Here is a 56171-nt window from a genome sequence, read left to right on the forward strand (position 1 = left end):
AACCAAAGGAATCCGTCCAATGGACGGGGTTGTGCATCATGCACTGGCTTTTAACACACTGTTGAGTTCTCAAGAAACGGACGCATTCACCGTCACCTGCCCGGTGGCACTCGCTTCGTTATGTCCTTATTCTTTCAGCCCTTCCGATTCGTGTCAAATTCAGTGATTTGACTTTCATCGGTTTGACCTGCGGAAATCCAGACCGCCCCGCTTCCGGGGCAACCCCTCTAACTTACGCCGACATCTGATTCCTGTCGAATCAGACTCACCCGCGAACATGACGATCGAAGGTGCGGAGTTGGTCAAGGAGGTTTCCCTGGACGGCCGGCGATCATCGCCGACCGGTTGGGACTGGTGAACTCTATGTACGACCCCGCCAACCGTCAAATCGACGCTCGGCCGTACAGAAAGAGAAGGTTCAGCTACCTGTCGTAGTGGATCGGGCACTTTGGGCGGTGTTCGCATGGGATGCCGGGGTATGTAGGCGAAATGAACGATCACTCGGCCCCGCGGGCGCTGATCGTCCTGCTCACGGCGGCCGGGGCGGTCGTCACGCTGTTCGGTCTGCGCGAGGTCGCCTCGATCGTGGGCCCCCTGGTCCTGGCGCTCGTGCTCGTGATCGCCGTCTCCCCCGTACGAAGGTGGCTCGGCTCGCGCGGCGCTCCCATCTGGGCACAGGTGGCGGTGCCGTTCCTGATCGTGGTGCTCGTCCTGCTCGGGATGGTCGGGGTGCTGACGATCTCGATGGCCCAGCTTGCCGGGATCCTCCCCACGTACGCCCCGGAGTTCCAGCAACTACTCGCGGACGCGCAACGTTTCGCCACCGAGCACGGCATCAGCAACGCGCAGCTCAACCAGGCGATTCAGTCCTTCGACCCGGGCAAGGTACTGAGTCTCGCCCAGTCGTTGCTGGCGAGTCTGCTGGCCGTCCTGTCGGGCTTGTTCCTGATGGTGGTGCTCCTGCTGGCGATGTCCCTCGACGCGCCGGTGATGGCGAAGATCCTTGATTCGGGCAGGGAGCACAGACCCGCCCTGGTCTCCTCCCTAGCCACCTTCGCCGGAAAGACGCGGCGGTATCTGCTGGTCTCCACGGTTTTCGGGATCATCTGCGCCGCGTTCGACGTGGCGGCGTTGGCGCTGCTCGGCGTCCCCTTGCCACTGCTCTGGGGAGTGCTGGCGCTCATCACGACCTATATCCCGAACATCGGCTTCGTGCTCGGTCTGCTCCCACCCGCGATGCTCGCCCTGCTCGATGGTGGTGTGCGGCAGATGCTCCTGGTCATCGCCGCCTACTGCGCCATCAACGTGGTGTTCCAGTCGTTCATCCTGCCGAAGTTCCTCGGCGACGCGGTGGGGCTTTCGACCACGATGACCCTGTTGTCGCTCATCGTGTGGACGTTCGTGCTGGGGCCGCTCGGGGCGGTGCTCGCGATCCCGCTCAGCCTGCTGGCGCGCGCCCTGCTCATCGACAGCGACCCAAGCGCCCGCTGGGCCGCCGCCCTCGTCTCGGGCGACCCGTCCCCTCGTCCGACCGGCTCTCCGTAGTCTTTCCGTTCCCGCATCTTCCGGTACGGCGAAGCCACCCACAGCCCACCGCGGTCACGTGGCGGGCGCCCGTCCATCACGCGTACTCCAGCGGGACTCCGGCTGGCCACCGTCACGTGGAACCTCCCCCGGCTGCGGCACATCAGCAGCGCAGGGACGCTTCGGCGAAGTGTCGGTGGCGGGTCGTAGCGTGGACAGCATGTACGCGGAATGGAGCCCTGGTGCGTCGCTCGCCGATCGGGTGGCCTGCCTGTGGAAGCAGGACTGCGCGGAGGAAGGCACCCAGATCGTGGTGCCCGACGCCTGCGTCGACCTGATCTGGGGGCCGGAAGGGCCCCACGTGGCGGGGCCGGACACAGGGCCCGTGCCGGTGCGCATGCGCGCGGGCGACGTGTACAGAGGCATCCGGTTCAGGCCGGGCGCACTGGGCGGGCTGCTCGGCGTGCCGGCCGGCGAGCTGCGCGACGAACGCGTTTCGTTCGCCGACCTCGGGCTTCCCGCTGATCTGACGCTCGAGGCCCTGGCCGAACGGTTGCGGAAGAGCGCCACGCCGGACCCCGCGGCCCCCGCCATCGCCGCCGCGCTGCGGAGTGGGTCATCGGTGCGAGAGGTGGCGAGGGATCTCGGACTGAGTGAGCGGCACCTGCACAGGAGGGCTGTGGCGGCGTTCGGCTACTCGCCGAAGACCTTGCAGCGGATCGTGCGGTTCCAGCGGGCGCTCAGCCTGGCCCGATCGGGGGTGCCGCTGGCCACGGTGGCCGCGGAGAGCGGATACACCGACCAGGCTCATCTCTCCCACGAGGTGAAACGTTTGAGCGGCGTCCCGATGAGCGGCCTCCTCGTCGCGGCCTGACATGCCCTCGCGTCCCGCTGCGACGGCGGATCGAGTCAGCTGGGAGGAGGCCATCCAACCCGCGTGGTCTTCCCGGGGCCGATGGCGGTCTTCGAGGGACTCGGGGAGGCGGTGGATCGTCCTCGTTGGGAAGACGCCGCAGTGAGATCAGGTGGTCGGGCGGCCGTACGCGCGGAGGGTCTTGAGGGTGGCCACGGTCAGGTAGCCGCCCCATTCGTGGCGGACCAGCGGCGTCCACATCGGGAAGTTGGGCTCCCACCCGCCCTCGGGCGTCTGCAGCCGGACCAGCGCGTCGAGGTGCTCGGCGAGAGTCTCGTCCGAGAACAGGGAGAGGTGGCGCAGCGGCGCGGGCGCGAAGTCCAGGGGGAAGTGCGCCTCGCCCTCCGCGAAGGGATCCATCGTGACCGTCGCGAGAATCGCCTCCTTGAGCCTGGCGAACTCCGCGTCCGCCCGCTCCCTGTCGTCGACCAGGTCGAGGAAGGTGACGATGGCGCGGGCGTAGTACGGCGTGGTCTCCTCGATCCCGGCGATGGCGCTCCAGCAGAACGAGGTGGCGGACTCGAGCCACGGGTGCCGCACACCGTGCTTGTGGAGGAGTCCGGCGATGGAGGCGGTGGGGATGAGACTGCCGGGCGGGTCGTCCTCGGGCTCCCACCACGGCGCGTGCGGCGCCTCGCTGACGCTGGGCAGGACGAAGGGCACGCCGCCGTCCTTCGTGGTGATGGAGACCAGATAGTCGCAGGCGGCGGCGACCATCGGGTCGTCGAAGGCGTCGAGCTCGTCCAGGATCCAGAACGCCACTTCGACCGGTTCCGGCTGGCTGGACGGCCCTCGAAGGTCGGGTTCCATGGCGTGGCCGAAGCCGCCGTCGGGGTTCTGGTACCCGCGCAGGACCTGAAGCACGCGCTCCTTCGAACCGCCCCTGTACAGCGCCTCGAACCTGAGCCTTTCGATGAGCCTGGCATTCACCTGGAGGTATCGCTCTGCTTCACGTTCCATGCCCTTCAACGTACGGCGGGGACGTGGTCGCCGCCTTGTAGAAATCAGCCATCCTCTGGCCTGGCAGCTTCTGGAGGCACGGCGGCTGCGATAACGGGAGTCCGTCATCTGGTCACAAGGGCGGCTCTGGTTGTCACAATCGGGGGCATGGAACAGCGGCGTTGGGACACAGACGAACGGTTCTCTGGGATCAGCGACGGCAGCTCGATCCTTCCCGCCCTTCACGCTCTCACCGAGGCCGCCTCCAGGCCCGGGTGGGTGGCCGAGGATCCGCACGCCCACCTGCTGCCCCACCTGCGCCGCGCCCCCGGCTGGCAGGTGCTGGGCGAGCGGCTGCAGGAGGACGGCGTGTACGAGGTGACCGTACGTCCCGACGAGCCGCTCGAGGGGATCAAGGTGTACAGGGCCGTCATCAGGCTGCTGGCCGCGATCGCCGAGCCCTCGTTCTTCGTACGGCAGAGCGCCCCGGATACCTTCGACTGCGTGACCGGCGTGATGCCGGGCGACCCTCCCGGTTACGCCACGCACGGTCACCTCGTACGGCTGGTCGTCACGGAATAGCCAGCGCCCCGGTCGTCGACACGCGAGCCGCCTGAAGGTTCGCGCTCGCCGACGGCTACCGCGAGTCGACCGAGTTCTGGCAGGTCACCAGCCCGCCCGTCTCGCCCCGCTACACGTTCACTTCATCGCGAAGACCGGCCCGCGCGGTCTGAAAGGCAGCCTGGCGCTCTGCGGGATGAGGAAGGCGTGCTCTCTCCTGATTCTCAGCACGTCGCAGTCCCCGTCGGTGATCACCAGGATTGGCCCGTCCTGGGGGAAGTCCTCGGCCCGCTCCAGCAGGTTGACCCCCGGCTGCAGCACGGTGCCCCCGCGTCCGCGCACCCGCACTCGGGTCGCGATGTCCTCCACCGGCAGGTATCCGGCGTCGTAGGCCGCGGCGTCGCAGAAGATCACGCGGGCGCGCGGCACGTCGCGGGCGGTGGCGTAGGAGGCGATCGCGCCCAGCGCCTTGCCGAGCAGTTTGGTGTCCATCGAGCCCGAGGTATCGAGGACGACGCCGAAGGTGGCCTGCCGTACGACCTCTTCGGGGCGGATCCAGCCGGGGCGCGGGATGCCGGGGCTGGCGGCCTGGCGGCGGGAGGCGCGGGCGTAGGAGCGGCGCTTCTCGACGGCGGGCACGTGCTCGTCGAACCAGCGGGCGAGCCTGGCGTCCCATGGCAGCGGCGGCTGGTCGAGCGCGCGGATCTCCTGCTCCAGCCCGTACGGCACCAGCCCCCGCCCGCTGCTCTGGTGGTAGACCAGCCCCTGGCTGAGCGCGTTGCGGTAGTAGTCGTCGAGGTCGAGATAGCCCTTGCCGCCGCCGATGGGCCTGTCGAGCACGTCGCCGAGGCCGCGCCCTCGCAGGGTGGCGAGCCTGCGCAGGCGGCGCAGGTCGGTGACGATCCTGTCGTAGACGGCCTCGGCCGACAGGCCCGCCAGCGAGGGGTCGTGCAGCAGCCCTTCGGGCAGCTCGCCGACGCCCATCTCGACCAGCCAGCCGTTGATCACGTAGTCGCAGGCGACGTTCCACACGAAGGGGTCGCGCCCGCCGAGGCGCTCGCCGTGCCTGAGCGCGGCGTGCAGCATCTCGTGGGCCAGCACGAAGCGCCACTCCTCGGTCTGGAGCCCGGCCAGCGGGTTGATGTAGATCTCGGCCGCCTCGGCGCTGACGGCGGCGATCGAGATGTCCCAGCCTCTGGCGAGTTCGGCATCGGCGACGACCGTCATGCCCGCAGCCAGCGCGCCGAGCAGGGGGTAGGAGGAGACGAACCAGCTCAGCGCCCTGTCCCACGGGCCTTCCTGCCGGGTTTTTGAGGTGCCCGCCAGCTCGAGGGCCGAGGTGGCGGTCCTGGCGACGCCGATGGCGAAGGAGCGCGGGTAGTCGTGGACGGTGGCCTGCTCGCGTGAGCCGATGCGGAAGTCGGCGGGGCCGAGCGGGGCGTGTTCGGCCGGCACGCCGGTTCCGCGCCAGCGTTCCGACAGCGTGACCTCGTCCTCGGTGGGGAGTGTGGCGGGCAGCGGTGCGGGGTTGCGGCCGAGCTTGAGCGTGGTGAGGAAACGGTCGACGGCCACGCAGCAGGCCGCCAGGTAGGCGGAGTCGGGCAGGTGGCAGGTGTCCGACTCCTTGGGCCCGAGGTCGGCGGGGGCGCAGGTGCCGGGGTCGGCGTGGCCGAAGCCGAGGTGCAGCATGAGGTGTGCGAACGTCCACGCCCACTCGGCGGCGTCGGCGCGGGTGGCGGTGTCGTAGTGGACGTCGCCGTGGGCGGTGACGTAGGTCTGCCGGTCCTCCACCAGCCGGCGGTGGTAGTGGCCGAACAGGGGGTGCCCGCTCGCGAGCTGCCAGCCCTTGAGCGCCTCCAGGCGCCACGGGTCGGCCTTCCTGTCGCGGCCTGCGGCTCTCCTGCTCATGAGCGGGCGGCGATCAGGCGAGGCAGGTCGCGGCCGACCTCCACCAGGAACCAGGTGGGCAGGGCGGGCGCGCCGTTCTCGTCGTTGGCGATGACCAGCTGCGCGCACTCCAGCGAGATCTCCGCCAGCTCCACCAGCAGCGTCTTGGCGCGGAAGCCCAGGTCCCTGCCTCGGGCCGACGCGCCGCGCTTGTCGGCGGGCAGCTCCTTGACCAGCCTGGCGCGGAAGGTCTCCGACAGGAAGTAGAGCAGGTCGCGGTCCTCGGGACGGCGCGGCCACGACACCTCGCCCTTGATGACGGCGTCGAGGTCGTAGGCGTGCCGCACGGTCTTGACGTAGGCGCGGAAGGCCGAGGCGTGCGAGGTGGTGAGCGTGCCGAAGGCCAACACGGCGAGGGTGTCGTCGTCGAGCGACTCCGAGGGGCCGAAGGAGTACATGACGTCGGAGAGCATGTGCCAGGCGCGCGGCGAGGAGAAGGGCTCCTCCGTCTTGGGCGGCGCGCTCCAGAGGTGGTCGGGCCGCTGGATGAGGTAGTCGACGATCCACGGGTGGACGCCGTTGGCCGCCGCCCACTTCAGCCAGTCGTCGGCGGAGACGCGCAGGTGGACGTGGACCAGGCGGTTGACCAGCGCCGAGGCCATCGGGCGGGCGAGGGCGTTGTCGCCGGCCCTGTTGCCCGCGCCGATCACGACCGAGCCCTCGGGCAGCTCGTAGGAGCCGATCCTGCGGTCGAGGATCAGCGAGTAGAACGCCTTCTGCACCTCGGGCGCGCTGGCGTTCAGCTCGTCGAGGAACAGGCAGTACGGCTCGTCCCTGGCGATCGACTCGGGCGGCGCGAACCTGCTGCGCCCGCCGACGAGCTCGGGCACGCCGATGAGGTCCTCGGGCGCGAGCTGCGTGCCGAGGAGCGTGACGCACTCGAGCCCGAGGGAGTCGGCGAACTGCCTGACCAAGGAGCTCTTGCCGATGCCTGGCGCGCCCCAGAGGAAGACGGGACGCACCACGGCGACGTGGAGCAACACCTCGGGCAGGCGGGAGGGAGTGACGGTGACCGTTGCCTGCATGCCACCAGGGTGACGATCTCCGCAGGAAAACGCATCGCATTTACCGGCGGCCTTCCGTAGGCTCGCCGCCATGACCTGTAACTCATGCGTCTACTACATCCGCATGCGCGGCAGCCGGGCTCTGGCTCGCTAGCTCCGCATGTTCGCGAGCCCAGGGCCCGTCGAGATCCCATTCGTCTCGAGGACCCGAAAGGGCTTTTGCTGTGGCGCAGAACTTCGCGCACGGAAATTATTCGCACACCCAGAAGAAGGCCAGGAACAGCGGTGGCGGTCGCACGCCCAGAGATCGGGCGCGGCGGGAGCTCTCGCAGAACTTCCTGGTCGATCGGCATGCCGTCGAGCTGATGGTGAAGGCGGCCAGGCCCAGCGGCCTGGTCCTCGAACCTGGCGCCGGTGAGGGCGCCCTGACCGTCGCGCTCGCGGCGACGGGCGCCGAGGTCGTCGGCTACGAGATCGACCCGCTGCTGGCGGTCAAGCTCAAGGCCAGGACGGGGCTGAGGATCGTCAAGGGCGACTTCACCTCCGTACGGCCGCCGGCCGAGCCGTTCGCGGTCGTGGGGAACATCCCCTACTCGATCACCTCGAAGATCGTCGACTGGTGCCTGCGCGCGCCGGCGCTCACGTCGGCGACGCTGCTCACCCAGCTGGAGTACGCGCGCAAGCGCAGCGGTGACTTCGGCAGGTGGAGCCTGCTCACCGTGGAGAGCTGGCCGTGGTTCACGTGGGAGCTGGTCGGCAGGGTGGGCAGGGAGAGCTTCAGGCCCGTGCCCTCTGTCGACTCGGGCATCCTGCGCATCGAACGGCGTCCCGAGCCGCTGCTCGACGACGCCGACGGCTTCGCCGAGCTGGTCAGGCTGGGCTTCGGGGGTGTCGGCGGCTCGCTGTACGCCTCGTTGCGCCCGCACTACGGCGGGGTGGACGCGGCGTTCGCCCGTGCGGGCATCGCCCGTGACACGGTCGTCGCGTTCGTCCACCCCGACCAGTGGATCACGCTGTTCGGGAACCTGTCGCGCTAGCGGCGAGGGGTCGCGGTGCTACCGCGGCCCCTCCAGCGGGACGGTGGGGGCGGCGAAGACCCGCCTCCCCCACGGCATCGCCAGGGCGAGCACCGGCAGCAGCACGATCGAGGCCATCGCCCAGCCGGGGTGCCAGTCCTGCCAGATCTTCCAGTGCTGTGTCATCCACAGATAGCCGATCGAGGCCCACAGCGCCGTGCCGAGCAGGGCGGGCCAGGCGAAGCGGGTGGGCCTGGCGATCAGGAACGGCACGAACCACAGCAGGTACTGCGCGCCCAGGCGCGGCGTGACGACCATGAAGACCAGCAGGATCGCGGTGGTCAGGTCGACGGGGTCGGCCCTGCGCCACACCCAGCAGACGGCCAGCACGCTGGCGTAGATCAGGTAGGTTCCGATCTTGGCGGCTGTGGGATCGAGGTCCCAGTTGCCTCTGGCGTGGATCGCGGTCCAACCCCACTCGCCGATGATCGGGCGGATGTCGCTCATGACGTCCATCACCTTGGGGATGTCCGACAGCGAGGTGCCCGCGAAGATCGGCAGCGTCACCAGGAAGAAGATCGGCGGGATGCCGGTGGCGATCAGCCCGATCAGCCTGGGCCTGAAGCCGCGCAGCAGCAGGAGCATGCCGGGGATGAGCCAGATCGGCCAGCTCTTCGCGCACAGCGCCAAGCCCATCAGCAGCCCGGCCCACAGGGCCCTGCGGTAGGCGGGCCGTTCGTGGGCGTGGAAGGTGAAGGCGGGCCTGGCCAGGCTCGCGAGGTGGGTGACCGACTGCCTGACGGCCGGGCCGAGACCGCGCCATCCGCCGCCGAGACCGAGCATCTCGCGCACGGTCATCGTGACACCCGGCCGGTGCGGATCGCCGGGGCCGCGGGCGACGACGAAGGCCGCGACGCCGAAGACCAGCGCGACGGGCTCGACCTGGCCGTGCACGGAGGCGACCAGCAGGGCGAGCGGGCTGAGCGCGTACTGGAAGGCGCGCAGCGAGGCGCGGGGGCCGCCCGCCAGCTTGCCGACCAGCGGGATCAGCACGATGTCGGCGACCACGGTGACCAGGCGGCCGGCGTACTCCCACGGGATGCCCAGCCAGAGCAGGATCCCGTAGACGTAGGGGATGGTCGGCAGGAAGTGCCAGCCGCCGTTGCTTCCCAGGACGGGGTCCTGCCGGTTGAGCACCGCCTCGCCCGCCGGTTTGAAGCTGTTGACGAAGTCGACGGGCTGCCAGGTGTCGATGGCGGAGGTGTACATGATGAGCACGCGCACCCCCACGCCCACCGCTATGGCGAGCCAGAGGGGAGGGCGCCAATCGCGCCATTGCGCGACGAGGGCGAGCACGACACCTGAGACGAGGACGATCCCCGTGAGCACTGCGTAATCCATGGCGGTCCTAGACTGCCGCACGTTTGGAGGTACTGCCACCTGTTGCGCGGGTCGCTCCGGCCCGGATCGTCACTCTGTGTGTTCAATTAGGAGCATGGGGGGATCACGGGGCAACGCGCGGCTGGTCGGCTTCTATCGAGAGGCGCTCAGCAGGCTTCATGATCCGGTCGCGGCCTGGGCCGAACTCACAGCCAACCCGCAGGCGAGAAGGGCCTACCAGAGGGCCCGCGGCCAGGAGGTCTCGCCCGTCGGCGACGCCGAGATGACCGAGATCGCCGCGGCCGCCCACGTGCACACGATCGCCGTCCACGGCCCCGACAGGGTGGCGGCACACTCCACCTCCACGCTCTCCCGCTTCGTCGGGCTGATCGGCGGCGCGGTGCTGGTGGACCAGCCGCTCGCCGCCGACCAGGTCTTCGGCCCCTGCGCCGAGGTGCCCGAGCCGGCCGACTGGGCGCACGCCGCCCTCGCGATCGTGTGGGGCGAGAACGACCGCGCGGTCCGCTCCCCCGACACGCACTGGCTGGTCGCGGGCCGCTACAAGGGCCAGAAGGTGGTGGCGATCGGGCGGCATCCGACGCGGCTGTCCGACGAGACGGTCGTGGTGCGCGCGGGCACCGACGCGGCGCTGGCCATGGCGATGGGGCACGTGCTGCTGAAGGAGTTCCACGTGGAGGCGCCCGCCTTCGCCGAGCACGCCAAGCACCGCACCGACCTGCCCTTCCTGGTGCGCCTGCGCGAGCGCGCCGGCGGGTACGTGCCGCACCGCTTCCTGACCGCCGCCGACCTGGGCGACCACTCGCCCACCGCGCATCTGAAGACCGTCCTGCTCGGCAGGGGCGGCAGGCCCGTGGTGCCGAACGGCTCGCTGGGGTTCCGCCGCGACCACGCCCACTGGAACCTGACGCTGGAGACCGACCCCGCGCTCACCATGTACGGCAAGGGCGGCGGCGCGGCCGAGGTGCTGCTCGCCCGCTTCGACGAGGGGTCGGCGCTGCTGCGTCGCGGCGTGCCGGTGGTGCGGGTGGGCGAGCACGTGGTGACGACCGTCTACGACCTGCTGCTCGCGCAGTACGGCGTGGCGCGCGACGGGCTGCCGGGCACGTGGCCGACCGGGTACGACGACGCGCTCGAGCCGTACACGCCTGGCTGGCAGGAGCCGATCACCGGGGTCCAGGCGGCGCGGGCGGTCAGGCTCGCCCGCGAGCTGGGCGAGACCGCGCTGCGCACCGGCGGCAGGTGCATGATCATGCCGGGACGGCTGGGCACCGAGCACGCCGACACCGCGCACAGGGCGATTCTGCCGCTGCTGGTGCTCACCGGGTGCGCCGGGGTGCAGGGCGGCGGCTGGGTCAGGCCGAGGGCCGAGGGCGAGCGGGTGGTGGAGGCCGGCGCCTACTTCTACCTGCACGGCGACAGATGGCGCTACGACGGCACCGACGTGGGGATGCTGTCGTGGGTGCTGGGCGAGGGGCTGTTCAACGACAGGGTGCCCGCCTCCGTGCTGGTCGAGGCCGTGCGCGAGGGCTGGTTGCCGATGGCGCCCGAGTACGACCGCAATTCGCTCGACACGGTGGCCGAGCCGTCCAGGCATGCCTGCGACGATCCCGACCACCCGGCGAACTGGCCCAGGGTGCTCACGCTGGCGCACAGCGACCAGGTCGACGACTGCTTCCTGCACCACCTGATCGGGGCGGCGCCAGGGCTGCCGTGCGCCGACCAGAGCGCTCCCGCGGGCAAGCTGGACCTGCTGCTCGGCGCCTCGGAGTACGCCGACTTCCCGCTGCCCGATGTCCGGCAGCTGGCCGAGACCTTCGCCAAGCTCGCGGTGGACCATCTCGGCACGCGCAGGGACTTCGTGCGCGGCGTGCTCGTCGAGCGGAACTATCCGGAGACCGCGGCGCTGCTGGCCGCGGTGCCGGGGCCCGCCGTACGGCCGGAGGGGATGCCGTGGCGGACCCTCTCGGGCCGCATGCACACCTTCGTCGACCACGACTGGATGCACGAGTACGGCGAGGCGCTGCCCACCTACCGGCCGCCGGGAACCGGCCAGCCGGTGAAGCCGACGCTGATGGTCAGGCACAGGGGACAGCAGGGCTGAAGGGGGAGGGAGCGCCTGGCACCTGGCGGTCCCTCCCCCGGCGAGCGGGATCAGAACCCTGCGGTGATCCTGGTGAACTCCCACTCGGTCTGCGCGATGCCGCTGCAGTGGGAGACCACGCCGCCGCCCGGGCACGGACGGTCACGGTTGACCGCCCAGTACGCCAGCCTGGTCAGCCCCTTGGACTTGGCCCAGTCGGTGATCTGGGCCCAGGTCGCCGGGGTGGTGAGCTCCTGCTGGTCGGACAGGCCGTTCATGCCGGAGATGCCCATCTTGGCGTAGGCCTGGGCGTCGCTCCAGCCGAAGGCGTTCTTCAGCGCGTTCTTCAGCCCCTCCGAGGCGTTGACGGTGTCGTTGTAGATGTTGGAGCCGCCGAAGTCGAACGGCATGATCGTGTAGTTGTCGATCGGCACCGCGAGCTCCTTGGAGCGGTTGATCAGGCGGATGCCGTGGGCGTTCGGTCCCGTCGTGGTGGTGCCGAAGGTGACGACCACCTTGACGTTCGGGTTGTTGGCCTTGACGATCTTCAGGCCGTTCAGGATGCGGTCCTGCACGGTGTAGTTCTCGAACTCGTCGCTGTTCTCGATGTCGAAGTCGACGACGGCGGGGCCGACGGCGTTGATGACCTGCTGGACGGCGCCGGCGAAGGCCTCGGGAGAGGAGCAGTTCGGGCCGAGCTTGTTGCCCGACCAGCCGCCGAAGGAGATCTGGACGCTGCCGCCCTTCGACTTGATCGTGGAGATGGCCTGGGCGTCGGCGCCGCCGGTCAGCGGCCGGTTGCCGTCCCACGCGGGGTTGCAGCCGCCGCTGGACAGGATGAAGGCCATGGTGAAGGACTTCACGCCGGTGGCGTCCATGACGGTGCCGGGGTTGGGCGGGTTGCCCCAGCCCATGTAGAGGTACGGCGCGCCCGGCATGCGCGCGCCGGTCGGGCAGCCGGTCGTCGAGCCGGTGACGGAGGCGCTGGAGGCCGACTCGCCCGCGGAGTTGTAGGCCCTGACGGTGTAGGTGTGCGAGGTGCAGACGCCGAGCCCGGAGACCGTGGCCGAGACGCCCGTGACCTGGGCACGCTGGGTCGAGCCCTCGTAGACGCGGTAGCCGGTGACGGTGCCGCTCGACGCGCCCCACGACAGCGAGATCGAGCTGTTGGTGGCGCCCGTGACGCTCGGCGCGCCCGGCTGCCCAGGCACGCCCGTGCCGCCCGAGGTGGAGGCGGTGACGGCGTTGCTCGCGGCCGACAGGTTCCCGGCCGCGTCGCGGGCGCGGACGGTGTAGGTGTGGCTCGTGCCCGAGGCCAGACCGGTGTCGGTGTGGGTGGTGCCGGTGACGGTGGTCACCAGCGTCGAGCCCCTGTAGACGTTGTAGCCGGTGACGGCGACGTTGTCGGTGGAGGCGTTCCACGCCAGCGCGATGCTGCTGGACGTGCTGCCCGTGGAGCGCAGGTTGCCGGGCACCGAGGGCGCGGTGGTGTCGCCGCCGCCCGAGACCGCCTTCCACAGGGCGGGCACGTTGGAAGGCTCCCAGCCCGGCTGCGAGGTGTGCGCCTGGATGCACTCGTAGTCGACGCCGTTGTGGGTGACGCGGGTGCCGATCGTGTAGGACGTCCAGGCCTGCCAGGCGGGGTAGGCGGCCACTGTGACGCTGTGCGCGGCGGCCGGGGTAGTCGTGGCCAGGCCCGTGCCCGCGAGGGCGAAGGCGGCCAGTAAGGCGAGCATGATGCGTCTCATGGCATTCCCTGGAGGTGCGGCTTGACGGTCTTGGAGAAGTTCCAGTTGTGGCTGGCGTCCCAGTTGATGGACCAGGTCATCGCGCCCCTGATGTCGGGGTAGGCGCGGGGCGGGACGAAGCTCCCGCAGCTCGTGCGCTTGGCCAGGCAGTCGAGCGCCTGGTTGACCAGGGCGGGCGAGACGATGCCGCCGCCTGCCGCGCCGGGGCCCGCGGGCAGGCCGAGGGCGACCTGGTCGGGGCGCAGGCCGTTCTCGAGCTGGATGCAGGCCAGCGCCACCATGAAGTTGACGGTGCCCTGGGAGTAGGCGGCGTTCTGGTCGCAGCCGAGCATCGAGCCCGAGTTGTAGAACTGCGTGTGGACGACGGTGAGGATGTCCTTGATGGACAGGGCGAGCTTGAAGTACTCCGCGCCGGTCGACTGCATGTCGATGGTCTGCGGCGCCATCGTGATGATCAGCCCCGAGCCCGCCTTGGCGCGCAGCGACCGCAGCGCCTGGGCCATGTAGGTGGCGTTGAGCCCGTTCTCCAGGTCGATGTCGACGCCGTCGAAGCCGTAGCCCTGCATCAGGGCGTGGACGGAGTCGGCGAACGTCGTGGCCGCCGCCGAACTGGCGACCTGGACGCGTCCCGCCTCTCCGCCGACCGACAGGATGACCTTCTTGCCGCGCTGGTGCAGGGCGGCGACGTCGGCCTTGAACTGGGCGTCGGTGTAGCCGCCCACCGCGGTGGCCAGGCCCTGGTCGACGCCGAAGACGACCTCGCCAGGGGTCGAGGTGGCCTCGCCGAAGGCGATCGCGACCAGGTCGTACTCGGCGGGCACGGCCGAGAGCTTGAGCTCCACGGCGGGGTTGACGAAGTTGTGCCAGTAGCCGGTGAGGAAGTGCCTGGGCAGCGGGCCCGTGGTGCAGCCCGCGGTGGTGGCGGTGGCGTCGCGGCCTGCCGATTCGCCGACGGAGTTGTAGGCCTTGACGGTGTAGGTGTGGGTCTCGCACGCGCCGAGGCCGGAGATGGTGGCGCTCGTGGCGGTCACGGTGGTCTTGAGCGTCGAGCCCTCGTAGACGCGGTAGCCGGTGACGGTGCCGCCGGCCGTACCCCATGACAGGGAGATGGCGCCGGTGGTGGAGGTGGCGCTCACGGCGCCCGGCTGTCCCGGCACGCCGGGCTGGGGCTCGCCGCCTCCGCAGGAGGCGCCGTTGACGGTGCAGCCGGTGATGCCGGGGAAGTTGCCGGGGCTGCCGTTGAAGCCGAAGCTGGCGCTGGCGCCCGCCGCGAGCTGTCCTGCCCAGCTCGGAGGGGTGAAGGTGTAGTGCTGGCCGCTGCGGACCATGACCGCGTCCCACGCGGAGGGGACGGTGTGCCCGGCGGGCAGGTCGAACTGGACGTTCCAGCTGACGGGGGCGGCGGTGCCGTTGGTGACGGTGACCCTTCCCTCGAAGCCCGAGCCCCAGTCGGCGGCCTTGGTGAAGGTCGCGGTGAGGCCTGCGGCCTGTGCGGGCAGGGCGACCAGGGTGAGGGCGAGGGTGATCAGGGCGACCACTGATGCGCGTAATCTCACGCTGTTCCTTCTTTTCGGGGGGTGCGCTCCCTTTGCAGGGGCTGTCAGAGTGAGTCAGGCGGGGGTGCGCCGCCTCCACGCGCCCATGGCGGTGAGACTCGCGGCGCAGGGTGCTCCCTCGATCGGACCGGCCGAGGGACGACGTGTCTTCGCAGGTCGGACGTTGGCCATGATTTCTTTTAGGAAAGTTTCCTAAGAGTTGTCGCGATCGTAGCCTTGCCACCGACCCCTTACAAGACCCAAAAAACCCGCCCCTCCGGTCCGCGAAGAGACCTGGAGAGGCGGGTGTCCGCCCCTTCCTTCCTGCCTGCGAGGAGACCTGGAGGGGCGGTCGTGGGTGGAGCGCAGGGGCCGGGGTTGCCGGCTCCCTGCGCCCTCTGTCAGGGTTGGTGGGTGATCTTGACGTCGTCGACGGCGGCCTCGACCAGGGAGGCGGTGGAGGCGTCCGCCGCATCGATGACGATCCTGACCGTCTGCCCCGCGTGCGAGCTCAGGTTCGCCGTCGCCACCGTCCACGAGCCGTTCCTGTTGGAGGCGGCCCCCTGCTGGTTGACGACGGTGCTCGTGGTGGTGCCGACGACCCGCACCCTGAAGTAGTCGGCGCTGGAGGAGTTCGAGCCGTGCGCCAGGTACCACGACAGCGACAGGTTGAGCGTGCCCGAGGCCGGCAGGGTGATCGGCGGGGACTGGATGGTGGTGACGCCGCCGTCGATGTCGTACGCGCCGGCGGAGGAGCCCGCGAGGCGTCCGGTCACCAGGTCGTTGACGCCGCTGACCGTGGTGCCGAGCTGCTTGGCCCCCGAGGAGGTGGTGGCGGCGGGGTCGCCTCGCTCCCACTGGCCGAGCGTGGCGGTGTCGGTGCCGCCCGGGTTGACGGTCCAGCCGGTGGCGGTCTCGAAGGTGTCGGAGTAGACGGTGGTCCCTCCGCCGCTCCCGCAGTACTGCGCCTCCTTGCCGATGATGCGGTAGACGCAGTCGGAGTACTCGAGGAAGCGGAGCACGGCCTCCTTGTTGCGGGTGGTCTGCGGGACGATCTGCTCGTCCGGCGGGTAGAAGCCGGGGCTGGAGCCCGTCGGGTACATCTCGAACGTGAAGCTGAAGATCTTGTGGACGCCCCACAGCCAGTCGTCGATGGTGCCGTCGGTGATGTAGAGGTCGCTGGCCTGCTCAGGGGTGTACCCGTTGGTGGAGGCCATGTTCTGGCCGAGGGTGGCGTGCGCGTCCCTGTCGTCCTGGGTCAGGCCGGGCGCGGTGTCGTTGAAGGTGTAGCCGTACGGCCAGAGGATCAGCTCGCTGTAGGTGTGCCAGTCGATGTGCGACTTGATCTGCTGCACGCCGCCGACGACGCGGCCGCGCACCCAGTCGGCCACGGCCTTGACCTCGGGGGCCGACTCGGCCGAGGGACCGCGGTAGGTGTCACTGGAGGGGGTGCCCGAGGAGCCGCCGCAGCAGCCCCAGTTGTAGCCCCAGTTGCGGTTCATGTCGGTGCCGACGGCGGAGGAGCCCGCGTTGGGCTGGCGGTTCTTGCGCCACGAGCGGTAGGAGCCCGTGGCGATGTCGTACTCGCCGCCGTCGGGGTTGAGGTCCGGCATGATCCAGATCTCGCGCGTGTTGACGAGGTTGGTGATGCGGGCGTCGCTGCCGTAGCCCTCGGCGAGCAGGTGCATGATGTACAGCGCCATCTCGACCGTGAGGTGCTCGCGGGCGTGCTGGTGGGCGGTGAAGAGCACCTCGGGCTCGGCCTCGTCGGAGCCGACGTTGTCACTGATCTTGACGCCGATCAGCTGCCTGCCCTCGTAGGAGTTGCCGTAGACGAACTTGCTGGCGATCGCGGGGTAGGCGGCCACCAGCGCGTTCACGTTCGCGGTCATCTCCGCGTAGTTGTGGTAGCCGGAGTCCGATGGCGGGAAGTCAGAAGTCCTCGCATCGGACGGGGGTAACGGGGACGGCAGCTCCACGACGCGGTAGCCGAGCCGTTTGATCGCGGCGATCTCGTCCGTGGTGGCGGTGACCACCACGGAGTCGGACGCCACCGCGTCGATCGCCGCGCCGGTGGCGGCGACGGCGCTGCGCTGCCTGGCGTCTGCGGGTCCCTGCACCTTGTACTGCTTGTTGCGCGGCGGTTCGGCGGACGCGCCCGCCCCTGTCATGCCGGTCAGGCAGATCAGGGCCAGGACGGAGAGCAGGACGACTAATCGGCTTTTCACCTTCAGCCTCCTCGGGCTTGACGAGCGTCTGCACTGAGAGTGGAGAAGGATGAACAACCGTAATAGGCCCAAATTTCAGAAATGCACCAGAGCCTCGCTCAGGGGCTTCCTCGTCAGGTCCGGGACCTCCGCGCCGGGGGCCGCGTAGCCGACGGGAAAGAGGATGTAGGGCCGCTCGTTGCCAGGCCGGGAGCAGATCTCGCTGAGGAAGGCCATGGGGTTGGGGGTGTGCGTGAGCGTCGACAGGCCCATCGTGTGCAGCGCGGTGATGAACAGCCCGCACGCGATGCCCACGCTCTCGTTGACGTAGTAGTGCTTGACCCTGCCGCCGTCGGGGCGCAGGCCGTATTTCTCCGCGAAGCACACCACGATCCACGGGACCACCTCGAGGTAGCCCTTGTCGGAGGTGGTCTCCAGCCGAGCCAGCGCCTGCCGCCACTCGGGGGTCAGCCGCCCTCCCTCGTAGTTCTGGCGCTCCTCCTCCTCGGCGGCCAGCCTGATCCGCCGCCTGGTCTCGGCGTCGCCGATCACCACGAACTTCCACGGCTGCTGGTGCGCGCCGGAGGGCGCGGTGTTGGCCGCCATGACGGCCAGCTCCACGCACTCGCGCGGCACGGGCTCGTCGCTGAAGAAGCGGACGCTGCGCCGCCTGTCGACGTGCTCGAAGAAGTCCCTGCCTCTGCGGATCATGTCCGCCTCGTCGTAACGGTCGGGCGCATAGGGAACGAACGGATACGTGTGCTCCATGGAACCCGCAGTCTCGGCACACCTGGCGATCGTGACAACACCGGCGTGGCTATCCTGACGAACTGACAGCCGAAGCCACTCTCAGGAGACGAATTGCCGGCACGCCGCAAGGGATTGGACGCGCTCGACCTCGAGATCCTGCGCCTGGTGCGCGAGCGCCCCCGCACCGGCCTGCTGGAGATCGCCCGCCTGCTCGGCGTCGCGCGCGGCACCGTGCAGGCCAGGCTCGACCGGATGAGCGCCGACGGCGTGATCACCGGCTTCGGTCCCGTGCTCTCCCCCGCCGCGCTGGGCTACCCGGTGCAGGCGTTCGCCACCCTGGAGGTGGAGCAGGCCTCCCGCGAGCACATCTCCGCCGCCCTGCACGCCATCCCCGAGCTGCTCGAGGCCCACATCGTCACCGGTCAGGGCGACGTGTGGTGCCGCCTGGCCGGTCGCGACAACGAGCACATCCAGCGGGTGATCGACGGCATGCTGACCATCCCCGGCGTACGGCGCAGCACGACCGTCATCACGCTGTCCGAGGTCGTCGCCCACCGGGTGCACCCGCTGGCGCGGCTGCGCGGATAGGCACGACGGGCGGACGGACCGCCCCCGCGAGCCGGCAGGCCCCCGGAGACGGGTTTCACGGGAGACGGGTTTCACGGGAGGCGAGTTCACGGGACGCGAGTTCACGGCACGCGAGCGAGCCCGCGCGGTCGTTCGGGCCGCGCGGGCTGCCTCACACGTTTCCTGTCAGTCGGCTCCTGTCAGTCGGCGCGGACGCGGTCGCGGATCCAGACGCCGGCAGGCTTGAGCCGCGAGGTGCCGGCGAAGGGGCCGTTCGGGCAGGTGCCGGTGGTGAAGACGGCGCCTGAGCGGAAGTCGTCGGAGTAGTTCCAGTTCACCCAGCTGATCTTCTTCTGCGCCATCAGGTCGATGTACTGCTGCGACCTGGTGAAGTTGTTCGGCCCGTCACCCGTGGCCTCCTGGGTGCCGAACTCGGTGACGAAGACCGGGATCCTGTCGGCGGCCCTCGACAGCGTGTTCAGGTAGTCGCTGCCGTGGGAGGCGGCGTAGAAGTGGAAGGTGTACATGATGTTGGTCGCGTTGACCGGGTTGGCGACGACCTCGTTCTCGTCGGACCCCTCGGAGACGCCCAGCGACGACCAGGCGCGGGTGCCGACGAGGATCGGGGTGTCGGGGTCGTTCTGCCTGATCACCGGGATGAGCTGGTGGGCGTAGTTCCTGATCGTGGACCAGGAGACGCCGCTCGGCTCGTTGGCGATCTCGTACAGCAGGTTGTTCTTGCCGTTGTGCCGCTGGGCGATCTCGGTGAAGAACGTCTTGGCCCTGCTGAGGTTGTACATCGGGTCGCCGGGGTCGAGCATGTGCCAGTCGACGATGGCGTACATGCCGCGCGCGGTGGCCATCTCGATCAGGTTGTGGACCCTGTCGGTGAACTGCCGGGGGTTGCTCTCGTAGCCGCCGTCCTGGATGTACATCGAGATCCGCAGGATGTCGGACTTCCAGTCGGTGGCCAGCGCGTCGAGTGAGGCGGTGTTGAGGCACTGGGAGTACCACTGCAGGCCGTGCGTGCTCATGCCGCGCAGCTGGATCTGCTCGCCGCGCTCGTTGCACAGCCGTACGCCGCAGACCTTGAGCTGGCCGTTGGCCTGCACCGGGGTGCCGGTGCCGCCCGCCTGGGTGGTGGCGGTGACGGAGGCGCTCCTGTCGGACTCGTTGTCCGAGGGGTCGCGCGCGGTCACGGTGTAGGTGTGGGTCGAGGAGGGGGCAAGGCCGGTGATCGTGGCCGAGGTGCCGCTCACGGTGGCCTTCAGCGACGTGCCCTCGTAGACCCGGTAGTCCTTGATCGTGCCGCTGTTGTCCGTGGAGGCGTTCCAGGCCAGGGAGATGGAGCTGGAGGTGGTGGCGGTGGATCGCAGCCCGCCTGGCGCCGTCGGCTTCTCGGTGTCGGAGGGGCCTCCCGCCGAGACCGTCAGGCGGTCGAGGTTGGGCCCGCCGTTCGCGGTGGTGGCGGTGGCGCGGACGGTGTTGGGGCCCGCCCTCAGCGCCGCGTTGACCGTGATCTCGGCCCAGGTGCTCCACGCGCCGGTGCCGGGGAAGTCGCGGTTCACGCTCGTGCCGTTGACCGCGACGGCAAGGGGCCTGTTGACGGTCGTGCCGTTGGCGTAGCGGAAGGTCAGCGCCGCGTTCCCCGCGGCGGCGGCGTCGACGGTGAACTCGACGTAGGAGCCCTCGACGTTGGCGTAGTCGACGAAGCCGCTGCCGGTGTAGCCGGCGTGCTTGGTGTCGACGATGCCCTGCGAGATCACCGCGTTCTCCGCCTGGTACTCACTGGCGGGGGCGGCCACGTCGACCTCGGCGTAGTCGAGGTTCGGCCCGCCTCCCGCGGTGGTGGCGGTGGCGCGGATGGTGTTGGCGCCCGCGTTGACCGGTGCGGTGATCGTGGTGGAGGCCCAGGTGGACCAGGCCCCGGTGCCGGGGAAGTCACGGGTGACGCTCGTGCCGTTGACCGCGACGGTCATCGGCCTGTTGGTCGTCGTGCCGTTGGCGTAGCGAAGGACGATCGAGGCGGTCCCCGCCGACGGCGCGTTCACGGCGAACTCGACGTAGCCGCCTGCGACGTTGTCGTAGTTGACGAAGCCTGTCCCGCTGAACCCCGCGTGGTTGGACTCGACCGTCCCCTGGGAGACGGCGGCGTTCTCCGCTTCGTGTCGGGTGGGCGCCTGCGCCATGGCGGGGGTCATGGCGGGAACCGCTAAGGCGGTGGTGAGGACGGCGGTCAGGGCGAGGAAACGAATGGGTCGGAGCATCGCCTCTCCGGTTTATTAGGAAAGTTAACTAACGAACAATCGGAGGATAGGTCCGACACCTGGCCGACACAAGGCCCAAAAGTCGGCGGTCAGTCCTTTGACGTCAGATAGTTTGACGTCTTACTATCAGGCGCATGCGTACCCTCATTCGAAACGTCCGCGTCTTCGACGGCGTCCTGACCATCCCCCGCACCGAGGTCCTGATCGAGGACGACAGGCTCGCCGCCTACGACGGCGGCCGCGCCGACCTCGAGATCGACGGCGCCGGAGCGACTCTGCTGCCCGGCCTGATCGACGCCCACACCCATACCTTCGACGGCGACCTCGCCCAGGCGCTGAGGTTCGGGGTGACGACCGAGCTCGACATGTTCTGCCTGCCGGGGAACCTGGCCCGCCAGCGCCGCCTGGCCGCCGAGCGCGACGACGTGGCCGACCTGCGCAGCTCGGGAATCCTCGCCACCGCGCCCGGCGGGCATCCCAGCCAGATCATGGAGGCGACCTCGGGACAGGACCTCGGCGACGCGGTCGGTGCGTTCGACACGGTGGCCGACGCGGGACAGGCCAAGGCGTTCGTCGAGGCACGGCTGGCCGAAGGCGCCGACTACCTCAAGATCGTGATCGACAGCGGGCACGTGGCGGGGCTCGACCTGCCCGTCCTCGCCCCCGACGTCGTCGCCGCCCTCGTCGAGGCGGGGCACGCCGCCGGGCTCATGGCCATCGCGCACGCGGTCACCACCGAGGACGCCGTCGTCGCCCTGGACGCGGGCGTCGACGGCCTGGCCCACCTCGTCACCGACCCGCTCCCCCAGGAGGTCGCCGCCAGGATCGCCGCCCAGGACGTGTTCGTGGTCAGCACGCTCACCTACTTCGAGGCGGTCACCGGCGACCCGAGCGGCGCCGAGCTGGTGCGCGACGAGCGCATCGGCTCACTGCTTCCCGCCCAGGCCAGGGCGGCCCTCGACCGTGACCCGAGCGTCGTGCCCGTCCACCCCGACGGGGTTCGCAACGCCGTACAGGCGGCCGCGGCGCTGCACAGGGCAGGGGTGGCGCTGCTCGCGGGCACCGACGCCAACCCATGGGCGCCGTTGCACGGCGCCAGCATGCACCGCGAGGTGCTGCTGCTGACGGAGGCCGGGCTGAGCCCCGCCGAGGCGCTCGCGGCCGCCACCAGCGTGCCCGCCCGCAGGTTCGGGCTGGCCGATCGCGGCAGGATCGCGCCCGGCTTCCGCGCCGACCTGCTGCTGGTCGAGGGCGACCCGACCACCGACATCACCGCCACCCGCGCCATCAGGGAGATCTGGCGCAGAGGGGTACGGCAGGCGCGCTAGCGCGCCAGCATGCCGCGCAGGACGGTGTCGAGCGTGGCCGCCTCCTGCTCGGTCAGACGGGCGGCCAGCCTGGCCAGGTTGGCCGCGTGCTCGGTGAGGGTGGCGTCGATGACCTCGCGTCCCTCCTGCGTCAGCGCGACGCGGAAGCTGCGGCGGTCGGCGGGGTCGAGGCTGCGCTCCACCAGACCGGCCGCCTCGAGCCTGTCGATGCGGTTGGTCATGCCCGCCCGCGACATCATCAGCACGTCGGACAGTTCGGAGGGGATCAGCGTGTACGGCGGGCCCGACCTGCGCAGCGCCGCCAGCACGTCGAACTCTCCGGGGCGCAGGCCGTGCCGCCTGAAGACCTGCTCCACCGCCGACTCGACGAGCCGTGACGCCTGGGCCAGCCTGCTGAAGACCCCCATCGCCGACAGGTCGAGATCGGGCCGCTCCCGCCGCCACTGCTCGAGGATGACGTCGATCGGGTCCTGCTCGCTGCTCATGCTCAGACCTTAGGGGACCGGAGGCGACCGCCCGGGATCCGTCGGATCTCACCGGGGCGGCTCCGCTGGTGGACGCGGAGTGCGATTCATGGTGAATTCAGGCAATGACGGTACAGGGCGCCTGCGACCCTCGATTCGCCACGGTCGCCGAGGAGTTCGAGCGCAACCTCACCAAGCGCGGCGAGGTGGGCGCGTCGGTCTGCGTCGTCGTCGACGGCGAGACGGTCGTCGACCTCTGGGGTGGCGACGCCGCCCCCGGCCTTCCCTGGCTGCACGACACCATCGGACACGTCTGGTCGTGCACCAAGGGGGCCACCGCGCTGTGCGCGCACATGCTCGCCTCCCGAGGGGAGCTCGATCTCGACGCGCCGGTCGTGCGCCACTGGCCCGAGTACGGCGCCCGAGGCAAGGACGGCACGCTGGTGCGGCACCTGCTGACCCACCAGGCGGGGCTGCCCGCCCTGCGCGAGCCGCTGCCGAGCGGGGGGTTCTACGACTGGAAGCTGATGGCCGACAGGCTCGCGGGCGAGGAGCCGTTCTGGGAGCCTGGCACCAGGCACGGCTACCACGCTCTCACCTTCGGGTTCCTGGTCGGGGAGGTCGTGCGCAGGGTGAGCGGGCGCTCGCTCGGTGCCTTCTTCCGCGAGGAGGTGGCCGAGCCGCTCGGCCTCGACTTCTGGCTGGGCCTGCCCGAGGAGCAGGAGGGACGCGTCGCGCCGACGATCCCCGCCGAGCCTCCCGCGCGGCTGCCCAGCTTCTACGCCGCGGCGTTCGCCGACCCTGCCTCGATTCCCGCCCTGCTGCTGGGCAACGACGGCGGGTACATGACGACCCCCGGCGAGTCCGACACCAGGACCGCGCACGCGGCGGAGTTCGGGGCGGTCGGGGCCGTCACCAACGCCCGTGGTCTGGCCGGGATGTACCGGCCGCTGTCGCTCGGCGGGGGCGGACTGGTCACCGAGGAGCAGCTGGCGATCATGTCGCCCGCGCAGTCCGCCTCCTCGGTGGACGCGGTGCTGCTCGTGCCGACCAGGTTCTCGCTCGGCTTCATGAAGGCCGTCGACAACCGGCACCTGCCCGCCGCCGACAGCGAGGGGGCGCTGCTGACCGAGACGGCGTTCGGCCACGCGGGCATGGGCGGCTCGGTCGGCTTCTGCGACCCGCCCGCGCGCCTGGCCTTCGGCTACACGATGAACCGCCAGGGCACCGGCCTCGGCATCAACCCGAGGGGACAGGCGCTGGTGGACGCCGTCTACCGGTCACTCGGCCACCGGCGGGCGCGCGGCGGCCTGTGGTACCGCCCGACCTGACATGTCCGTCGAAAGGGCACGCTAATGTGAAAGGCATGTTCTTCGGGGTGACCGACATCTGGACGTACATGGTCGGTGCGTTCTTCATCATCCTGCTACCCGGCCCCAACTCGCTCTACGTGCTGGCGCTCGCCGCCCAGCGAGGCGTGCGCCAGGGCTACCGGGCGGCGGCGGGCGTGTTCGTCGGCGACACGATCCTCATGGTGCTGGCCTCCGCCGGCGCCGCGTCGCTGCTGAGCTCGGCCCCGCTGGTGTTCATGATCGTAAAGATCGCGGGCGCCGCCTACCTCGGGTGGATCGGCTTCCAGATGATCAGGGGAGCGTGGAGAGCCTGGCGCTCCCCCTCCACCGCGCAGGCCCCCGCCAACGCCCTGGTGAGCGAGCGTGACGTGCGCCCCTTCACCAAGGCGCTGACGATCAGCCTGCTCAACCCGAAGGCGATCCTGTTCTTCGTCTCCTACTTCATCCTGTTCGTGGACCCCTCCTACGCCACCCCCGCCGTGTCGTTCCTCATCCTCGGCGCGATCATCCAGGTCTTCAGCGCGCTCTACCTGTCGGCGCTGATCTTCGGGGGCAACTTCCTGGCCGGGCAGTTCAGGTCCAGGCGCAGGCTGTCGGCCACGCTCACCGCCGGCGTCGGCGCCCTCTTCCTCGGCTTCGGGGCCAAACTCGCCACCGCGGGCCTGGGCTGATCCCTCCCTCTACGCGGGGGCGACGCGCTCGGCCCTGAGCAGCTCCACGATGAGCCAGAGCCGTACGGCGAGCCCCGCGAACGCCAGCGGCCACGCCCCCGTGAAGGCCGCCAGCAACCCGCATCCCGCCGCGGCCACCGTCGCCCAGCGCAGCAGCCCGAACACCTGCACGGTGCGGGGGTCCTGATGGGAGACCATGATCCCCGTCGCGATCATCCACACCGCCAGGACCTCCGCGAGGCCGAGCATCAGGGTCAGCGAGGACGGCAGCGGCATGAGCTCCGTCACTGAGACGACGGCGGCCGCCACCGCCGCCACCCTGGCTCCGTGGAAGGCCGGATGCCCCACCCGTCCGAGCGCCGCCACGACGACGACCCACCCGATCACGTCCATGAGCAGGTCGAACCCGTTTAATCGGAGGTCGAGGGCGACGATCAGCAGTCCGAGCGCGACGGACTTGTAAGGACGCATGTCACGGATCATGACATTCGGGCTGGACAAGATCAACAAGTGCTGAGTGTGCACAATCTGACGGTGGCACTCGGAGGGCTCAGGTACGGTAAGCCACCGGCGCGCCCTCGCGTGCCGGGGGTAACCGTGCCGTAACCCCGGTGGCAGCGTCCGCCGATGCCTGGTCCAGCGAAGCCTGGGTAGACGCTGAACGCCGGCCGACCTACGGAGCAGAGTTGAGTCATCCCCCTGTCGTGCTGCCCCGCCTGACCGCCATGGCCAAGCAGGCGGCCCCCCGCCTGCTCGAAGGCGTCGTCGCGCCGCTGGCCGTCTTCTACACCGCCCTCATGATCCTGGGCGAGACGGGCGCGCTGATCGCGGCGGTGTCATGGGTCTACCTCGGGGTGGGATGGCGGCTCGTCAGAAGGGTCAGGGTGCCCGCGACGATGTTCCTCGCCGCGGTGGCGATCACCGCCCGCACCCTGATCGCGCTGGTCACCGGCAACAACGCCGTCTTCTTCCTCACGCCCGAGTTCGGCACGATCTGCATCAGCATGATCTTCCTCGCCTCGGTCAGGCTGAACGCGCCCATGGTGCAGAAGCTCACGCTCGACTACATCCACCTGCCGCAGGCGGTGCTCAGGCACGAGCGGATGCGCAGGTTCTTCGCCAGGATCACCCTGCTGTGGGCCTTCGTGCTGCTGGCCAACTCCACGGTGAGCATCCTGCTCTACATCCACGAGTCGGCGATGATCGGCGTCTACATGCTGCTGCGCACCTCAGCGGTGGCCGCTATCAGCGGTCTCGCGATCGCCTTCTCGCTGTGGGCCTTCAAGCGGGTCCTTCGCCGCCTGCACACCCCCGCCTGACTTCTCGATCAGCAGGAACGCGCCCGCCAGCCCCATCACCAGCCCGGTCAGGAGCGAGAACAGGTCCACGAGGTCGGTGGCGACCATCGGGACGTTCGCGCGCAGCGGGCCCGCGGTCACGATGACGATCATCTTGTAGAGGCCCCAGCCGAACAGCGACCCGCTGCCCAGCCAGCTCAGCGCCACCGCCCAGGGCGCGTGGCCGCGTAGCAGGTGCAGATAGGCGAGCGCGGCCCCGATCGCCACCGCACCGCTGAAGGCCAGCGCGACCCCACCCGCCGTGGTCTTCGCCGCCACCACCGCCGGGTCCAGGCCGGCCGTGCCGCCGAGTGCCCAGTAGAGTTTCGCGCCGCCGACGACCATGGTGACCAGCAGGCTGCCACGCCCCACGACGTGCTGGAACGGCACGGCCGTCCGCCTGCCGCCCGAGACGAAGATCCACGGCCAGCGGTCGCGGGCGTAGAGGACGAAGGCGACGATCAGCCCGAGGCCCTGCAGCGAGAAGCCGCCGTAGACGGCCAGGTACACCCAGGCGGCGAGGAACTCCTCGCCGAAGGCCCCTGGCCCTTCCAGCAGCAGCGTGACCGGCAGGCTCACCAGGATCTGCGACAGCAGCCCGATGCCCACCCAGATCGGAAGGAGCACCAGCCAGGCGGGCAGGCGCATCCCCCACCGCATCGTGAAGGCCAGCGCGAGCAGGAGGCCGACCAGATCCATGCCGAAGGTCATGGCGTTGAGCCCGACGATCGTGGCGGAGTTCATGAGGGACGGAGCCGTCACGCCGACCATGTCGCCGGTCAGCCAGAGGATCTTGATCGTCAGGTAGGGCAGGATGGCGGCCATCGCGACCACCGCGGCGGTGATCCGGCCGATGCCGGCTCGGGGAACGTCCATGCTCCCGAACCTGCCTGGTCCGCGCCGCCGCTCCCTCACGCCCGGAGGGGATCCTCCTCCCCCTGGAGAGGGAGAACGACGAGCTCGAAGCCGTCGTCCACGGGCCCGGCCGTCATCGTGCCGCCCGCCAGCCGTACGCGCTCGCGCAGGCCGGTGAGGCCCATGCCGCCGGGAATCGCGGTGGCCCTGCCGCGGGCGGGGCCGTTGCGCACCGAGATCCTCGCTGGCGAGACCGAGACGCGCACCCACGCGCCTGGCGCGTGCTTGGCGGCGTTGGTGAGCCCTTCCTGGACCGCGCGGTAGGCCAGCGCGGGCACGGGTCCCTCCGCCACCTCCAGCGAGACGTCCATGCCGGAGTCGCGGGAGCGTTCCACCAGGTCGGTGACGTCGGCGGCGACCGGTACGAGGGGGGCGGGGTCGAAGTCGTCGCGCAGCAGCCCGACGATCTCGCGTAGCCGCTCGGTCGCCTCCGAGGCGGCCACCCGCAGCTCGCCCGCGGCCTTCGCCTGCGCGGGAGCGAGCCCTGGAGCGATCTCGAGGCCCGCCGCCCGCACCGCGATCAGAGCCAGGTCATGGCCGAGGGAGTCGTGCATGTCGTGCGCGATGCGGGTGCGCTCGCGCAGCCTGGCCTGCGCGGCCACCGACAGCTGGGTCCGCTCACGCTGCTGGAGCAGCAGCCGCCTGAGCGTGCCCAGCAGGTACGGCACGACATAGCAGCCGATGAGACCGCTCACCATGGTCACCCAGTAGCGCAGGAGGCCGCCCTGGGCCAGCACGACGCCCGCGCCGATGACGGCGGCCGCGCCGAACACGGCCGTCGCGGGCCAGGCCCTCGAGGCGCTCCGGCCCGTCCGGTAGGCGTACCAGAGCACGGCGAGCGTGGTCGTCGACAGCGGGAAGATCTTCACGCTGACCAGCGACAACGGCCACAGCTGGTCGGTCGTGGCGACGCCGCCGGTGAAGTCCCACGAGGTGGTGGCCAAGCCTTCGCCGAAGTCCCACGGGCCGAGCGGCAGCAGGATCACCGACGCGGCCAGCGGCCACGCCCTGCCCACCAGGACGGCCAGCCCGAGCAGCAGCACGCGCCCGCCTGTCACGACCGCGAACACGCCTGGCTCGGCGAAAGGGTCGGGGCCGGCCGCCGCGGCGAGAACGGACAGCACGAGCCAGGCGAGGACGTCGTAGAGGACCTGACGAGGTGTGCGGCGCATGCCCGAAACGTTAGCCGGAGACGTCGGCCGCCACCCCTGCCGAAAGTAAGGGGTACGGCCTGGCCCACCGCGAAAGGTGGTGCCAGGCCCACCGCCGATCTCCATCCTTGCCCCAGTGTGTCCGGGCTCCGCCCCAGGTTGGATCGACGTACCTGACGAAAGTAGGGGGTCGCGGGTGCCGTTCGTCCGATGTGCCGCCGAGTGGCTGATCCCTAGGTTCGAGGAGCTGGATCCCTGACTTTTCCAGGGGACGGCAGGGGCGCGGGCAGGGGGCATCCCCGATGCCGCACACACGTCCCGCCGCCACTCTGGGAGAACTCCTCCACAGACCGGAGCGCAATCCCATGTCTCACGCCATTCTCGACCTGCTCAACCAGGTGATGTCGTCACCGTGGTTGTACCTCGCGCTGTTCGCGCTGGCGTTGCTCGACGGGTTCTTCCCCATCGTCCCCGCCGAGACGTCAGTGATCACCGCGGGCGTCTTCGCGGCCTCGACGGGCGAGCCGGCCCTCTGGCTGGTGATGGTCGTCGCCGCGCTCGGGGCGTTCGCCGGTGACCACATCTCCTACGCCATCGGCGGCAAGGCCGGCAGGCGGCTGCACGGCAAGAAGAGCTACGCCTGGGCGCAGCAGGCGCTCGCCGAGCGCGGCGGGCTGCTGCTCGTCGTGGCGCGCTACATCCCCGGCGGCAGGACGGCGGCGACCCTGACCATGGGTGCCGTCCGCTACCCGCGCAGGTCCTTCGCCTTCTTCGACGCGATCGCGGCAGGCTCCTGGGCGGTCTACTCCGCGCTGATCGGCTTCTTCGGCGGCATGGCCTTCGAGAACGACCCGATCAAGGGCCTGCTGCTCGGCCTGGGCATCGCCGTGTCCATCACGGTGCTCGTCGAGGTCGTCCGCTGGGTGCGCAAGAGGCGCTCACAGGGTTCTCACAGAGCGCTCGTCGCGGCCGCACAGGGCGCGCAAGGAGACTCCTGACTGTTCGCCCCCGTGCCCCTGGGTGTCCATGAACGGACACCTCCATATGGCTTCATCCAGGTGAAAGGAGAGCGTCCATGACTGTGCTGGCCGCGGCGGTAGCCCTGTTCGGCTCGTTGTTCTTCGCACTCGGCGCCGCTCTCCAGCAGTTCGAGGCGGCGGACTCGGCCAAGCCAGGCCTGCTGGCCCTGCTGAGAAAACCCCGCTGGCTGATCGGCGGGGTCTCCATCACCGTGGGCGGCGGGCTGCACATCGTCGCGCTCGGCCTCGGCCCGCTGACCGTCGTCCAGCCCATGGGCGTGGCCAGCCTGCTGTTCGCCCTGCCGATCGCCGCCGGCCTGCACGGACGCAGACCCTCCCGCAGGGAGCTGGCCGCTGCCGCGACCGTCGCGATCGGGCTGATCGGCCTGGTCCTGCTCGTGCCCGCCCACGACGGCCCCACCTACCTCAGCCCTCAGGGCGCGTCCACGCTGCTCGCCGTCGCCGGCATCGCGGCGGTCCTGCTGTGGGCAGGGGCGAAGGTGGCCTCGGCCGCCGGGCGGGCGGCGCTGCTGGCCACCAGCGCGGGCGTGCTGTACGGCGCCACCGCGACCCTCATGCGCGTCCTCGTCGACGGCGCGTGGAACTGGTGGTACCTGCTGGCGCTGCCGGTTCCCGCCCTGCTCGCCCTCGTGCTCCTGCAGCGCGCCTACGCCGTCGGCCACTTCGGCGTGTCGTTCGCCTCGCTGCAGATCGCCGACCCCCTGACCGCTGTCGCCTTCGGCGCCCTCCTGCTCGGCGAGCCCCTCCCCCAGGGCATCGCCCCGATCGCCGCCGCCGCCCTCACCGCCGTGGGCACGGTGGCGCTCGCCCGCACCACCCCGCTCGAAGCACGTACCTAGCTGAACCGCTTTCCTGGCTCAACCACGTAGGAGTCCCCCATGGCCATGCCGCTCATCTCACCCCAGACCTCCCGCCCGACCCTCGTGCCGGTGCCGACCAGGCCCCGCCGTGTGCTGATCTCGACCGACACCTACCCGCCCGACGTGAACGGCGCCGCCGTCTTCACCCACCGACTGGCCACGGGGCTGGCCGAGCGCGGCAACGACGTCCACGTGATCTGCCAGTCGGAGGACGGCCCCGCCAAGGCCACGGTGGAGGACGGCGTGATCGTGCACCGGCTGCGCTCGGCTCCGCTGCTCGTCCACCCCACGATGCGGGTGACCGTCCCCGCCAGGCTCGACCGCCTGGTGAACGCGATCCAGCCCGACGTGCTGCACACCCAGGGGCACTTCGTCGTCGGCAGGGCCGCGATGGCCGCGGCGCGAAGGAACGGCGTGCCGATCGTGGCCACCAACCACTTCATGCCCGACAACCTCTTCCAGTTCGCGCACATCCCGGCGAAGCTCAGGGAGAAGGCGGGCAGGCTGGCCTGGCGCGACTTCATCCGCGTCTACTCCCGCGCCGACCACGTCACCACCCCCACGCCGCTGGCCGCCGGTCTGCTGTCCGAGCAGGGCTTCGAGCGCGAGGTGGAGGCGGTCTCCTGCGGGATCGACCTGACCAGGTTCCATCCTCGCTCGGAGCCGAAGGCCTGGGCCCGCAAGGCGTTCGGGCTGCCCGACCGCGAGACGGTGCTGTTCGTGGGCCGCCTCGACGAGGAGAAGCGGCTGGACGAGCTGGTGCGGGCGCTGCCGTACATCGTGAACGAGACCGACGCCCAGGTCGCGCTGGTGGGCAAGGGCAACCAGCGGGAGCCGCTGGAGCGGCTGGCCAGAAGGATCGGCGTCGGCGACAGGGTGTTCTTCCTCGGGTTCGTGCCCGACGAGGCGATGCCGCAGGCGTTCGCGGCGGCCGACGCGTTCGCCATGCCGGGCGTCGCCGAGCTGCAGAGCATCGCGACGCTGGAGGCCATGGCCAGCGGCCTGCCCGTCGTCGCGGCCAACGCGATGGCGCTGCCGCACCTGGTCGAGGAGAACGGCTTCCTGTACGAGCCTGGCGACGTGATCGAGCTGGCCAGGCACCTGACCGCGCTGCTGACCGACACGGGCCTGCGCGACAGGGCGGGCAAGGCCAGCCGCGAGCTGGCGCTCACCCACGACCACCAGGCCTCGCTGGCCCGTTTCGAGGAGATCTACGCCGAGGTCGGCCGATGATCCTGCTGGCTCCCCTGATGGCCGCGCTCGTGTGCGCCGCCGCGCTGACCTACGCGCATCTGGCGCTGCCCCAGCAGACCCTCATCAGCGACTACGCGCTCGTGCCCGGCGGGGTGGTGCCCGTCATGATCGGCATGCTGGCGCTGGCCGCGGGCTGTGTCTTCCTCGCCTACGGCCTGACCGTGCGCGAGCCAGGACGCACCGCCGCGACCAGGCTGCTGCTGATCGCCGCGGCGGGCGGGCTCATGCTGAGCGCGCTGTTCCCCACCGATCCAGGCCCTGCCACCTCCCTGTCGGGCGAGGTGCACCGATGGGCCGCGGCCGTGGTGTTCACCTCGCTGCCCGTCGCCGGCTGGACGCTGGTCAGAGGCAGGGCCCCGCTCCCCCGATGGAACCTGGTCAGGTCGCTCGTCGTCACCGCCGTCGTCGCGCTGGCCGTCTACCTCGCCGCGCACCCCGCGGCCCTCACCTCGCCGTTCATCGGCGGAGAGGCCTACTACGGCCTGCTGGAGCGGGCGGTGGTCGTGGCCGACGTCGCCCTGGTGGTCGCGATGGGCGTGGCCGCCTCCCTCGACAACCGCCTTCCCACGCAGCTCCCCGTCGTGACGCGCGAGAGCCGACCCGCGCCCGCCGCGCCCGCCGACCGGGCCAAGGCGGCCTGACGGTTCGGTGCGGGCCGAACCGTCAGGGTCCTAACGTGGAGATATGTCAGCACAGGGCCTCGCCTCCTTCGCCGCGCTGCTCGCCGACCCGACAAGGGCGGCGTTCTGCCTGGCCCTGCTCGACGGCCGGGCCTGGACCGCGGGCGAGCTCGCGAGGACCGCGGGGGTCGCGGCCTCCACCGCCAGCGAGCACCTCAGCAAGATGGTCGAAGGCGGCCTGCTCGCCGAGGAACGGCAGGGCAGGCACCGCTACGTCCGGTTGCGCGACGCGGCCACCGCGCAGCTCGTCGAGGACCTGGCCGCACGGGTCAGCCCCTCCGCCGCCACGCACACGACCCTGAGGGCCGCCAGCGCGGCCAGCGCCCTGGCCAGGGCGCGCACCTGCTACGACCACCTCGCGGGGCGCCTCGGCGTCTGCGTCACCGACGCCCTTCTCTCCCACGGCCTGCTCGACCCCGGTTTCTCGCTGAGCGCGTCGGGCGCGGCATGGTTCGAGAAGCTCGGCATCGCGCTGACGGCCAGCCGTACGCGGCCGATGGCCAGGCCGTGCCTCGACTGGACCGAGCGCCGTCCCCACCTGGCCGGTACGGCCGGCGCCGCGCTGTGCCGCCACGCGCTCGAGGCGGGCTGGGTCACCAGGATCGGCGGCCAGCGGGCGCTCAAGGTGACCGACTCGGGCCTGAGCAGCCTCGCCCTGTTGCTGGACATCCCCTCCGACACGCTTCGGCCGTCGCCGAACTGACCGGGACCTAACGTCGTCACCATGCGCATCACCGACCACGCGGCGGCCCGAGCCGTCCTGTCCGATCCTTCGTGCGTCCCGCCGCCCGTGCCCTCGGGCGCGCCCTTCGGCACGCTGGCCTGGCTGCGCTCGCAGGTCTCCCGCTTCGCCTCCGGCGCCGAGCACGCCGAGCGCCGCGCCCTGGTGGAGGAGTGCCTGTCCGCTCTCGACCCCTCGGCCCTGCGCTCGGCCGCCGCGACCCGCGCGGATCGCGGCGCCGAGATCATGGAGATCCCCGCAGGGGTCCTGGGCGAGGCGCTCGGGATCGACGACACGGGCGCGCTCGTCCGCGCCGTCGACGCGGCGGCCACCGGCTACCTCTCGGGCGAGGGCACCCCCGAGGCGGACCCCGCGGTCGCGACCCTGCTCGGCCTCGTCGGCCCCGCAGGGGACCTGCCGCGCGCCGTCGCCAGGATCACCGTCCTGCTGCAGGCCCACGGCTCCACCACGGGCCTCCTGCGCAACGCCGTCGCCCGTCTCTCCGGCGAGAGCGCCCCTGCCACCGCCGGGCAGCTGCTGCTGGAGACCCTTCGCCGTGACCCGCCACTGCTCGTCACCAAGCGGGTCGACGCCCACGGCGCGCCGATCGAGATCGACCTCGTGGCCGCGAACGACGGGCACGACGAGCACCTGACCTTCGGTCACGGCGTGCGCCCCTGCCCTGGAGCCGAGCACGCCATGGCCATCGCCACCGGCGTCCTAGAAACGATCATGGAGTTGCGATGACCTTCCACGACCTGCACAGGCCCGGCGACCCGCTCCTGCTGCCCAACGCGTGGGACTACGGCTCGGCCGCGCTGCTGGCCTCCCGCGGCTACCCCGCCATCGGCACCACCAGCCTCGGGGTGGCCGCCGTCCACGGCAAGCCCGACGCGGCCGCCGCCACCAGGGCGGAGACCCTCGACCTCGTCCTGCTCGTGAAGGACCTGCCCGCCTACCTCACCGTCGACGTCGAGAACGGCTTCAGCGACGACCCCGCCGCCGTCGCCGACCTGGTCGACCTGCTCGCGGGACTGGGCGTGGCGGGGATCAACCTCGAGGACGGCAGGGCCGACGGCACGCTGCGCCCTGTCGGCGAGCAGACCCGCATCCTGGAGGCCGTCGCGGGCAGGGGCGTGTTCGTCAACGCGCGCACCGACACCCACTGGCTCGGCACGGGCGAGTCCGCCACCGAGCGGATCCGCGCCTACGCCGACGCGGGCGCCGACGGCGTCTTCGTCCCGGGCGTGGCCGACCTGGCGGAGATCGCGGAGCTGGCGCGCGCCACCGAGCTGCCGCTCAACGTCCTCTACAGCCACAGCCACAGCGTCGAGGAGCTCGCGGGCGCGGGTGTGGCCAGGGTCAGCACCGGCTCGCTGCTCTACAGGGCCGCGCTCCAGGGCGCCCTCGCGGTCCTGGAGAAGGATGCGGCGATGCCCACCTATGGGGAGATCGTCGGGCTGCTGCCGGAACCGCGATAATCGCCACCATGCGTGTCGACATCCTCGGTCCCGTCCGGGTCCTCGACGGGGAAGGGCGTCCCGTCGCGCTCGGCGGGCCACGGGTGCGAGCGCTGCTGGTCCTGCTGGCGGCCGAGGCCGGCAGGATCGTCACCCAGGAGCAGCTGATCGACGGCCTCTACGGGGCCGAGCCGCCCGAGGCGGCGGCCAACGCCCTGCAGTCGCAGGTCTCCAGGTTGCGCCGAGCCCTCGGCAGGCACCTGGTGGAGTTCCATCCGGCGGGCTACCGCCTGGCGATCGACCCGCAGGACGTCGACGCGCACCGCTTCGAGCGGCTGGCCGCCGAAGGGCGCGAGGCGCTGCGCGCGGGCGATCCCGCGCGGGCGTCTGGCGCGCTCAGGCAGGCGCTGGCGCTGTGGCGCGGCGAGGCGCTGGCCGACGCGCCGCTCGCGCGGGCGGGTGCCACCCACCTCGCCGAGCTCAGGCTCGCCGCCACCGAGGACAGGACACAGGCCGAGCTGGAACTCGGCGCGCACCGCGAGCTGGTCGGCGAGCTGCGCGCGCTGGTCGCGGCCCACCCGCTGCGCGAGCGGCTGAGAGTGCAGCTGATGCGCGCCCTCTACGGCAGCGGCCGCCAGGCCGAGGCGCTGGACACCTACGAGGAGGGCCGCAGGCTCCTCGACGAGGAGCTCGGCGTCGAACCCGGAGCCGAGCTGGCCGCCGCCCACCTCGCCGTGCTGCGCGCCGACCCTTCACTCGGCCCCGCGCCCCGCTCCGGCGCAGAGCCGTCCAGGCAGGGCCTGCGCGCCCCGCTCACCAGCTTCGTCGGCAGGGCGGAAGATCTCGGACGGGTGCGCAGGCTGCTGGAGGAGGCCAGGCTGGTCACCCTGATCGGGCCTGGAGGGGCGGGCAAGTCGAGGCTGGCCGCCGAGGCGGCCGCGCCGGCGCCGCTCGACGTCTGCTTCGTCGAGCTCGCCCCGCTCACCGACGGGGCCGACGTCGCCCAGGCGGTGGTCGACGCCCTCGACCTGCGCGACACGATGCTGCCCAGCCCCGACCGCCCGGCCACCAACCCCGCCGCGAGGCTGGTCACCGCGCTGGCCGACCGCACGCTCCTGCTCATCCTCGACAACTGCGAGCACCTCATCGGCGCGGTCGCCGCCCTGGCCGACCGGCTGCTGGCGGCCTGCCCGCACCTGCGGCTGATGGCCACCAGCCGCGAGGCGCTCGGCATCACCGGCGAGGCGATCTACCCGGTGCAACCGCTGCGGCTGCCGCCTCCCGGCGCGAGCGACGCGCCGGGCTACCCGGCGGTCAGGCTCTTCACCGACCGCGCGGCGGCCGTGCTGCCGGGCTTCACGGTCGAGGAGGGCGTCCTCGACCACGTCATCCACATCTGCAGGGCGCTCGACGGGCTGCCGCTGGCGATCGAGCTGGCCGCCGCCAGACTGCGGGCCATGCCGGTGAAGGAGGTGGCCGCCCGGCTCGACGACAGGTTCAGGTTGCTGGCGCGCGGCAGCCGTACGGCCCTGCCCCGCCACCAGACGCTGCGCGCGGTGGTCGCGTGGAGCTGGGACCTGCTCGACGAGGACGAGCAGGCGATGGCCAGGCGGCTGACGGTGTTCGCGGGAGGAGCGACCCTCGAGGCGGCCGAGCGGGTCTGCGGCCTGCCCGAGGAGCTGCTCACCTCGCTGGTGGAGAAGTCGCTGGTCGAGGTGGTGGGCGGGCGCTACCGCATGCTGGAGACGATCAGGGCCTTCTGCGCCGAACGGCTCTCGGAGGCGGGCGAGGTCGAGACGTACCGGCGGGCGCACGCCGCCCACTACGGCGACCTGGCCGACGCCGCCGATCCGCACCTGCGCCAGGCCGAGCAGCTGGAGTGGCTGGCGATGCTCGACAAGGAGCGCGACAACCTCAACGCGGCGCTGCGCTGGGCGGTGGACGAGGGCGCGGCGGCCGAAGGGCTGCGGCTGGTCGGCGCGCTGTCCTGCTACTGGTGGATCAGGGGCAGGCGGGCGGAGAGCGCGGCCATGGCCGCCGAGCTGCTGGCCGTGGTCGGCCCCGAACCCGAGGAGGGGCTCGAGGAGGAGTACGCCATGTGCGTGCTCGCGTCGGCGTGGGCCGAGCAGCGGCAGCCCGCCGATCTCGGGCCGCTGATGTACGACGGGTCCAGGGCCTTTCGCAGGGAATTCCTCAACGTGATGCTCCCGATGTTCCAGGGTCCCCCCGACGACTACGACATGATCGCGACCATGCAGGCCGCCGGGATCGACCAGCTGAGCCCGTGGCTGCGGGGTCTCAGCCATGCGGGGCTCGCCTTCATGCAGCAGAACCTCGGCAGGCACCTGCAGGCATGGGCCCACTTCGAGCAGTCGCTCGACCACTTCCGCCGGCTCGGCGAGCGGTGGGGCAGCACGATCGCCCTGTCGGGCATGGCCGACCTCGCCTACCAGCAGGGCGACTACCCCGCCTCGGCCGAGCTGCTCGGCCGGACACTGTCGCTGGCCGAGCAGCTGGGCGCGGTCGAGGACATCGCCGACTACAGCTGCCGCATGGCCGACAGCGTCGTGCGGATGGGCGACCTGGCCGAGGCCGAGCGGCAGTACCTGCGCGTGGTCGAGCTGGCGGGGCGCTCGGGCGCGCGCGAGACCCTGGCCAGGGCCCATCTGGGCCTCGGCGAGGTGGCCAGGCGGCGCGGCGACGCGGCCGCGGCCACGGCGCTCATGAGGCAGGCCCTGACCGAGTGCCCCTCCGACTGGTACAGCGCGGAGGACACCCGGCTGCAGATCATGCTGGGCCTGGCCGCCGCCGAGCTGCTGGCAGGTGACCGCGAAGCGGCCCGCGACTGGTACACCCGCGTCCTGGCGAGCACCGAGGGCGTCAACCTGCCCCTGCACGCACGCGCGCAGGAGGGGCTGTCAGCGCTTGGTGAGTGAACGGTCAGCGCCACTCGCCACGCTGCCTCCATGAACACGAAATGGGGCAGCCTCGCCATCGCCTGCCTTGCCCAGCTCCTGCTGGCCATCGACCTGACGGTCCTCCACCTCGCCCTGCCCAAGCTGACCGCCGACCTGAGCCCGACCGCCACGCAGCAGCTGTGGATCGGCGACATGTACGGCTTCGCGCTGGCCGGGCTGCTGATCACCATGGGCAACCTGGGCGACAGGATCGGCCGCAAGAAGCTCCTGCTGATCGGCGCCTTCGGCTTCGGCGTCGCCTCGGTCGTCACCGCCTACGCGCCCAGCGCCGAACTGCTCGTCGCGGCGAGGGCGCTGCTCGGTGTCGCGGGCGCCACGATCATGCCCTCCACGCTGTCCATCATCCGCAACGTCTTCACCGACCCCGCTGAGCGCACCATGGCGGTGGGCATCTGGAGCGGCATGGGCGCGGCGGGCTTCGCGCTCGGCCCCATCGTGGGCGGCCTGCTGCTGAACTCGTTCTGGTGGGGATCGGTCTTCCTGATCAACCTGCCGGTGATGGCGCTGGTGCTGATCGGCGGGGCCCTGGTGCTGCCCGAGTCGCGCAACCCCCACGCCGCGAGGATCGACCCCGCGAGCGTGGTGCTGTCGGTCGTCGGCGTGGTGTCGGCGGTCTACACGATCAAGAGCTGGGTCATCGACGGCTTCGCGGTCAGCGTGGCGATCGCCGCCCTGCTGGCGGTGCTCGCCCTGGTGTCCTTCGGGTGGCGGCAGACACGGCTGTCCGTCCCGCTGGTGGACCTGCGGCTCTTCCGCTACCGCGCGTTCTCGGGCGCGGTCGGCGCCAACCTGTTCGCCATCTTCGGGATGATCGCGCTCAGCCTGATCTTCGCGCAGTACATGCAGCTCGTGCTGGGCTGGACGCCGCTGCAGGCGGGCCTCGCCTCGCTGCCCGGCGGGCTGGCGGGAGCGGTCGGCGGCGCGCTGGCGGCCAAGCTGGTCATGCGGTGGGGGCGCAACACCGTCGTGGCGCTCGGCCTGCTGATGTCGGCCTGCTCCTTCGCCGTCTACACCCAGGCCGACACCACCACGACCTTCTCCTACCTGCTGATCGGCATGGTCATCGGCGGGCTGGGAGTCGGCTTCACCTTCGCCGTCACCAACGACACCATCCTGGCCGCCGTGCCGAGGGAGCGGGCGGGCGCCGCGGCCGCGCTCTCGGAGACCGCCTTCGAACTGGGCGGCTCCCTCGGCATCGCCGTTCTCGGCAGCATCCTGGCCGGCGCCTACCGCGACAATCTCGTGCTGCCCCCGGGGCTGCCGCCGCAGGTCGCCGACAGCCTCGGCGCCGCGCTCAGCGTGGCCGACCAGGTGCCGCCCCCGGTGATCGAGGCGGCCAGGCTCGCCTTCGTCGAGGCGCTCCAGGTGACCGCCCTCACCACCACCGGGCTGCTCGCGGTGCTGGCCGTGGTCGCCTTCCTCACCCTGCGCGGCGTGCCCAAGGTGATCCCGGACGACGTCCTCTCACACGCGTGACCGTCAGCGGCGGCCCACGGCCTGCTGGGGGGAGGCGGGCTCGGGGAGGGGGCGCAGGCTCCTCAGGCGGGTGACGATGAGCACGGCGGCAAGGCCGGTCATCAGGGGCGGAACCACGAAGGCGACCGAGGGGCCGAAGCGGTCGACGAGCTGTCCCGCGATCGAGGCGCCGGTGGCCAGCCCGAGTCCGATCCCGCCGGTCAGCCAGGTGAAGGCCTCGGTCCGCACCTCGGCGGGGGTCAGCCTCTCGATGATCGTGTACCCGGTGATGATGACGGGGGCGATCACCAGGCCGGCCAGGCCCGCCGCGCCGTACAGGAGCGGGACCGACCCGGCGAACATCAGCGCGCTGGTCGCCGCGGCGAGCAGCGCGAGTCCCCAGGCCAGACGGGCGGGGGCCGAGACGCGCCAGCGGATCGCGCCGTAGAGCAGCCCGCCCAGCACGCTGGCCCCTGAGAAGGTGGCGTAGATCGGCCCCGCGACGGCGGGGACGCCGAGCTGGGCGGTGTAGGAGGTGATGCCGACCTGCATGCTGCCGAAGACCGAGCCCATCGCGAGGAAGCCGAGCGCGAGCAGCGCGACGCCGCGCAGCCGCAGCACCCCCTTGCTCGACCGCACCTTCACCGGCATCGGCTCGGGGGCGCCGACGCGGGTCAGCGCGAAGACGACGGTGCCCGTGACGATGAGCGTGAGCGCGACGACCAGCGCCACGACGGGAGAGAAGAGCGTCGAGAGCGTCACCAGCAGCACGGGCGCCAGCGTGAACGTGAGCTCGTCGGTGATCGACTCGACGGCGAAGGCGGTGCCGAGCTTGCCCGAGCCGCCGAGCGTGTGCGACCAGCGGGCCCTGACCATCGCGCCCACCTGCGGCAGCGAGGCCCCTGCCAGCGCGGCGGTGAGCACGAGCAGCGCGAGGGAAGCGTGCGAGGCGGCCAGCGCGAGCAGCGCTCCAAGGGCGAGCGCGTGCACCGCGACCTGCGGGAGGAGCACGCGTGGCTGGCCGTACCTGTCGGCCAGGCGTCCGGTCTGCGGGCCGATGACGGCCTGCGAGATGGCGGCGGCCGCCGAGGCCACCCCTGCCGCGCCGTACGAGCCGGTGGACCACTGCACCAGCAGCAGGATGCCCATCTGCAGCATCGCGTACGGCAGGCGGGCCACGAGCGCGGGCGTCAGGAAGCGCCACGCGCCAGGTGTGGCGAGAACGTCGAGATAGGACTTCACAGCTGAGGACCCCCGGGAGCGCCATCGAGATGGGCTTCTTCGACCGGGGTAGATACCGCGCTGCGGCCGCCGTGCGGTCTGCCAATAGAACCAGTTGTCCATTTTAGTCGATGGATGCCGGGGAGAAGGACGCTCAGGACCTCCGGGGCCCTCGCAGCCGTTCACGCTCCTTGACGCAGGGCCGCGTCCGTGTCGGGTCGAGCGCGCCCACCCGCGTCCCGATCAGCCTGGACAGGCCCTCGATGGCCGTAATGCCGGTGCCGTGGCCGGGCTGCTGGTCGGTCTGCACGGCAAGCAGCAGGTCCCTGCCGGGCCCGTGCACCCACCCGTAGCTGGTCACCGCCCAGGTGTTCCTGACGAAGGGCCTGGGCGTCCAGCCGTTCTTCAGCGCGACCTTGTCCCCGGGCCTGGCCGCCGCGCTGATCCCCCACGCCTGCTCGGGCCGCACCCGCTCCATCAGCGACAGCACCTGGGCCCTGTCGCCGTCGCGCAGCCCCCTTCCGCCGCGCACCAGCAGCTCCATGAGCCTGATCCGGTCGGCGGGGCTGGTACGGGTGCCGCCCCAGTACTTGCTGGGCCCCGGGGTCGTCTCGCGCAGGCCGAGGCGGCCGTAGAGGCGGCTCATGCCCTCGCCGCCGCCCACCTTCCACCACAGCGAGTCGGCCGCGGAGTTGTCGCTCTCCGTGATCATGCGCGTGGCGAGGTCCTTCTCTCCCTCGGACAGCCGGTGACGGCGGTCGAGAAGGGCGGTGAGGATGTCGACCTTGGCGCCGCTGGCGGTGATCATGTCGTGCTCGTGCTCGCCCTGCCCCACGGTGGCACCGGTGCGCAGGTCGCGAGCCATGTAGACGACCCTGCCTGGCTGCCTGGCGAGGTAGCGCCTGGCCTCGGCCCTGAGCGCGGTCCTGGCCCTGGCGGCGGCCGGCTTGTCCTGGTAGGTCTCCGTGCAGGGGCCCGGCAGGACCAGCTTCACCTTCGCCAGCTTGGGAGCGGGCTCCTGCGCCGCACCGCAGGACGCGACCATGACCGCGAGCACCGCCCACATCGCCGACCGCATATTCCACCCCCGTGCTCAATACGGGGGAATGTCCGGTATTTTCCCGAAAGATCACACCACTACACGTGCTCTCCCAGGAACTCGGCGGTCGCCTCCACCGCCTGCGTGACGTACGGCTCGGCGTCGTAGAGGTCGATGTGTCTCCTGGCGTCCAGCCAGACGAGCTTCTTCGGCCGGCCCATCCGCTTGTAGGCCTCCTCGGCGCCCTCGGGCGAGCAGAACCTGTCGATCACCCCGTGCACGATCAGGCCGGGCGTGGGCGACAGGAAGTCGGCGCCCATCATGTTGTCCATCGTGACCAGCTCGCGGATGCTCGCCCTCGTCACCTCGTTCCTCCAGGTCGGCGAGGCGGTCGAGCCGTAGTAGGCGTAGGGCTCGTCGCCCGGCATGGCGGCCTCGCCCTCCTCCGAGACGGCGGGCAGGTACTCCACCGCCCCTCCCTGGTCCTGCCGCTCCAGCACCTGGGTGAGGTCGGCGAGGATGGTCTCGTAGTGCCTGCCGTACGGGTGGTTGTAGGCGCCCGCGATGCCCGCGAACGCCTTCACCCTCGGATCGAAGGCGGCGAACCTGAGCGCGTAGCCGCCGCCCAGGCAGATGCCGACCGCGCCGATGCGCTCGGGGTCGGCCTCGGGCCTGCCGCGTAGCAGGGACACTGCGGCCCTGAGGTCGTTCAGCTTGCCCTGCGGATCCTCGTGCCCGCGGGGCAGGCCGCCCGACTCTCCCCAGTTGCGGTGGTCGAAGGCCAGTGTGACGTAGCCCTTGGCGGTCAGCCGCTCGGCGTACAGCCCCGTGACCTGGTCGCGGACGCCGGTGAAGGGCCCGGTGAAGACCAGCGCGGGATGCGGCCCCTCACCGTCGGGGATCCGGAGGTCGCCGACGAGCGTGATCCCGTCGACCTCGAACTCGACTCTCATGTGATCCAGTGTGTCGCCTCCGGCCGTCGCGGTGGAGAGCCGGAGGCGACGGATCAGGAGTCGAAACCCAGGCCCATCCTGTCGAGCGTGCGCAGCCAGAGGTTACGCCTGCCCTGGTGCTGGTCGGCCTGGGCGATCGACCAACGGGTGAACTGGATCACCCCCGACCGCACGGGCTCGGGCGGGAACGGGATCGGCTTCTCTCGCACCATGGCCAGCTCGGTCCGTTCGGTGCGCTCGCCCGAGAGCAGGTCGAGCATCACGTTGGCGCCGAACCTCGTCGCGCCGACCCCCATGCCGGTGTAGCCGACCGCGTAGGCGAGGCGGCCGCCGTGCGCCTGTCCGTAGAAGGCGCTGAAGCGGCTGCAGGTGTCGATGACCCCGCCCCACCTGTGCGTGAAGCTCAGCTCCGACAGCTGGGGGAAGGTGTCGTAGAAGTGTCCCGCCAGCTTGACGAAGGTCTCGTCGCGCTGCTCGTACTCCTGCTTGACCTGACCACCGTTGTAGTAGACGGCGTCGTAGCCGCCCCACAGGATGCGGTTGTCGTCGGTGAGCCTGTAGTAGTGGAACTGGTTGCCCGAGTCGCCCACGCCCTGCCTGTTGCGCCACCCGACGGAGGCCAGCTGCGCCTCCGACATCGGCTCGGTCATCAGCGCGTAGTCGTAGACGGGCACCAGGAAGTGCTTGAGCCGCTTCAGCAGCGGCGGGAAGACGCCGGTGCCGAGGGCCACCCTGGCCGCCCTGGCCACGCCGTACGGCGTGCGCAGGTCGATCGTGACGCCGTTGTCGTCCAGCGACCTGACGGGGCTGCGCTCGTAGATGCGCACCCCCACCTTGAGGCAGGCCTCGCGCAGTCCCCACGCCAGGCGGGCGGGGTCGACCATCGCGCAGCCGCTGCGCTCCCACAGTCCTCCGAGGTAGGTGGGCGAGTTGACCTCGGCCCGCACCTGCTCCTGGTCCATGGGGACGTAGTCGAGCCCGAGATCCCGGATCAGATCGAGGTGCGCGGACAGGTCGTCGAGCTGCCACGGCTCGGTGGCGACGTGCAGTTCGCCCGTCCGCTCGAAGGAGCAGTCGACGTCGTAGCGCCGCAGCGTCTGCTCGATCTCGTCGAGGTTCTCGACGCCCATGCGCTCGAGCCTGCCGATGTCCTGCGGCCATCTGTCGAGGCCGTTGGGCAGTCCGTGCGTCAGTGTCGCCATGCAGAACCCGCCGTTGCGGCCGGTGGCCGCCCAGCCGATCCTGCGTCCCTCCAGCAGGACGACGTCCTGCCCAGGGTCTCTCTCCTTGGCCATCAGGGCCGTCCACAGCCCCGAGAAGCCGCCGCCCACCACGACGAGATCGGCTCGCGTGTTCCCGATGAGCCGCTTGAGCGGCTCGGGCCTGGCCGGGGTGTCCAGCCAGTACGGCTTGCGCTCCGCGTCAGCAAGAGCCTTCAGCGGATCCACAAATCTCACATCCCTACGTGAGTGCATATCTGAATGAATTGATTGCCCGATCAGTCAGTTGACCGCGCGCGGGTTCCCCCCGCCTGAATCCGATCTCGCCTCCCTGTTCCTTGCCAAGGTTCCCACGCGATCCACGGGCTCCCGATTCCGCTGAGAGCCCAAGACCTCGCATTATGCCGAAATCCCCCACCGAAGCGGGGGATCACGGTCGCTTCTAGGAGCGCCGTCGCGCGGTGACCGAGTTGACCACCGCGATGACGACACCCACCGCGAAGATGAGTGTTCCCAGGATATTCACCTGGGGTGGGACACCGATGCGGGTGGCCCCCCAGATCCACAGCGGGAACGTCTGCATCGCGCCGCTGGTGAACTGGGTGATGACGAAGTCGTCGATGGACAGGGCGAAGGCCAGCAGCGCCCCCGCCACGACTCCTGGCAGGATCATCGGGAAGGTGATCCGCCAGAACGTCGTCCACGACGAGGCGCCCAGGTCGCGGGCGGCCTCCTCGAGCGAGGGGTCGAGCCCGACCACGCGGGCCCGCACCGTGATCGCCACGAACGACAGGCAGAACAGCACGTGGGCGATGAGCGCGGTCGTGAAGCCCATGTCCACGCCCGTGCTGACGAACAGCGACAGCAGCGAGGCGCCCATGACCAGCTCGGGCGAGGAGATCGCGGCGAACATGACCAGGTTCGTCGCGCCCTGCCCCTTGAACTTGTAGCGGCCGAGCGCGAGGCCCATCAGCGTGCCGAGCACGGTCGTGATCACCACGCAGATCACGGCGAGCTGGACCGAGTTGACGACCGCGGCGGTCAGGTCGGGGTACTCGTCGAGCCGTCCCCACCACTTGAGCGTGAAGCCCTGCCAGGAGACGTTCGACTTGCTCCGGGTATCGTTGAAGCCGAACGCGATCATGACGGCGATGGGCAGGAACAGCCAGGCGATGATCAGCCAGACGTAACCGAACAGCAGCCGGTCGGCGAGTTTGCGTCTCCTCATCGGGCCGCCGCCTCCAGCACGTTCTCGGTGCCCAGCGCCTTGGCGTAGGCGAAGATGCCCACGAGCATCGCGGCCATCAGCGTGAACGACAGCGCGGCGGCGGACGGGTAGTCGTTGTTGATCAGGTACTTCGTCTGGATGATGTTGCCGATCATCGTGTTCTGCGGCCCTCCGAGGATGCCCGCGTTCACGTAGTCGGCCGTCATCGGGACGAACGTCATGAGCACCCCGGCGAACACGCCGGGCAGCGACAGGGGCAGCACGATCTTGCGGAAGGCCGCGCTCCTGGTCGCGTAGAGGTCCTGCGCCGCCTCGACGCTGCGCGGGTCCACCCGCTCCAGTGCCACGTAGATCGGCAGGATCATGAACGGCAGGTAGTTGTAGACCAGCCCGCCGACCACGGCGACCGTCGTCTGCAGCACGTGGAAGTCCTCGGGCAGCACGCCGAGCGACTTGAGCGGTGCCAGCACGATGCCCTCGTCGGCCAGCAGGAACTTCCACGACACCGTGCGCAGCACGAAGGAGACGAAGAAGGGCAGCAGGACGAGCAGCAGGTAGGTGGACTTCCTCGCGCCGCCCTTGAAGGCGATCCAGTAGGCGATCGGATAGGCGAGCGCGATCGCGATGAGCGTGCCCGCCAGGCCGTAGCCGACCGAGCGCAGGAACTGGGTCTGGAACAGCGCCAGGGTGTTGGTGTAGTTGGCGAAGTTGAAGGTCTGGGCGAACCCGTCGACCACGTTGCCCTCCTGGGTGGACACCGAGGCCATGAAGACCATCGGCACCACCAGGAAGATCGCCAGCCACAGCCCACCCGGCAGGATCAGCAGGTAGGGGGTGAGCCGCTTCATGTCACTAGCCCTGTGTGACGGGCTGGAAGATGCTCTCGAAGAGCTGGTCGGTCTTGCTGTCCAGCATCAGGTACCCCCGCATCTTGGCCAGGTCGGCGTCGGAGGGGTAGATCAGCGGGCTGCTCGCCAGCTGCTCCAGGAACTCCTTGTCCTCCCCCTCGGCCTTGGCCGCGTCGGCGAGCACGAGGTCCTTGGTGGCGGGCACGGGAGTGATGTAGTTGATGTACTCCACGAGCATCGTGGCGATCTTCGGCTGGTAGACGTAGTCCATCAGCGCCAGCGCGTCGACCGGGTTCTGCGCGGTCTTCGGGATGCACATGTTGTCCGACCAGATCGTCGCGCCCTCCTGCGGCACCACGAACTTGAGGTTCTTGCCCTCGGTGATCTGCTGGAACACGTCACCCGACCAGGCCATGGTGATCCAGATGTCGCCGCGCACGAGCGCGTCGATGTAGTCGTTCTCGTAGTACTTGCGCACCAGCCCCGCGTCACGCTGCTCCTGCAGCTTGGCGGCGGCCTTGCGCCAGTCGGCCTCCTTCGACTTCTCCGGGTCGATGCCCAGGGCGAACATCCCGAAGTTGGCGATCTCCTGGGCGTCGACCATCATGCCGACCTTGCCCTTGTACTTCGGGTTCCAGAGGTCGTTCATGCTGGTGACCTCGTCGACGAACTCCGGGTTGTAGGCGATGCCGGTGACGCCCAGCGTCCAGGGGATGGTGAAGGTGTTGTTCGGGTCCCAAGCCGGGTTCTTCACCTTCTGCGCCGCGTTGGCGGCGAAGTTGGGCAGCTTGGAGTGGTCGAGCGGGGCCAGATAGCCCAGGCTCAGTGCTCGCTGGAGCTGGTTGCCGTTGGTCATGACCATCAGGTCGAAACCGATGTCGGTGCCGGCGGCCAGCTGCGGCTGGATCTTGCCGAACCAGGAGCCGTTGTCCTGGATGGCCTCGGTGTAGCTGACCTTGATGCCCTTGTCCTGCTCGAACATCTTCAGCGAAGGGTAGTCCTTGCCGTCCTTGTCGATGTAGAGCGGCCAGTTCGCGAAGCGGAGCGTGCCGTTCTGCTTCTTGCCGGCCCAGAAGTCGGCGACGGCGTCCTTCTTCGGAGCTTCGGCCTTCTTCCCCTCCACGCCACAGGCGGCGAGGGCGAGTGCGGCGGCCGACATTCCGGCGAGCTTGAGTGCGTCGCGGCGACTGGTGGTCATGCCGCGCAGGAAAGCGGGGTTCGTGCGGATGTCCATGAGGTGGTTATCAACTTCCAATCGCGTATGAATGCTGCGGCTGCCAGGACAGCCAGACGGCGTCGCCACGCTCGGCCGTGATCGTCGCGTCGTTCGCGTTCTGCTGGAACACCGTCACCTCGGTGCCGTCGGACAGCCGTACGGCATAGCTGTTGTAGGTGCCCAGGTAGACGACCTCGGCGACGGTGCCTGGCACCGCGCTGACGTTCTGCGTGGGTTCGTCGACGTCGATCGTGATCTTCTCGGGGCGCACGGTCACGTTGACCTCGCCGTCCTGCCCCCCAGGGACCAGCACGCGCCCTCCGGCCACCTTCAGTACCCCGCCGGCGAGCGTGCCCGCCAGTAGGTTGGAGGTGCCGATGAACCCCGCGACGAACGCGCTCGCGGGCTGCTCGTAGATCTCACGAGGCCCTGCGAGCTGCTCGACCAGGCCGTCGTTCATGACGGCGATGCGGTCGCTCATGGTGAGCGCCTCGCTCTGGTCGTGCGTCACGTACACGAAGGTGATGCCCACCTCGCGCTGGATGCGCTTGAGCTCGATCTGCATGGCCTGACGGAGCTTCAGGTCGAGCGCGCCCAGCGGCTCGTCGAGCAGCAGCGCCCTCGGGTTGTTGACCAGTGCCCTGGCCAGCGCCACACGCTGCTGCTGACCGCCGGACATCTCGCGCGGTCTGCGCTTCTCACGACCGGTCAGGTCGACGATGTCCAGCATCTCCCCGACGCGGCGCTTGATCTCCGCGTCAGGGGTCTTCTTCTGCTTCAGCCCGAAGGCGACGTTGTCCCACACGTTCATGTGCGGGAACAGCGCGTAGGACTGGAACACCATGTTCACGTCGCGCTTGTTGGGCGGGACGTTGGTGACGTCCTGGCCATGGAGCCGCACCTTGCCCCTCGTCGGGTCCTCGAACCCGGCGATCATGCGCATGGTGGTGGTCTTGCCGCAGCCGGAGGGGCCGAGGAGGGAGAAGAACTCCCCCTCGGCTATGGAGAGCGAGACGCCCTTGACCGCCTGGACGACCTCGCCATGCGAGACGTATTCCTTGATCACTTCATCAAGGTCGATAGCGCTGGTCATACCAGGAGATATCCCTCTTGTCGGGGCTATTCGCCGATGTAGTGCATGACGTGCTTGACACGGGTGTAGTCGTGCAGGCCGAAGACCGACAGGTCCTTGCCGTAGCCCGAGTGCTTGAAACCGCCGTGCGGCATTTCGGAGACGAACGGAATGTGAGTGTTGACCCACACCACGCCGAAATCGAGCTTGTTGGACATCCGCATGGCGCGGCCGTGGTCGGAGGTCCACACCGAGCCCGACAGGCCGTACTGCACGCCGTTGGCCTTGGCCAGGGCGTCGGCCTCGTCGGTGAACGTCTGGACGGTGATGACGGGGCCGAAGACCTCGTTCTGCACCATCTCGTCGTCCTGCTGGAGGTTGTCGACGATGGTCGGGGCGAAGAAGTAGCCCTTGTCGCCGACCCTGTGACCGCCGGTGAGGACCTTGGCGTGCGAGGGCAGCCGCTCGAAGAAGCCGGAGACCTTCGCCAGCTGGTTCTCGTTGTTGAGGGGGCCGTACAGGGCCTCCTCGTTGGACAGGTCGCCCGTGACGGTGCCGGCCGCGGCCTCGGTGAGGGCGGCGACGAACTCGTCGTGCACGCTCTCGTGGACCAGCACGCGGCAGGCCGCGGTGCAGTCCTGGCCGGCGTTGTAGAGACCCGCGGTGGCGATGGAGTCAGCGGCCGCCTTGAGGTCCTTGACGTCGTCGAAGACCACGACAGGGGCCTTGCCGCCCAGCTCGAGGTGCACGCGCTTCAGGTCGTCGGCGGCGCTCTTGGCGACGGCCATGCCGGCGCCGACCGAGCCGGTGATGGCGACCATCGCGGCGGTCGGGTGGCTGACGACGAGCGCGCCGGTCTCGCGGTCGCCGGTGACGACGTTGAAGACACCGGCGGGCAGCACGCTGCCGAGGATCTCGGCGAGCTTGACCGTCGAGGCAGGAGTGGTGTCCGACGGCTTCAGCACGATCGTGTTGCCCGCGGCCAGCGCGGGGGCGATCTTCCAGACCGCCATCATCATCGGGTAGTTCCAGGGCGTGACCTGGCCGATGACGCCGACGGGCTCGTGCCTGATGACGCTGGTGTGCTCGGCGAGGAACTCACCGGCCGTGGGTCCCTCGAGAGTGCGGGCGGCGCCGGCGAAGAAGCGGAAGTGGTCGGCGGCGACGGGAGTCTCGTCCTCCGCCATGCGGGCCCGAGGCTTGCCGGTGTTGAGGCACTCGGCCTCGTTGATCTCGTCGGCCCGCGCCTCGATCGCGTCAGCGACCTTCAGCAGCAGCCCGGCGCGCTCGCCCGGCGTGGTCTGGCCCCACGATTCGAACGCCGCGGCCGCCGCGGCGTAAGCCGCGTCGACATCTTCCTGCCCTGAGATCGGGGCCTCGAGATAGGCCTCTCCCGTGCAGGGGTCGATGATGTCGGAGAATCGGCCGCTCTTGGCGTCCACGAACTCACCGTTGATGAAGTTCTGCAGACGGGTGGTCAACGTTGACCTCCTGGTGAGGTGGCTGAGTTGTCGCGACTCTGACAGAGGGCCAGCATTACGACAAGGGATTTCGTTGTGAATATATCAAATTGCTACGAATTCGCTTGACAGAGAGCCAAGAACTGACAACATGTCGCACCAGGGCCGCACCAGCTATGTGCGGCACAGGAGGGATTGCCCCCACATGACGACCCCGCCCAAGGTTCGCAGGGACCCAGCAGAGGTCCGGCCTACCCAGGTCGTGCTCGACGACCTCTCCAAGCGGATCATCGAGGAGCTGCAGGAGGACGGCCGAAAGCCGTACGCGGCGATCGGCAAGGCCGTCGGGCTCTCGGAGGCCGCGGTGCGCCAGCGGGTGCAGCGCCTTCAGACCGACGGGGTCATGCAGATCGTCGCCGTCACCGATCCGCTGACCCTCGGCTTCCCCCGCCAGGCCATGATCGGCATCAACTGCGAGGGCGACCTCGACAGGATCGCCGATGAGCTGGCCTCGATCGAGGAGATCGACTACGTGGTGCTGACGGCGGGCTCCTTCGACGTCATCGTCGAGGTGGTCTGCGAGGGCGACCGCCACCTGCTGGAGATCCTCGGCAAGATCCGCGCCATCCCCGCCGTCCGCGCGACCGAGTCCTTCGTCTACCTGAAGCTGCGCAAGCAGACCTACTCCTGGGGCACCCGCTAACCCCACGGGCACCCCCTGGCGGGCTCAGCCGGGCAGGGCCTGGACGAAGCGGGTCAGCAGACGGGCGAACTCGGCCCGCTCCGCCTCCGTCCAGCCCTCCATCGCCGAGCCGAACACCGCCCTGCGCGCCTCGTGCGCCTGCTCGGCCGCCGCGCGACCGGCCTCCGTCATCACCAGCACCGAGCGGCGCCCGTCGGACTGGTCGGCCTCGCGCGCCACCAGCCCCGCCGCCACCGCCGCCGCGACCATCCTGCTCGCTCTCGGCTGGTCGACGCCGAGCGCCTGGGCCAGTGTGGAGACCGTGACAGGACCGCCCGCCTCCACGACGTCCAGCACGTCGTGGAGGGGCCCTGCGACGCCCTGCAGCCGCGCCAGCGCCCTTCTGCTCTGCCTTCGCCTGACGGCCACCATCGCCGCCTCGACCCGCTCGACATCGTCCATGCCGTCATGATACATGTCACTTGATATATATATTACTTAGGACATGGAGATTCGGGTGAACGATCGGATGATCGGCTACCGGCTCAAGCGGCTCGACGGGCTCATCGAGCAGACCTTCGACCGCCTGCTGGCCGAGGCCGGCCTCTCGCGCCGCCAATGGCAGGTCCTCAACGTGCTCAGCCGTGGCGCCTGTGACGACGAGCGGCTCGGCGAGGAGCTGCGTCCGTTCTGGGACGGCGGGGACGAGACGGTGGCCGGCGTCGTCGGCGAACTGGCGGGCAGAGGGTGGCTCGGCGTCGATCCCGAAGGGCGGCACGCGCTCACCGAGGACGGCAGGAGCGCCCACGCGGCGGCCTCGGGCCGGGTGGCCGCCATCAGGACGCTGATGAGCGCGGGCGTGAGCGGAGAGGAGTTCGAGGCGACCATGGACGTGCTCCAGTGGATGGCCGACAACCTGGAGTCCTCGGGCACCCCGCGCTGACCGCCGCCGACCGCCAAGGAGGACGGCGGGCCCGCCGGTGGTCGGAGGAGCCCGCCGTGACCGCCGCCGGCTCAGCGCAGCTGGATGGTGGCGATCTCCCACGCGCGCAACGGCAGACGAGAGGCGTCGACAGGGCCGCCGGGGCGGCCCCTGAGATCGGCCGAGCGCGCCTCGGTGAAGGCCCCCTCGATCGTGGCGACCGTGTCGACGTCGGACATGGCGACCACGCGCAGCTCCTTCCAGCCGTCACGCTCGCGCAGCGACGTCATGACCACGCCTTCGCCCGTCACCGACAGGCCGGCGGCGGCGGGCGGCAGGGGAAGGGACGGCTCGCCCGCGCCGGGAACCGCGAGGAGGTCGTGGCGGAAGACCTCGGCGGCGGGGGGCACCGCCGCCCACGAACCGGTGTGGGGCATGAGGGCCATGTTCACCGTGCGCAGCCCGCGGGACTGGGCGGCCGGCGTGGGCAGCTGCGGGCCCGCCGGCTCGGGCCGGAGGGCGTTGCGGTTGCGGGAGAGGTAGCCGACCGAGCGAAGCAGCGTGAGCGCCAGCTCGCCGTCCACCAGCTCGTACTCGGTGACGTGCTCCAGCAGCGCCGCCACCCCGCCCGCCGACACCCACGAGGAGGCGGGGAAGGTGGGCAGCGGGGTCTCGCCGCAGCCCGCCTCCGACGTCAGCCCCCGCTCGACCACCGCGAACTGCCCCTCGGCGAAGGACGACGTGGCGGGGGCGGGCATCGGCACGTGCAGCCTGACCCTGTGGTCGGAGCAGCGGTTGTCGAACTCCACCCGCAGCCTGACGAACGGCTCGCCGGCCCGAAGCTCGACCCGGGTGCCGACGACGATCTCCTCCGTGCCGTCCGAGCGGGCGGCGGCGGGCAGTTCGGGGGTGCCCTCCACCTGGGCGTCGGCGGGCCAGCGGTAGACGCGGCGGACGTCGGTCGCGGCCACCAGCGGGCCCGTGCAGACAGGGGTGATCTCGACGTCGTCGGGGTCGGAGACGAGCCGGTCGGTGGCGGGGGGCGCGTAGTTGTAGGTGTCGCCGACGTCGCCGCCGTCGACGATGCGGCCCGCGCCGGTCACTGTCACGCCGTCCGCGCCGGTGAGTGTGAGGGTGCCGTCGGCGGCGATCTCCACCTTGAGCAGGCCGTTGTCCAGCACCCTCTCGCCGGCCCGCACACCTTCCCAGGCCCGCGAGCTGACGCCCTCGGCGGCTGAGGTTCCCTGGGCGGCGCTCGGGGCGGTTGAGGGGGCGAGGCTGGTGTGGCCGAGGGCGGGGGTGTTCACCAGGGCCGCGACCGTACGGCGGGGCTCGGCGACGATGCGCACGCGGGTGACGTCGTCGGTGAGGGCCGCCGCCACCTCCGACACGTCGAACGGCGCCGACGACTCACGCGCGACCGTGAACGTCAGCACCCCTTCGGCGACGGACCAGCCGGTCACGTGCTGGCCGTACAGCTCGGTGCCGTGGACGAACGTCAGCGCCACCCTGGGGTCCATCTCCTCGTCGAGCAGCAGCGTCGGCGCGTACTCCAGGGTCTGGGAGGGCACGCGGGCGCCCGAGGCGTCCACCAGCGGGTCCGACCCCGCCACCTCCACCAGGACCACGCCCGAGCGTTCGAAGGGCGAGGGGTTGACGACCAGGATCCCGCCCGAGGGCACGGCGGCGGCCAGCCGCGCGGTGACCATGTCGCGGACGGCCTGCCCGAGATGCTCGGCCTCGGCGATGCGGGCGGCGACCTGCTGGGCGGTGTCGTCCACGCCGCAGCCGGTGACCGAGTCGTGCCCGCTGGCGTCGACCAGCCGCCACCAGGCCATGTCGAGGAACCTGCCGGGCCACGCCTCGCCCCAGAGCGCGGCGAGCGGTTCGGCGTAGCGCTCGACCATCCGCTCGGCCCTGCCCATCGCCTGCTTGACGTGGGCGCGCACCGAGATGACGCCCGGCAGGATGTTGGCGCGCGCGTGCGAGCGCAGCTCGCCCTCCACGCGGGGCAGCTGCTCGACCGCGGGGCCGTCCAGCGACGTGATGTAACCGGACAAGGTGTCCATGCGGGCGCCCAGCGACGCCACCATCTCCGGCAGCCCCGCCACCGGAGCCGAGTGGTCGGTGCCGTACATCGCCAGCAGCGGCGCGGTCTCCCCCTGCCACCGCGTCATGGTCGCGACGAACTCCTCGGCCCGCGCCTCCAGCTGCCCGGGGGCCTCGAACAGGTGCGCGCCGTTGCCGTATCCGCCTGCGGGCAGGTACTGCGTGCGCACGGCGGTGCCGTCGGGCGCGACCCAGGCGAAGGCGTCGGTGACCACGGAGGACGGCACGCCCCTGTACACGCACGCGTGCGTGAGCCCCGCGAGGCGCAGGATCTGCGGCATCTGGGCGGTGTGGCCGAACATGTCGGGCAGGTAGCCGACCGGCATGGCGCCGCCCAGCTTGTCCGCGCGGCTCATCCCGAGCTCCAGGTTGCGGACGATGTTCTCGCCCGAGCACAGGAACTCGTCCAGCAGGATCTGCCACGGCCCGATCGCCAGGCGGCCCTCGCGCACCAGCGCCGCGATCCTGTCGCGCGCCTCGGGGCGGACCTCCAGGTAGTCGTCGACGCAGGCCAGCTGCCCGTCGAGGGTGAAATGGTAGGCGGGCTCGCGCTCCATGGTGTCGAGCACCTCGTCCATCAGCGCCACCAGCCGCAGCCTGAAACGCTGGAAGGGCTCGTACCACTCTCTGTCCCAGTGCGTGTGGGGAACCACGACTACGCGCACAGCGCCATCACCTCGTTCTCGTGCGTTTCCAACCTGAAGGGGCCCTCACCGGCGGGCACCAGCGCCCTGTCGCCGCGGATCACCTGCCGCGCGCCTCCCCTGCGCACCAGCACGAGCCCGTCGGCGTCCAGGGCCAGCAGCTCGTCGCCGAGCCTGAGCAGCAGCGGCGCGTCAGGGCCCGCCGACACCGCGGTACGGCCCTCGCGCACCCCTTCGAGGATCTCGCCGGGATGCGCGGCCAGCACCCACGTGGTGGGCTCGCCCGGCAGGCCGTCGGAGCCGTGCCGGTGGAAGTCGCTGCCGCCGATCACGATGACATCGTCGCGCCAGGCCTCGGCCCAGGCCAGCGGCGCGCCCCAGCGCCGGTCCCACCAGCCCGAGTGCCAGACCTCGGCCACCCGGGGGCGCTCGGCGATGGGCTGCAGCCAGGCGCAGTCGCCGCCGAGCGGGTGGTTGACCGACATCAGGCCGCGCTCGCCCCAGGTGTCGGCGGGCTTCCTGAAGTCCACCCAGCCGACGTCGCCGAAGACGTTGGCGTGGCCTCTGTCGGTGGTCACCTCCTGCCCGGGGATCAGCGTGATCTCCCTGACCTTCGCCAGGTGGGGGTGGTGGCTGACGGTGTTGTGGTCGGTGACGGCGAGGAAGTCGAGCCCCCTGCCGGCGGCCAGCGCCGCCAGCTCCTGGACGGTCAGCGCGCCGTCGCTGTGGACGGTGTGGGCGTGGAAGTCGCCCGCGTACCACCGCAGGCCCTCGACGTCGGGGATGTCCCTGCGCGGCGGCCTGGCGGCCTCGAGCGGCGCCTGCTCGGCGGGCGGATCGGGCGCGCGCGTGTGGACGCTCACCTCGAGGGAGAACTCCAGTCCCTCGGGCGGCACCCTGTGCAGCCGCAGCCACACCTGCCACGTCCCGCCCTCCAGCTCGCCCGGCAGGTAGCCGGGCGTGGCCCAGTCACGGGTGATCGTGTACTCGTCGCGCGCGCCGCCCGACCAGCCGCGAAAGCCGTACGGCGAGGCGGCCCCGAGGTCGAGCACCCCCTTCGACCGGTCGTAGCCCAGTCTCACGGTCAGCCCCGCCGCCCCGCGAGGCACCTCGAAGGGCACCTCCCTCAGGATCTGCTCCAGGCGGTCGTCCAGGCTCCAGCGGCCCCGAATCAGGGTCATACGACGTTCCCATCCCGGTAGACCAGCGCCCTGCCGTCCTTGGGCACCGCGAATCCTTCCGCACCGAGCGGCGGCTCGCTGCCTTCCGGCACGACCACCTGGACGAGGGTGTCGTTGACCTCCAGCGTCACCAGGTGGGCGGCGCCCAGATTCTCCATGATCGACACTCTGCCGCCGAAGGCGCCCTCGACGGGCTCGGTCGAGTAGGTCATGTACTCAGGACGCACGCCGTACACGATCTGCTCCCCCTCGCTCAGCCGCCCCTCGACGGAGGAGGGCACCGGCAGCTTGCACCCTGCCACCTCCAGCCTCTCTCCTCTGACCTGCCCGTCGAGCAGGTTCATCGGGGTGGAGCCGATGAAGGAGGCCACGAAGGTGTTGGCGGGGCGCTGGAAGACCTCGGCGGGGGTGCCGATCTGCCTGATGAGCCCGTTCTCCATGACCGCCATCCTGTCGGCCATGGCCAGCGCCTCGGCCTGGTCGTGGGTCACGAAGACGGTGGTGACGCCCAGCTCGCGCTGCAGCTTCTTCAGGAAGGTGCGCGCCTCCAGCCTGAGCCTGGCGTCCAGGTTCGACAGCGGCTCGTCGAACAGGAACGCCTGCGCCTGGGTGGCCATGACGCGGGCCAGTGCCACGCGCTGCTGCTGCCCTCCGGACAGCTGTCCGGGGCGGCGGTCCATGAGGTGCGCCAGTCCGAGCCGCTCGCCCACCTCGCGGGCCTTCTCCGCTCGCGCGGCCTTGGCCACCTTCTTGATGCGCAGCGGGTAGGCGATGTTGTCGGTGACGTCCATGTGCGGGAAGAGCGCGTAGTCCTGGAAGACCATCGCCACGTCACGCGCGCCGGGCTGGACGCCCGTGACGTCGCGGTCGCCGATGACGATCGCGCCGCCCGTGGCGGTCTCCAGGCCCGCGATCGTGCGCAGGAGCGTGGTCTTGCCGCAGCCGGAAGGGCCGAGCAGGGCGAAGAACTCGCCGTCGGGAATCTCCAGGTCCAGCGAGTCGAGCGCCTTCACGCCGCCGGGATAGACCTTGGTCAGGCCTTTGAGTTCGATAGCGGCCATCAGCGCTTGATCCCTCCGTGGAAGCGGAAGCCGTACTTCTTGCTGACGAACAGGTACATGAGGACCACAGGGACCGAGTAGAGCAGGCCGAAGGTGGACAGCAGCGGCAGGTTGGCCTGTCCGCCCTCGGTGTAGAGGGTGAACATGATCACCGCGCCCGGCTGCTTCTCGATGTCGCTCAGCAGCAGGTAGGGCATCAGGAAGTTGCCCCAGACGTTGGCGATCGCCCAGACGCCGATCGTGGCGAGGCCGGGCCGCACCAGTGGCACCACGACGTGGCCGACGATCTGCAGAGGGGAGGCGCCGAAGACGCGCGCCGACTCCTCGTAGGACTTGGGCGTGGAGTCCATGAAGTCCTTGAGCATGAAGATCGCCGCGGGCAGCAGGCCGCCGGTGAGGATGAGGATGAGGCCGAGCTGCGAGTCGATGAGGTTGAGCTCGACGGCCAGCTGGAACAGCGGCACCATCGCGGCCGTGCCCGTGATGATCGAGGACAGCAGCAGCAGCGCGTAGAGCAGCGCGTCGCGGCCCGGCATGCGCACCCGGCTGAGGGCGTAGGCGGCCAGCGCGGCCAGCAGCACCACCAGGACGGCGGTGCCCACGGCCAGCAGCAGCGAGTTGTAGAGCGAGCCGAGCGCGTAGGGGTGTTCGAGGATCGCCTGGAAGTTGGTGAACGTGAAGTCCGGCAGCGACACCTCGTACGTCGGGTCGGAGGTGAAGGGCGCCGCGGCCAGCCACAGCAGCGGCACCGTGAAGAAGGCCATCAGCAGCGCGATCAGGGTGTAGAACCCGATCCTGCCGACGATGTGTCGGGTCATGACTTCCTCCTGAGCAGCCGGAGGTAGAACACGGCCACCACCAGGTTGATCAGCAGGATGATCGTGGAGACCGCCGCGCCGAATCCGAGCTCGCCGCCGCTCAGCGCCACGTTGTAGACGTGGACCGCCAGCACCTCCGACTTGTGGTCGGGCCCTCCCGCGGTGAGCAGGAACGGGGTGAAGTCGTTGAAGGTCCAGAGGCTGATCAGCAGCAGGTTGGTCAGGATGTGGCCCCTGATGTGCGGGAAGACCACGTCGCGCAGCTGCTGCCATCCCGACGCCCCCGCCAGGCGGGCGCTTTCGAGGTGCGAGGGTGGCACGTTCCCGAGGGCGGCGCCGTACAGCATCATCGAGAACGCGGTGCCGCGCCAG

General features: G+C 70.4%; 49 protein-coding genes (1 of these 49 running past the window's edge). 21 read left to right on the forward strand and 28 right to left on the reverse strand.

Annotated elements, in window-relative coordinates:
* Positions 1 to 489 precede the first annotated feature (489 nt).
* On the forward strand, positions 490 to 1545 hold the full coding sequence (locus ABFX50_RS31160) for an AI-2E family transporter (RefSeq protein ID WP_346151325.1): 1056 nt from the start codon (positions 490 to 492) through the stop codon (positions 1543 to 1545).
* Positions 1546 to 1744: 199 nt separating this feature from the next.
* Positions 1745 to 2398 (forward strand): helix-turn-helix domain-containing protein, encoded by a 654-nt coding sequence (locus ABFX50_RS31165; RefSeq protein ID WP_346151327.1) that lies wholly within the window; start codon positions 1745 to 1747, stop codon positions 2396 to 2398.
* A gap of 147 nt (positions 2399 to 2545) precedes the next feature.
* Here ABFX50_RS31165 and ABFX50_RS31170 read toward each other — a convergent pair whose 3' ends face one another.
* A complete protein-coding gene (locus ABFX50_RS31170) occupies positions 2546 to 3397 on the reverse strand; it encodes a prenyltransferase/squalene oxidase repeat-containing protein (protein ID WP_346151328.1) in 852 nt (283 codons plus the stop codon).
* A 147-nt stretch (positions 3398 to 3544) separates the two neighbouring features.
* Between ABFX50_RS31170 and ABFX50_RS31175 the strand changes: the two genes are divergently transcribed.
* On the forward strand, positions 3545 to 3958 hold the full coding sequence (locus ABFX50_RS31175; RefSeq protein WP_346151329.1) for a hypothetical protein: 414 nt from the start codon (positions 3545 to 3547) through the stop codon (positions 3956 to 3958).
* Positions 3959 to 4075: 117 nt separating this feature from the next.
* Here ABFX50_RS31175 and ABFX50_RS31180 read toward each other — a convergent pair whose 3' ends face one another.
* A complete protein-coding gene (locus ABFX50_RS31180; RefSeq protein ID WP_346151330.1) occupies positions 4076 to 5845 on the reverse strand; it encodes a vWA domain-containing protein in 1770 nt (589 codons plus the stop codon).
* On the reverse strand, positions 5842 to 6909 hold the full coding sequence (locus ABFX50_RS31185) for an ATP-binding protein (RefSeq protein ID WP_346151332.1): 1068 nt from the start codon (positions 6907 to 6909) through the stop codon (positions 5842 to 5844). The genes ABFX50_RS31180 and ABFX50_RS31185 overlap by 4 nt, the downstream gene beginning before the upstream one ends.
* Positions 6910 to 7226: 317 nt before the next feature.
* Between ABFX50_RS31185 and ABFX50_RS31190 the strand changes: the two genes are divergently transcribed.
* Complete coding sequence (locus ABFX50_RS31190) at positions 7227 to 7925, forward strand: ribosomal RNA small subunit methyltransferase A (protein WP_379479238.1); 699 nt, start codon at positions 7227 to 7229, stop codon at positions 7923 to 7925.
* Positions 7926 to 7943: 18 nt separating this feature from the next.
* Here ABFX50_RS31190 and ABFX50_RS31195 read toward each other — a convergent pair whose 3' ends face one another.
* Positions 7944 to 9305 carry a hypothetical protein gene (locus ABFX50_RS31195; protein ID WP_346151336.1) on the reverse strand — a complete coding sequence of 454 codons (1362 nt, stop codon included), beginning with the start codon at positions 9303 to 9305 and terminating at the stop codon, positions 7944 to 7946.
* Between the two features lie 94 nt (positions 9306 to 9399).
* On the opposite strand from ABFX50_RS31195, the gene ABFX50_RS31200 reads away from it, so the two are divergent.
* Positions 9400 to 11406, forward strand: a complete 2007-nt coding sequence (locus tag ABFX50_RS31200) for a molybdopterin-dependent oxidoreductase (protein ID WP_346151338.1) — start codon at positions 9400 to 9402, stop codon at positions 11404 to 11406.
* 50 nt (positions 11407 to 11456) lie between these two features.
* Here ABFX50_RS31200 and ABFX50_RS31205 read toward each other — a convergent pair whose 3' ends face one another.
* The 4 genes from ABFX50_RS31205 to ABFX50_RS31220 all read right to left on the reverse strand — a co-directional run bounded on the left by ABFX50_RS31205 (position 11457) and on the right by ABFX50_RS31220 (position 17643).
* Positions 11457 to 13133 carry a carbohydrate-binding protein gene (locus ABFX50_RS31205; protein WP_346151340.1) on the reverse strand — a complete coding sequence of 559 codons (1677 nt, stop codon included), beginning with the start codon at positions 13131 to 13133 and terminating at the stop codon, positions 11457 to 11459.
* A complete protein-coding gene (locus ABFX50_RS31210) occupies positions 13130 to 14689 on the reverse strand; it encodes a chitinase (RefSeq protein ID WP_346151343.1) in 1560 nt (519 codons plus the stop codon). The genes ABFX50_RS31205 and ABFX50_RS31210 overlap by 4 nt, the downstream gene beginning before the upstream one ends.
* 380 nt (positions 14690 to 15069) lie before the next feature.
* Complete coding sequence (locus ABFX50_RS31215) at positions 15070 to 16896, reverse strand: M14 family metallopeptidase (protein WP_346151345.1); 1827 nt, start codon at positions 16894 to 16896, stop codon at positions 15070 to 15072.
* Positions 16897 to 16971: 75 nt separating this feature from the next.
* Complete coding sequence (locus tag ABFX50_RS31220) at positions 16972 to 17643, reverse strand: nitroreductase family protein (RefSeq protein ID WP_346151347.1); 672 nt, start codon at positions 17641 to 17643, stop codon at positions 16972 to 16974.
* A 93-nt stretch (positions 17644 to 17736) separates the two neighbouring features.
* On the opposite strand from ABFX50_RS31220, the gene ABFX50_RS31225 reads away from it, so the two are divergent.
* Positions 17737 to 18213, forward strand: a complete 477-nt coding sequence (locus tag ABFX50_RS31225; protein ID WP_183648568.1) for an Lrp/AsnC family transcriptional regulator — start codon at positions 17737 to 17739, stop codon at positions 18211 to 18213.
* A gap of 179 nt (positions 18214 to 18392) precedes the next feature.
* Here the strand turns inward: ABFX50_RS31225 and ABFX50_RS31230 are convergent, their stop codons facing one another.
* Positions 18393 to 20459, reverse strand: coding sequence for a cellulase family glycosylhydrolase (locus tag ABFX50_RS31230; protein WP_346151349.1), 2067 nt, complete (start codon positions 20457 to 20459; stop codon positions 18393 to 18395).
* Positions 20460 to 20593: 134 nt separating this feature from the next.
* Here ABFX50_RS31230 and ABFX50_RS31235 point away from each other — a divergent pair, with 134 nt between their 5' ends.
* Positions 20594 to 21787: an amidohydrolase family protein gene (locus ABFX50_RS31235; RefSeq protein WP_346151351.1), complete on the forward strand. Its 1194-nt coding sequence runs from the start codon at positions 20594 to 20596 to the stop codon at positions 21785 to 21787.
* Here the strand turns inward: ABFX50_RS31235 and ABFX50_RS31240 are convergent.
* Positions 21784 to 22272, reverse strand: a complete 489-nt coding sequence (locus tag ABFX50_RS31240; RefSeq protein ID WP_346151354.1) for a MarR family winged helix-turn-helix transcriptional regulator — start codon at positions 22270 to 22272, stop codon at positions 21784 to 21786. The two genes, ABFX50_RS31235 and ABFX50_RS31240, sit on opposite strands and share 4 nt — an antisense overlap.
* Positions 22273 to 22376: 104 nt before the next feature.
* On the opposite strand from ABFX50_RS31240, the gene ABFX50_RS31245 reads away from it, so the two are divergent.
* Together ABFX50_RS31245 and leuE are read left to right on the forward strand one after the other, a co-directional pair.
* Positions 22377 to 23582 carry a serine hydrolase domain-containing protein gene (locus ABFX50_RS31245; RefSeq protein WP_346151356.1) on the forward strand — a complete coding sequence of 402 codons (1206 nt, stop codon included), beginning with the start codon at positions 22377 to 22379 and terminating at the stop codon, positions 23580 to 23582.
* A 35-nt stretch (positions 23583 to 23617) separates the two neighbouring features.
* Positions 23618 to 24274 (forward strand): leucine efflux protein LeuE, encoded by a 657-nt coding sequence (gene leuE, locus ABFX50_RS31250; RefSeq protein WP_346151358.1) that lies wholly within the window; start codon positions 23618 to 23620, stop codon positions 24272 to 24274.
* 9 nt (positions 24275 to 24283) lie between these two features.
* Here leuE and ABFX50_RS31255 read toward each other — a convergent pair whose 3' ends face one another.
* A complete protein-coding gene (locus ABFX50_RS31255) occupies positions 24284 to 24745 on the reverse strand; it encodes a hypothetical protein (RefSeq protein ID WP_346151360.1) in 462 nt (153 codons plus the stop codon).
* A 215-nt stretch (positions 24746 to 24960) separates the two neighbouring features.
* On the opposite strand from ABFX50_RS31255, the gene ABFX50_RS31260 reads away from it, so the two are divergent.
* Entirely contained in the window at positions 24961 to 25593 is a 633-nt protein-coding gene (locus tag ABFX50_RS31260; protein ID WP_346125406.1) for a VC0807 family protein, read from the forward strand.
* On the opposite strand, the gene ABFX50_RS31265 is transcribed toward ABFX50_RS31260, so the two are convergent.
* Together ABFX50_RS31265 and ABFX50_RS31270 are read right to left on the reverse strand one after the other, a co-directional pair.
* The gene (locus ABFX50_RS31265; protein ID WP_346151362.1) at positions 25504 to 26487 is read right to left on the reverse strand and encodes a hypothetical protein; all 984 of its coding nucleotides are present in this window, start codon (positions 26485 to 26487) and stop codon (positions 25504 to 25506) included. The genes ABFX50_RS31260 and ABFX50_RS31265 overlap by 90 nt on opposite strands.
* A gap of 35 nt (positions 26488 to 26522) precedes the next feature.
* Positions 26523 to 27698: a sensor histidine kinase gene (locus tag ABFX50_RS31270; RefSeq protein ID WP_346151364.1), complete on the reverse strand. Its 1176-nt coding sequence runs from the start codon at positions 27696 to 27698 to the stop codon at positions 26523 to 26525.
* A gap of 344 nt (positions 27699 to 28042) precedes the next feature.
* On the opposite strand from ABFX50_RS31270, the gene ABFX50_RS31275 reads away from it, so the two are divergent.
* From ABFX50_RS31275 to ABFX50_RS31315, 9 genes are all read left to right on the forward strand, one after another.
* Entirely contained in the window at positions 28043 to 28675 is a 633-nt protein-coding gene (locus tag ABFX50_RS31275; RefSeq protein ID WP_346151366.1) for a DedA family protein, read from the forward strand.
* 77 nt (positions 28676 to 28752) lie between these two features.
* A complete protein-coding gene (locus ABFX50_RS31280; RefSeq protein WP_346151368.1) occupies positions 28753 to 29556 on the forward strand; it encodes a DMT family transporter in 804 nt (267 codons plus the stop codon).
* 39 nt (positions 29557 to 29595) lie between these two features.
* Complete coding sequence (locus ABFX50_RS31285) at positions 29596 to 30810, forward strand: glycosyltransferase (protein WP_346151370.1); 1215 nt, start codon at positions 29596 to 29598, stop codon at positions 30808 to 30810.
* Positions 30807 to 31472 (forward strand): DUF998 domain-containing protein, encoded by a 666-nt coding sequence (locus tag ABFX50_RS31290; RefSeq protein ID WP_346151372.1) that lies wholly within the window; start codon positions 30807 to 30809, stop codon positions 31470 to 31472. The genes ABFX50_RS31285 and ABFX50_RS31290 overlap by 4 nt, the downstream gene beginning before the upstream one ends.
* A gap of 43 nt (positions 31473 to 31515) precedes the next feature.
* On the forward strand, positions 31516 to 32214 hold the full coding sequence (locus ABFX50_RS31295; RefSeq protein WP_346151374.1) for an ArsR/SmtB family transcription factor: 699 nt from the start codon (positions 31516 to 31518) through the stop codon (positions 32212 to 32214).
* Between the two features lie 21 nt (positions 32215 to 32235).
* A complete protein-coding gene (locus ABFX50_RS31300) occupies positions 32236 to 32979 on the forward strand; it encodes a cytochrome P450 family protein (protein WP_346151376.1) in 744 nt (247 codons plus the stop codon).
* A complete protein-coding gene (locus ABFX50_RS31305; protein WP_346151377.1) occupies positions 32976 to 33713 on the forward strand; it encodes an isocitrate lyase/PEP mutase family protein in 738 nt (245 codons plus the stop codon). The genes ABFX50_RS31300 and ABFX50_RS31305 overlap by 4 nt, the downstream gene beginning before the upstream one ends.
* An 8-nt stretch (positions 33714 to 33721) precedes the next feature.
* Positions 33722 to 36628 carry an AfsR/SARP family transcriptional regulator gene (locus ABFX50_RS31310; protein ID WP_346151379.1) on the forward strand — a complete coding sequence of 969 codons (2907 nt, stop codon included), beginning with the start codon at positions 33722 to 33724 and terminating at the stop codon, positions 36626 to 36628.
* Positions 36629 to 36658: 30 nt separating this feature from the next.
* On the forward strand, positions 36659 to 38146 hold the full coding sequence (locus ABFX50_RS31315) for an MFS transporter (RefSeq protein ID WP_346151381.1): 1488 nt from the start codon (positions 36659 to 36661) through the stop codon (positions 38144 to 38146).
* 3 nt (positions 38147 to 38149) lie between these two features.
* On the opposite strand, the gene ABFX50_RS31320 is transcribed toward ABFX50_RS31315, so the two are convergent.
* From ABFX50_RS31320 to ABFX50_RS31360, 9 genes are all read right to left on the reverse strand, one after another.
* A complete protein-coding gene (locus ABFX50_RS31320) occupies positions 38150 to 39367 on the reverse strand; it encodes an MFS transporter (protein ID WP_346151383.1) in 1218 nt (405 codons plus the stop codon).
* A gap of 133 nt (positions 39368 to 39500) precedes the next feature.
* Positions 39501 to 40412: a serine hydrolase gene (locus ABFX50_RS31325; protein WP_346151384.1), complete on the reverse strand. Its 912-nt coding sequence runs from the start codon at positions 40410 to 40412 to the stop codon at positions 39501 to 39503.
* 71 nt (positions 40413 to 40483) lie between these two features.
* Positions 40484 to 41338, reverse strand: coding sequence for an alpha/beta hydrolase (locus ABFX50_RS31330; protein WP_346151386.1), 855 nt, complete (start codon positions 41336 to 41338; stop codon positions 40484 to 40486).
* 53 nt (positions 41339 to 41391) lie between these two features.
* Entirely contained in the window at positions 41392 to 42786 is a 1395-nt protein-coding gene (locus tag ABFX50_RS31335) for an NAD(P)/FAD-dependent oxidoreductase (RefSeq protein ID WP_346151554.1), read from the reverse strand.
* 214 nt (positions 42787 to 43000) lie between these two features.
* Positions 43001 to 43786 (reverse strand): ABC transporter permease, encoded by a 786-nt coding sequence (locus ABFX50_RS31340; protein ID WP_346151388.1) that lies wholly within the window; start codon positions 43784 to 43786, stop codon positions 43001 to 43003.
* Positions 43783 to 44634: an ABC transporter permease gene (locus ABFX50_RS31345; RefSeq protein ID WP_346151390.1), complete on the reverse strand. Its 852-nt coding sequence runs from the start codon at positions 44632 to 44634 to the stop codon at positions 43783 to 43785. The genes ABFX50_RS31340 and ABFX50_RS31345 overlap by 4 nt, the downstream gene beginning before the upstream one ends.
* A gap of 4 nt (positions 44635 to 44638) precedes the next feature.
* The gene (locus ABFX50_RS31350) at positions 44639 to 45868 is read right to left on the reverse strand and encodes a polyamine ABC transporter substrate-binding protein (protein WP_346151392.1); all 1230 of its coding nucleotides are present in this window, start codon (positions 45866 to 45868) and stop codon (positions 44639 to 44641) included.
* Positions 45869 to 45878: 10 nt separating this feature from the next.
* Positions 45879 to 46943 carry an ABC transporter ATP-binding protein gene (locus ABFX50_RS31355; protein ID WP_183648630.1) on the reverse strand — a complete coding sequence of 355 codons (1065 nt, stop codon included), beginning with the start codon at positions 46941 to 46943 and terminating at the stop codon, positions 45879 to 45881.
* Positions 46944 to 46969: 26 nt separating this feature from the next.
* Entirely contained in the window at positions 46970 to 48403 is a 1434-nt protein-coding gene (locus tag ABFX50_RS31360; protein ID WP_346151395.1) for a gamma-aminobutyraldehyde dehydrogenase, read from the reverse strand.
* A 184-nt stretch (positions 48404 to 48587) separates the two neighbouring features.
* On the opposite strand from ABFX50_RS31360, the gene ABFX50_RS31365 reads away from it, so the two are divergent.
* A complete protein-coding gene (locus ABFX50_RS31365) occupies positions 48588 to 49085 on the forward strand; it encodes an Lrp/AsnC family transcriptional regulator (RefSeq protein ID WP_183648636.1) in 498 nt (165 codons plus the stop codon).
* A 24-nt stretch (positions 49086 to 49109) separates the two neighbouring features.
* Here the strand turns inward: ABFX50_RS31365 and ABFX50_RS31370 are convergent, their stop codons facing one another.
* Positions 49110 to 49526, reverse strand: a complete 417-nt coding sequence (locus ABFX50_RS31370; protein WP_346151397.1) for a MarR family winged helix-turn-helix transcriptional regulator — start codon at positions 49524 to 49526, stop codon at positions 49110 to 49112.
* Between the two features lie 55 nt (positions 49527 to 49581).
* Between ABFX50_RS31370 and ABFX50_RS31375 the strand changes: the two genes are divergently transcribed.
* Positions 49582 to 50007 carry a MarR family winged helix-turn-helix transcriptional regulator gene (locus tag ABFX50_RS31375; protein WP_346151399.1) on the forward strand — a complete coding sequence of 142 codons (426 nt, stop codon included), beginning with the start codon at positions 49582 to 49584 and terminating at the stop codon, positions 50005 to 50007.
* A 71-nt stretch (positions 50008 to 50078) separates the two neighbouring features.
* Here ABFX50_RS31375 and ABFX50_RS31380 read toward each other — a convergent pair whose 3' ends face one another.
* The 5 genes in view from ABFX50_RS31380 to ABFX50_RS31400 are tightly spaced (each overlapping or abutting the next) and all read right to left on the reverse strand, a layout consistent with a single transcriptional unit that may run on beyond the window.
* Positions 50079 to 52760 carry a glycoside hydrolase family 38 N-terminal domain-containing protein gene (locus ABFX50_RS31380; protein ID WP_346151401.1) on the reverse strand — a complete coding sequence of 894 codons (2682 nt, stop codon included), beginning with the start codon at positions 52758 to 52760 and terminating at the stop codon, positions 50079 to 50081.
* Entirely contained in the window at positions 52751 to 53920 is a 1170-nt protein-coding gene (locus ABFX50_RS31385) for a CehA/McbA family metallohydrolase (RefSeq protein ID WP_346151403.1), read from the reverse strand. The genes ABFX50_RS31380 and ABFX50_RS31385 overlap by 10 nt, the downstream gene beginning before the upstream one ends.
* Positions 53917 to 54981, reverse strand: a complete 1065-nt coding sequence (locus ABFX50_RS31390; protein WP_346151405.1) for an ABC transporter ATP-binding protein — start codon at positions 54979 to 54981, stop codon at positions 53917 to 53919. The genes ABFX50_RS31385 and ABFX50_RS31390 overlap by 4 nt, the downstream gene beginning before the upstream one ends.
* Positions 54981 to 55799 (reverse strand): carbohydrate ABC transporter permease, encoded by an 819-nt coding sequence (locus tag ABFX50_RS31395; protein WP_183648650.1) that lies wholly within the window; start codon positions 55797 to 55799, stop codon positions 54981 to 54983. The genes ABFX50_RS31390 and ABFX50_RS31395 overlap by 1 nt, the downstream gene beginning before the upstream one ends.
* Positions 55796 to 56171, reverse strand: partial view of a carbohydrate ABC transporter permease gene (locus ABFX50_RS31400; protein WP_346151407.1) — the 3' portion only. Its footprint extends 530 nt past the window's final position; only the last 376 of its 906 coding nucleotides appear in the window; its start codon lies off the right edge, out of view — the gene reads right to left on this strand; the stop codon is at positions 55796 to 55798. Before ABFX50_RS31400 ends, ABFX50_RS31395 begins: the two co-directional genes overlap by 4 nt.

The organism is Nonomuraea recticatena (genome assembly GCF_039533245.1).
Lineage (GTDB): Bacteria > Actinomycetota > Actinomycetes > Streptosporangiales > Streptosporangiaceae > Nonomuraea > Nonomuraea roseola.

What these genes read in the sequence shown, in the direction of transcription:
- ABFX50_RS31160 (WP_346151325.1), top strand. Translation starts at nt 490, where the DNA reads ATGAACGATCACTCGGCCCCGCGGGCGCTGATCGTCCTGCTCACGGCG.
- ABFX50_RS31165 (WP_346151327.1), top strand. Translation starts at nt 1,745, where the DNA reads ATGTACGCGGAATGGAGCCCTGGTGCGTCGCTCGCCGATCGGGTGGCC.
- ABFX50_RS31170 (WP_346151328.1), bottom strand. Translation starts at nt 3,397, where the DNA reads ATGGAACGTGAAGCAGAGCGATACCTCCAGGTGAATGCCAGGCTCATC.
- ABFX50_RS31175 (WP_346151329.1), top strand. Translation starts at nt 3,545, where the DNA reads ATGGAACAGCGGCGTTGGGACACAGACGAACGGTTCTCTGGGATCAGC.
- ABFX50_RS31180 (WP_346151330.1), bottom strand. Translation starts at nt 5,845, where the DNA reads ATGAGCAGGAGAGCCGCAGGCCGCGACAGGAAGGCCGACCCGTGGCGC.
- ABFX50_RS31185 (WP_346151332.1), bottom strand. Translation starts at nt 6,909, where the DNA reads ATGCAGGCAACGGTCACCGTCACTCCCTCCCGCCTGCCCGAGGTGTTG.
- ABFX50_RS31195 (WP_346151336.1), bottom strand. Translation starts at nt 9,305, where the DNA reads ATGGATTACGCAGTGCTCACGGGGATCGTCCTCGTCTCAGGTGTCGTG.
- ABFX50_RS31200 (WP_346151338.1), top strand. Translation starts at nt 9,400, where the DNA reads ATGGGGGGATCACGGGGCAACGCGCGGCTGGTCGGCTTCTATCGAGAG.
- ABFX50_RS31205 (WP_346151340.1), bottom strand. Translation starts at nt 13,133, where the DNA reads ATGAGACGCATCATGCTCGCCTTACTGGCCGCCTTCGCCCTCGCGGGC.
- ABFX50_RS31220 (WP_346151347.1), bottom strand. Translation starts at nt 17,643, where the DNA reads ATGGAGCACACGTATCCGTTCGTTCCCTATGCGCCCGACCGTTACGAC.
- ABFX50_RS31230 (WP_346151349.1), bottom strand. Translation starts at nt 20,459, where the DNA reads ATGCTCCGACCCATTCGTTTCCTCGCCCTGACCGCCGTCCTCACCACC.
- ABFX50_RS31235 (WP_346151351.1), top strand. Translation starts at nt 20,594, where the DNA reads ATGCGTACCCTCATTCGAAACGTCCGCGTCTTCGACGGCGTCCTGACC.
- ABFX50_RS31240 (WP_346151354.1), bottom strand. Translation starts at nt 22,272, where the DNA reads ATGAGCAGCGAGCAGGACCCGATCGACGTCATCCTCGAGCAGTGGCGG.
- ABFX50_RS31245 (WP_346151356.1), top strand. Translation starts at nt 22,377, where the DNA reads ATGACGGTACAGGGCGCCTGCGACCCTCGATTCGCCACGGTCGCCGAG.
- leuE (WP_346151358.1), top strand. Translation starts at nt 23,618, where the DNA reads ATGTTCTTCGGGGTGACCGACATCTGGACGTACATGGTCGGTGCGTTC.
- ABFX50_RS31255 (WP_346151360.1), bottom strand. Translation starts at nt 24,745, where the DNA reads ATGCGTCCTTACAAGTCCGTCGCGCTCGGACTGCTGATCGTCGCCCTC.
- ABFX50_RS31265 (WP_346151362.1), bottom strand. Translation starts at nt 26,487, where the DNA reads ATGGACGTTCCCCGAGCCGGCATCGGCCGGATCACCGCCGCGGTGGTC.
- ABFX50_RS31270 (WP_346151364.1), bottom strand. Translation starts at nt 27,698, where the DNA reads ATGCGCCGCACACCTCGTCAGGTCCTCTACGACGTCCTCGCCTGGCTC.
- ABFX50_RS31275 (WP_346151366.1), top strand. Translation starts at nt 28,043, where the DNA reads ATGTCTCACGCCATTCTCGACCTGCTCAACCAGGTGATGTCGTCACCG.
- ABFX50_RS31280 (WP_346151368.1), top strand. Translation starts at nt 28,753, where the DNA reads ATGACTGTGCTGGCCGCGGCGGTAGCCCTGTTCGGCTCGTTGTTCTTC.
- ABFX50_RS31285 (WP_346151370.1), top strand. Translation starts at nt 29,596, where the DNA reads ATGGCCATGCCGCTCATCTCACCCCAGACCTCCCGCCCGACCCTCGTG.
- ABFX50_RS31290 (WP_346151372.1), top strand. Translation starts at nt 30,807, where the DNA reads ATGATCCTGCTGGCTCCCCTGATGGCCGCGCTCGTGTGCGCCGCCGCG.
- ABFX50_RS31295 (WP_346151374.1), top strand. Translation starts at nt 31,516, where the DNA reads ATGTCAGCACAGGGCCTCGCCTCCTTCGCCGCGCTGCTCGCCGACCCG.
- ABFX50_RS31300 (WP_346151376.1), top strand. Translation starts at nt 32,236, where the DNA reads ATGCGCATCACCGACCACGCGGCGGCCCGAGCCGTCCTGTCCGATCCT.
- ABFX50_RS31305 (WP_346151377.1), top strand. Translation starts at nt 32,976, where the DNA reads ATGACCTTCCACGACCTGCACAGGCCCGGCGACCCGCTCCTGCTGCCC.
- ABFX50_RS31310 (WP_346151379.1), top strand. Translation starts at nt 33,722, where the DNA reads ATGCGTGTCGACATCCTCGGTCCCGTCCGGGTCCTCGACGGGGAAGGG.
- ABFX50_RS31315 (WP_346151381.1), top strand. Translation starts at nt 36,659, where the DNA reads ATGAACACGAAATGGGGCAGCCTCGCCATCGCCTGCCTTGCCCAGCTC.
- ABFX50_RS31325 (WP_346151384.1), bottom strand. Translation starts at nt 40,412, where the DNA reads ATGTGGGCGGTGCTCGCGGTCATGGTCGCGTCCTGCGGTGCGGCGCAG.
- ABFX50_RS31330 (WP_346151386.1), bottom strand. Translation starts at nt 41,338, where the DNA reads ATGAGAGTCGAGTTCGAGGTCGACGGGATCACGCTCGTCGGCGACCTC.
- ABFX50_RS31340 (WP_346151388.1), bottom strand. Translation starts at nt 43,786, where the DNA reads ATGAGGAGACGCAAACTCGCCGACCGGCTGCTGTTCGGTTACGTCTGG.
- ABFX50_RS31345 (WP_346151390.1), bottom strand. Translation starts at nt 44,634, where the DNA reads ATGAAGCGGCTCACCCCCTACCTGCTGATCCTGCCGGGTGGGCTGTGG.
- ABFX50_RS31350 (WP_346151392.1), bottom strand. Translation starts at nt 45,868, where the DNA reads ATGGACATCCGCACGAACCCCGCTTTCCTGCGCGGCATGACCACCAGT.
- ABFX50_RS31355 (WP_183648630.1), bottom strand. Translation starts at nt 46,943, where the DNA reads ATGACCAGCGCTATCGACCTTGATGAAGTGATCAAGGAATACGTCTCG.
- ABFX50_RS31365 (WP_183648636.1), top strand. Translation starts at nt 48,588, where the DNA reads ATGACGACCCCGCCCAAGGTTCGCAGGGACCCAGCAGAGGTCCGGCCT.
- ABFX50_RS31370 (WP_346151397.1), bottom strand. Translation starts at nt 49,526, where the DNA reads ATGGACGATGTCGAGCGGGTCGAGGCGGCGATGGTGGCCGTCAGGCGA.
- ABFX50_RS31385 (WP_346151403.1), bottom strand. Translation starts at nt 53,920, where the DNA reads ATGACCCTGATTCGGGGCCGCTGGAGCCTGGACGACCGCCTGGAGCAG.
- ABFX50_RS31390 (WP_346151405.1), bottom strand. Translation starts at nt 54,981, where the DNA reads ATGGCCGCTATCGAACTCAAAGGCCTGACCAAGGTCTATCCCGGCGGC.
- ABFX50_RS31395 (WP_183648650.1), bottom strand. Translation starts at nt 55,799, where the DNA reads ATGACCCGACACATCGTCGGCAGGATCGGGTTCTACACCCTGATCGCG.